Source organism: Klebsiella sp. CTHL.F3a (genome assembly GCF_019890895.1).
Taxonomy (GTDB): Bacteria; Pseudomonadota; Gammaproteobacteria; order Enterobacterales; family Enterobacteriaceae; genus Klebsiella; species Klebsiella grimontii.
In genome coordinates, this window is sequence record NZ_CP082360.1 from 112,829 (window position 1) to 168,677 (window position 55,849).

58 protein-coding genes (2 of these 58 cut by a window edge) are annotated in these 55,849 nt (G+C 56.9%); 24 read left to right on the plus strand and 34 right to left on the minus strand.

What is annotated here, in order from left to right:
• On the minus strand, positions 1-55 hold the 5' portion of the coding sequence (locus K7H21_RS00530) for a DUF1454 family protein (RefSeq protein ID WP_004126697.1). It extends 545 nt beyond the left edge of the window; the window shows 55 of its 600 coding nt (coding positions 1-55); the start codon lies at positions 53-55; its stop codon lies beyond the left edge, outside the window.
• 112 nt (positions 56-167) lie between these two features.
• Here K7H21_RS00530 and K7H21_RS00535 point away from each other — a divergent pair, with 112 nt between their 5' ends.
• Complete coding sequence (locus tag K7H21_RS00535) at positions 168-596, plus strand: DUF805 domain-containing protein (RefSeq protein ID WP_004126694.1); 429 nt, start codon at positions 168-170, stop codon at positions 594-596.
• Here the strand turns inward: K7H21_RS00535 and fpr are convergent, their stop codons facing one another.
• From fpr to gmk, 7 genes are all read right to left on the minus strand, one after another.
• Positions 597-1,343, minus strand: a complete 747-nt coding sequence (gene fpr / locus K7H21_RS00540) for a ferredoxin--NADP(+) reductase (protein ID WP_004126692.1) — start codon at positions 1,341-1,343, stop codon at positions 597-599.
• 95 nt (positions 1,344-1,438) lie between these two features.
• Positions 1,439-2,449, minus strand: coding sequence for a class II fructose-bisphosphatase (glpX, locus tag K7H21_RS00545; RefSeq protein WP_004126688.1), 1,011 nt, complete (start codon positions 2,447-2,449; stop codon positions 1,439-1,441).
• Between the two features lie 53 nt (positions 2,450-2,502).
• Complete coding sequence (recG, locus tag K7H21_RS00550; protein WP_112166051.1) at positions 2,503-4,584, minus strand: ATP-dependent DNA helicase RecG; 2,082 nt, start codon at positions 4,582-4,584, stop codon at positions 2,503-2,505.
• A 2-nt stretch (positions 4,585-4,586) separates the two neighbouring features.
• On the minus strand, positions 4,587-5,276 hold the full coding sequence (trmH, locus tag K7H21_RS00555) for a tRNA (guanosine(18)-2'-O)-methyltransferase TrmH (protein ID WP_004126682.1): 690 nt from the start codon (positions 5,274-5,276) through the stop codon (positions 4,587-4,589).
• 163 nt (positions 5,277-5,439) lie between these two features.
• Positions 5,440-7,560: a bifunctional GTP diphosphokinase/guanosine-3',5'-bis pyrophosphate 3'-pyrophosphohydrolase gene (gene spoT, locus K7H21_RS00560; RefSeq protein ID WP_004126679.1), complete on the minus strand. Its 2,121-nt coding sequence runs from the start codon at positions 7,558-7,560 to the stop codon at positions 5,440-5,442.
• Positions 7,561-7,578: 18 nt separating this feature from the next.
• A complete protein-coding gene (rpoZ, locus tag K7H21_RS00565; RefSeq protein WP_004106927.1) occupies positions 7,579-7,854 on the minus strand; it encodes a DNA-directed RNA polymerase subunit omega in 276 nt (91 codons plus the stop codon).
• Between the two features lie 54 nt (positions 7,855-7,908).
• Positions 7,909-8,532: a guanylate kinase gene (gene gmk / locus K7H21_RS00570; RefSeq protein WP_004126677.1), complete on the minus strand. Its 624-nt coding sequence runs from the start codon at positions 8,530-8,532 to the stop codon at positions 7,909-7,911.
• Positions 8,533-8,789: 257 nt separating this feature from the next.
• Here gmk and ligB point away from each other — a divergent pair, with 257 nt between their 5' ends.
• Positions 8,790-10,466: an NAD-dependent DNA ligase LigB gene (ligB, locus tag K7H21_RS00575; protein ID WP_112166049.1), complete on the plus strand. Its 1,677-nt coding sequence runs from the start codon at positions 8,790-8,792 to the stop codon at positions 10,464-10,466.
• 5 nt (positions 10,467-10,471) lie between these two features.
• Here the strand turns inward: ligB and K7H21_RS00580 are convergent, their stop codons facing one another.
• Positions 10,472-11,089, minus strand: coding sequence for a trimeric intracellular cation channel family protein (locus K7H21_RS00580; RefSeq protein WP_004126674.1), 618 nt, complete (start codon positions 11,087-11,089; stop codon positions 10,472-10,474).
• Between the two features lie 274 nt (positions 11,090-11,363).
• On the opposite strand from K7H21_RS00580, the gene K7H21_RS00585 reads away from it, so the two are divergent.
• The gene (locus tag K7H21_RS00585) at positions 11,364-12,623 is read left to right on the plus strand and encodes a chloride channel protein (RefSeq protein ID WP_142471519.1); all 1,260 of its coding nucleotides are present in this window, start codon (positions 11,364-11,366) and stop codon (positions 12,621-12,623) included.
• Positions 12,624-12,696: 73 nt separating this feature from the next.
• On the opposite strand, the gene K7H21_RS00590 is transcribed toward K7H21_RS00585, so the two are convergent.
• Positions 12,697-13,560 carry a YicC/YloC family endoribonuclease gene (locus K7H21_RS00590; protein WP_223035509.1) on the minus strand — a complete coding sequence of 288 codons (864 nt, stop codon included), beginning with the start codon at positions 13,558-13,560 and terminating at the stop codon, positions 12,697-12,699.
• A gap of 123 nt (positions 13,561-13,683) precedes the next feature.
• On the opposite strand from K7H21_RS00590, the gene rph reads away from it, so the two are divergent.
• Both rph and pyrE read left to right on the plus strand, forming a co-directional pair.
• Positions 13,684-14,400 carry a ribonuclease PH gene (rph, locus tag K7H21_RS00595; protein ID WP_004106921.1) on the plus strand — a complete coding sequence of 239 codons (717 nt, stop codon included), beginning with the start codon at positions 13,684-13,686 and terminating at the stop codon, positions 14,398-14,400.
• Positions 14,401-14,465: 65 nt separating this feature from the next.
• On the plus strand, positions 14,466-15,107 hold the full coding sequence (gene pyrE, locus K7H21_RS00600; RefSeq protein WP_004126666.1) for an orotate phosphoribosyltransferase: 642 nt from the start codon (positions 14,466-14,468) through the stop codon (positions 15,105-15,107).
• A 124-nt stretch (positions 15,108-15,231) separates the two neighbouring features.
• Here the strand turns inward: pyrE and slmA are convergent, their stop codons facing one another.
• From slmA to coaBC, 3 genes are all read right to left on the minus strand, one after another.
• Entirely contained in the window at positions 15,232-15,828 is a 597-nt protein-coding gene (slmA, locus tag K7H21_RS00605; RefSeq protein WP_223035510.1) for a nucleoid occlusion factor SlmA, read from the minus strand.
• Positions 15,829-16,005: 177 nt separating this feature from the next.
• Entirely contained in the window at positions 16,006-16,464 is a 459-nt protein-coding gene (dut, locus tag K7H21_RS00610; protein ID WP_004126662.1) for a dUTP diphosphatase, read from the minus strand.
• Complete coding sequence (gene coaBC / locus K7H21_RS00615) at positions 16,442-17,653, minus strand: bifunctional phosphopantothenoylcysteine decarboxylase/phosphopantothenate--cysteine ligase CoaBC (protein ID WP_071988288.1); 1,212 nt, start codon at positions 17,651-17,653, stop codon at positions 16,442-16,444. The genes dut and coaBC overlap by 23 nt, the downstream gene beginning before the upstream one ends.
• Before the next feature lie 175 nt (positions 17,654-17,828).
• Here coaBC and radC point away from each other — a divergent pair, with 175 nt between their 5' ends.
• The 8 genes from radC (at position 17,829) to mutM (ending at position 25,311) form a co-directional block, all read left to right on the plus strand.
• The gene (gene radC, locus K7H21_RS00620; protein ID WP_004126657.1) at positions 17,829-18,494 is read left to right on the plus strand and encodes a RadC family protein; all 666 of its coding nucleotides are present in this window, start codon (positions 17,829-17,831) and stop codon (positions 18,492-18,494) included.
• 217 nt (positions 18,495-18,711) lie between these two features.
• On the plus strand, positions 18,712-18,948 hold the full coding sequence (rpmB, locus tag K7H21_RS00625; protein ID WP_002436699.1) for a 50S ribosomal protein L28: 237 nt from the start codon (positions 18,712-18,714) through the stop codon (positions 18,946-18,948).
• A gap of 20 nt (positions 18,949-18,968) precedes the next feature.
• A complete protein-coding gene (gene rpmG, locus K7H21_RS00630; RefSeq protein ID WP_003024094.1) occupies positions 18,969-19,136 on the plus strand; it encodes a 50S ribosomal protein L33 in 168 nt (55 codons plus the stop codon).
• Between the two features lie 194 nt (positions 19,137-19,330).
• Positions 19,331-20,008: a vWA domain-containing protein gene (locus tag K7H21_RS00635; RefSeq protein WP_004126649.1), complete on the plus strand. Its 678-nt coding sequence runs from the start codon at positions 19,331-19,333 to the stop codon at positions 20,006-20,008.
• 4 nt (positions 20,009-20,012) lie between these two features.
• The gene (locus K7H21_RS00640) at positions 20,013-20,738 is read left to right on the plus strand and encodes a PP2C family serine/threonine-protein phosphatase (RefSeq protein WP_195322339.1); all 726 of its coding nucleotides are present in this window, start codon (positions 20,013-20,015) and stop codon (positions 20,736-20,738) included.
• Positions 20,728-22,101: a DNA-binding protein gene (locus K7H21_RS00645; protein ID WP_123828658.1), complete on the plus strand. Its 1,374-nt coding sequence runs from the start codon at positions 20,728-20,730 to the stop codon at positions 22,099-22,101. The genes K7H21_RS00640 and K7H21_RS00645 overlap by 11 nt, the downstream gene beginning before the upstream one ends.
• The gene (locus K7H21_RS00650; RefSeq protein WP_154902626.1) at positions 22,102-24,438 is read left to right on the plus strand and encodes a TonB family protein; all 2,337 of its coding nucleotides are present in this window, start codon (positions 22,102-22,104) and stop codon (positions 24,436-24,438) included.
• A gap of 63 nt (positions 24,439-24,501) precedes the next feature.
• Complete coding sequence (gene mutM / locus K7H21_RS00655; protein WP_049112648.1) at positions 24,502-25,311, plus strand: bifunctional DNA-formamidopyrimidine glycosylase/DNA-(apurinic or apyrimidinic site) lyase; 810 nt, start codon at positions 24,502-24,504, stop codon at positions 25,309-25,311.
• 117 nt (positions 25,312-25,428) lie between these two features.
• On the opposite strand, the gene coaD is transcribed toward mutM, so the two are convergent.
• The 7 genes from coaD to rfaQ all read right to left on the minus strand — a co-directional run bounded on the left by coaD (position 25,429) and on the right by rfaQ (position 32,362).
• Positions 25,429-25,905 carry a pantetheine-phosphate adenylyltransferase gene (gene coaD, locus K7H21_RS00660; protein WP_004106901.1) on the minus strand — a complete coding sequence of 159 codons (477 nt, stop codon included), beginning with the start codon at positions 25,903-25,905 and terminating at the stop codon, positions 25,429-25,431.
• The gene (locus K7H21_RS00665; protein ID WP_004126637.1) at positions 25,902-26,678 is read right to left on the minus strand and encodes a glycosyltransferase family 2 protein; all 777 of its coding nucleotides are present in this window, start codon (positions 26,676-26,678) and stop codon (positions 25,902-25,904) included. The genes coaD and K7H21_RS00665 overlap by 4 nt, the downstream gene beginning before the upstream one ends.
• Positions 26,678-27,952 carry a lipid IV(A) 3-deoxy-D-manno-octulosonic acid transferase gene (gene waaA / locus K7H21_RS00670; protein WP_142480922.1) on the minus strand — a complete coding sequence of 425 codons (1,275 nt, stop codon included), beginning with the start codon at positions 27,950-27,952 and terminating at the stop codon, positions 26,678-26,680. The genes K7H21_RS00665 and waaA overlap by 1 nt, the downstream gene beginning before the upstream one ends.
• A gap of 92 nt (positions 27,953-28,044) precedes the next feature.
• Entirely contained in the window at positions 28,045-29,034 is a 990-nt protein-coding gene (locus K7H21_RS00675; protein ID WP_004126630.1) for a glycosyltransferase, read from the minus strand.
• A gap of 30 nt (positions 29,035-29,064) precedes the next feature.
• Positions 29,065-30,159, minus strand: coding sequence for a glycosyltransferase (locus K7H21_RS00680; protein WP_087828414.1), 1,095 nt, complete (start codon positions 30,157-30,159; stop codon positions 29,065-29,067).
• A gap of 2 nt (positions 30,160-30,161) precedes the next feature.
• On the minus strand, positions 30,162-31,289 hold the full coding sequence (locus tag K7H21_RS00685; RefSeq protein WP_004126625.1) for a glycosyltransferase family 4 protein: 1,128 nt from the start codon (positions 31,287-31,289) through the stop codon (positions 30,162-30,164).
• On the minus strand, positions 31,286-32,362 hold the full coding sequence (gene rfaQ / locus K7H21_RS00690) for a putative lipopolysaccharide heptosyltransferase III (RefSeq protein WP_004126622.1): 1,077 nt from the start codon (positions 32,360-32,362) through the stop codon (positions 31,286-31,288). The genes K7H21_RS00685 and rfaQ overlap by 4 nt, the downstream gene beginning before the upstream one ends.
• A gap of 111 nt (positions 32,363-32,473) precedes the next feature.
• Between rfaQ and K7H21_RS00695 the strand changes: the two genes are divergently transcribed.
• Both K7H21_RS00695 and K7H21_RS00700 read left to right on the plus strand, forming a co-directional pair.
• Positions 32,474-33,436 carry a polysaccharide deacetylase family protein gene (locus K7H21_RS00695; protein ID WP_004126620.1) on the plus strand — a complete coding sequence of 321 codons (963 nt, stop codon included), beginning with the start codon at positions 32,474-32,476 and terminating at the stop codon, positions 33,434-33,436.
• A gap of 21 nt (positions 33,437-33,457) precedes the next feature.
• Positions 33,458-34,540 carry a glycosyltransferase family 9 protein gene (locus K7H21_RS00700; RefSeq protein WP_004126617.1) on the plus strand — a complete coding sequence of 361 codons (1,083 nt, stop codon included), beginning with the start codon at positions 33,458-33,460 and terminating at the stop codon, positions 34,538-34,540.
• A gap of 26 nt (positions 34,541-34,566) precedes the next feature.
• Here the strand turns inward: K7H21_RS00700 and K7H21_RS00705 are convergent, their stop codons facing one another.
• The 5 genes from K7H21_RS00705 to rfaD are packed head-to-tail and all read right to left on the minus strand — an operon-like array spanning position 34,567 to position 39,594.
• Positions 34,567-35,733 carry an O-antigen ligase family protein gene (locus K7H21_RS00705; protein ID WP_176690152.1) on the minus strand — a complete coding sequence of 389 codons (1,167 nt, stop codon included), beginning with the start codon at positions 35,731-35,733 and terminating at the stop codon, positions 34,567-34,569.
• On the minus strand, positions 35,711-36,619 hold the full coding sequence (locus K7H21_RS00710) for a hypothetical protein (RefSeq protein WP_004126611.1): 909 nt from the start codon (positions 36,617-36,619) through the stop codon (positions 35,711-35,713). The genes K7H21_RS00705 and K7H21_RS00710 overlap by 23 nt, the downstream gene beginning before the upstream one ends.
• Positions 36,619-37,590 carry a lipopolysaccharide heptosyltransferase RfaC gene (rfaC, locus tag K7H21_RS00715; RefSeq protein WP_004126608.1) on the minus strand — a complete coding sequence of 324 codons (972 nt, stop codon included), beginning with the start codon at positions 37,588-37,590 and terminating at the stop codon, positions 36,619-36,621. The genes K7H21_RS00710 and rfaC overlap by 1 nt, the downstream gene beginning before the upstream one ends.
• Positions 37,591-37,593: 3 nt before the next feature.
• Complete coding sequence (gene rfaF / locus K7H21_RS00720; protein WP_004126606.1) at positions 37,594-38,652, minus strand: ADP-heptose--LPS heptosyltransferase RfaF; 1,059 nt, start codon at positions 38,650-38,652, stop codon at positions 37,594-37,596.
• Between the two features lie 9 nt (positions 38,653-38,661).
• Entirely contained in the window at positions 38,662-39,594 is a 933-nt protein-coding gene (rfaD, locus tag K7H21_RS00725; RefSeq protein WP_004126603.1) for an ADP-glyceromanno-heptose 6-epimerase, read from the minus strand.
• Between the two features lie 214 nt (positions 39,595-39,808).
• Between rfaD and kbl the strand changes: the two genes are divergently transcribed.
• The 3 genes from kbl (at position 39,809) to K7H21_RS00740 (ending at position 42,995) form a co-directional block, all read left to right on the plus strand.
• Entirely contained in the window at positions 39,809-41,002 is a 1,194-nt protein-coding gene (gene kbl, locus K7H21_RS00730) for a glycine C-acetyltransferase (protein WP_142445862.1), read from the plus strand.
• A gap of 9 nt (positions 41,003-41,011) precedes the next feature.
• Positions 41,012-42,037, plus strand: coding sequence for an L-threonine 3-dehydrogenase (gene tdh, locus K7H21_RS00735; RefSeq protein ID WP_004126597.1), 1,026 nt, complete (start codon positions 41,012-41,014; stop codon positions 42,035-42,037).
• Positions 42,038-42,197: 160 nt separating this feature from the next.
• Positions 42,198-42,995 (plus strand): glycosyltransferase family 2 protein, encoded by a 798-nt coding sequence (locus K7H21_RS00740; protein ID WP_112166030.1) that lies wholly within the window; start codon positions 42,198-42,200, stop codon positions 42,993-42,995.
• Here K7H21_RS00740 and K7H21_RS00745 read toward each other — a convergent pair.
• From K7H21_RS00745 to gpmM, 3 genes are read right to left on the minus strand one after another with little or no spacing between them, the layout of a single operon-like run.
• The gene (locus tag K7H21_RS00745; RefSeq protein WP_004126591.1) at positions 42,992-43,924 is read right to left on the minus strand and encodes a divergent polysaccharide deacetylase family protein; all 933 of its coding nucleotides are present in this window, start codon (positions 43,922-43,924) and stop codon (positions 42,992-42,994) included. The genes K7H21_RS00740 and K7H21_RS00745 overlap by 4 nt on opposite strands.
• Positions 43,925-43,927: 3 nt before the next feature.
• Entirely contained in the window at positions 43,928-45,199 is a 1,272-nt protein-coding gene (gene envC / locus K7H21_RS00750; RefSeq protein WP_004126588.1) for a murein hydrolase activator EnvC, read from the minus strand.
• Positions 45,200-45,208: 9 nt separating this feature from the next.
• Entirely contained in the window at positions 45,209-46,753 is a 1,545-nt protein-coding gene (gpmM, locus tag K7H21_RS00755; protein ID WP_004126585.1) for a 2,3-bisphosphoglycerate-independent phosphoglycerate mutase, read from the minus strand.
• Positions 46,754-46,998: 245 nt separating this feature from the next.
• On the opposite strand from gpmM, the gene K7H21_RS00760 reads away from it, so the two are divergent.
• The 5 genes from K7H21_RS00760 (at position 46,999) to cysE (ending at position 50,239) form a co-directional block, all read left to right on the plus strand.
• A complete protein-coding gene (locus tag K7H21_RS00760; protein ID WP_004126582.1) occupies positions 46,999-47,430 on the plus strand; it encodes a rhodanese-like domain-containing protein in 432 nt (143 codons plus the stop codon).
• Positions 47,431-47,542: 112 nt separating this feature from the next.
• Positions 47,543-47,794, plus strand: coding sequence for a glutaredoxin 3 (grxC, locus tag K7H21_RS00765; RefSeq protein WP_004106850.1), 252 nt, complete (start codon positions 47,543-47,545; stop codon positions 47,792-47,794).
• Positions 47,795-47,853: 59 nt separating this feature from the next.
• Positions 47,854-48,321 carry a protein-export chaperone SecB gene (gene secB, locus K7H21_RS00770; RefSeq protein ID WP_004106849.1) on the plus strand — a complete coding sequence of 156 codons (468 nt, stop codon included), beginning with the start codon at positions 47,854-47,856 and terminating at the stop codon, positions 48,319-48,321.
• Positions 48,321-49,337, plus strand: a complete 1,017-nt coding sequence (gene gpsA, locus K7H21_RS00775) for an NAD(P)H-dependent glycerol-3-phosphate dehydrogenase (protein WP_049114115.1) — start codon at positions 48,321-48,323, stop codon at positions 49,335-49,337. Before secB ends, gpsA begins: the two co-directional genes overlap by 1 nt.
• An 80-nt stretch (positions 49,338-49,417) precedes the next feature.
• Positions 49,418-50,239 carry a serine O-acetyltransferase gene (cysE, locus tag K7H21_RS00780; RefSeq protein ID WP_004106845.1) on the plus strand — a complete coding sequence of 274 codons (822 nt, stop codon included), beginning with the start codon at positions 49,418-49,420 and terminating at the stop codon, positions 50,237-50,239.
• Positions 50,240-50,344: 105 nt separating this feature from the next.
• Here cysE and trmL read toward each other — a convergent pair whose 3' ends face one another.
• From trmL to K7H21_RS00805, 5 genes are all read right to left on the minus strand, one after another.
• The gene (gene trmL / locus K7H21_RS00785) at positions 50,345-50,818 is read right to left on the minus strand and encodes a tRNA (uridine(34)/cytosine(34)/5-carboxymethylaminomethyluridine(34)-2'-O)-methyltransferase TrmL (RefSeq protein WP_004126574.1); all 474 of its coding nucleotides are present in this window, start codon (positions 50,816-50,818) and stop codon (positions 50,345-50,347) included.
• A gap of 115 nt (positions 50,819-50,933) precedes the next feature.
• Entirely contained in the window at positions 50,934-52,163 is a 1,230-nt protein-coding gene (gene lldD / locus K7H21_RS00790; protein WP_049114117.1) for an FMN-dependent L-lactate dehydrogenase LldD, read from the minus strand.
• Complete coding sequence (gene lldR, locus K7H21_RS00795; protein WP_004126569.1) at positions 52,163-52,936, minus strand: transcriptional regulator LldR; 774 nt, start codon at positions 52,934-52,936, stop codon at positions 52,163-52,165. The genes lldD and lldR overlap by 1 nt, the downstream gene beginning before the upstream one ends.
• The gene (gene lldP / locus K7H21_RS00800) at positions 52,933-54,588 is read right to left on the minus strand and encodes an L-lactate permease (protein WP_112166025.1); all 1,656 of its coding nucleotides are present in this window, start codon (positions 54,586-54,588) and stop codon (positions 52,933-52,935) included. Before lldP ends, lldR begins: the two co-directional genes overlap by 4 nt.
• 346 nt (positions 54,589-54,934) lie before the next feature.
• Entirely contained in the window at positions 54,935-55,297 is a 363-nt protein-coding gene (locus tag K7H21_RS00805; protein WP_004126558.1) for a YibL family ribosome-associated protein, read from the minus strand.
• Positions 55,298-55,571: 274 nt separating this feature from the next.
• Here K7H21_RS00805 and K7H21_RS00810 point away from each other — a divergent pair, with 274 nt between their 5' ends.
• Complete coding sequence (locus tag K7H21_RS00810) at positions 55,572-55,796, plus strand: hypothetical protein (RefSeq protein ID WP_004126554.1); 225 nt, start codon at positions 55,572-55,574, stop codon at positions 55,794-55,796.
• Here K7H21_RS00810 and mtlR read toward each other — a convergent pair.
• A protein-coding gene (mtlR, locus tag K7H21_RS00815) for a mannitol operon repressor MtlR (RefSeq protein ID WP_004137764.1) crosses the window boundary here: on the minus strand, positions 55,785-55,849 show its 3' portion. The gene runs 532 nt beyond the window's last position; only the last 65 of its 597 coding nucleotides appear in the window; its start codon lies off the right edge, out of view — the gene reads right to left on this strand; the stop codon is at positions 55,785-55,787. The two genes, K7H21_RS00810 and mtlR, sit on opposite strands and share 12 nt — an antisense overlap.

A 55,849-nucleotide genomic window follows, 5' to 3' on the forward strand; every position in this document is an offset into this window, starting at 1 on the left:
GGCCAACGGATAACGCCGCCAGCCCAATCAAACATAAGGTTGCCCACTTCTTCATGCCCATCTTCCCTTTTTTTATCTGCTGACGATTAAAACGAGAACCGTCACGCTTGTCAAAAAGTCACGCCTTCAGGGTAAACTACGTCGGTGATGATGATAAGGAATAAAATATGACCCTACAGCAGTGGCTATTCTCAATTAAAGGGCGGATTGGACGTCGCGACTTCTGGATCTGGATCGCTATCTGGATAATGACCATGAGCGCGCTGTTCACGCTGGCTGGCAGTAATCTTCTTAATTTACAGACGGCGGCTTTTATTCTGGTGTGCTTGCTGTGGCCGACGGCGGCGGTGACCATTAAACGCCTGCACGATCGGGGTAAATCCGGTCTCTGGGCGCTGCTAATGATTCTGGCGTGGATGCTGCTGGCGGGCAACTGGTCAATGCTGCCTGGGGTCTGGCAGTGGGGCGTCGGGCGGTTTATACCGACGCTGATTATCGTCATGATGCTGATCGACCTGGGCGCGTTTGTCGGCACCCAGGGCGCGAATAAGTTTGGTAAAGAGACGCTGGACGTACGCTGGAAAGCGGAATCCTGATTACCAATAGTGTTCGGCTGTCATATGACCCGGTCGGCGACGCAGGTGCTTGCTCATCTGCCGGGTCTCTTTCAGTAGCTGCTGGGTGTCGCGCACCATCTGCGGGTTACCGCACAGCATAACGTGGCTGCTCTCGGCGTTCATCGGCAGGCCGACGGCCTCTTCCAGCGCGCCGGTCTCAATCAGGAACGGGATGCGCCCCGTGAGCATGCCCGGCGCGGTTTCCCGACTGACGACTGACTGGATGCGCAGCTTGCCCGCATAGCGCGCTTCCAGCGCCTGCATCTGCGGCAGATAGCTGAGATCGGCGGCATAACGCGCGGCGTGCACCAGTACCAGGTTTTTAAAACGATCCAGGTCTTTCCCTTCTTCGAGAATCGACAGGTACGGGCCAATGGCTGTGCCGGTGGCGAGCATCCATAGCGTGTCGCAATCCGGTACCTCTTCCAGGACAAAGAAACCAGCGGCTTCGCTGACAATCTGCACTTCGTCGCCCGGCTTCAGTGCCGCCAGCCGCGGGCTGAGCTTGCCCTCCGGAACCGTCACCAGGTAGAACTCAAGATCGGGATTACCGGGGGCGTTGACGTAGGAATAGGCGCGCTGCACGCGTTCACCGTCAATGTCCAGGCCTAGCTTGGCAAACTGACCTGCGGTAAACGGCGCAACCGGTGCGTGAACGGTGAGGCTAAACAGTGCATCAGTCCAGTTTTGTACTTTTACCACTTTACCTGTAACCCAGTTGGCCATAGCGTCTCTCCTCTCAATCCTGTTAGCGTATCTTCACCGCGACGAGAGCAGATTTCCAGCCCGAAAAGGCTGGAAAGCTCTATTGATCAAATGTTTTACAGGATGTGCAGCTGGATATCCGGATCTTTGCGATCGAGATAATGAATCGACTGAATACGGCGAATTGTGCGGGATTTGCCGCGGATCAGCAGAGTTTCGGTGGTGGCCATATTGCCTTTACGGGTGATACCGTCCAGCAGATCGCCTTTGGTGATGCCGGTCGCTGAGAAAACGACGTTGTCGCTGCGCGCCATATCGTCCAGGCGCAGCACTTTGCCTGCTTCAATGCCCATTGCTTTGCAGCGTTCCAGCTCGTTTTCGCCGATGCGGCGGTTCTCTTCGCTGTCGCCCTTCACGTGGTGACGCGCCAGCAGACGGCCGTTCATATCGCCGTCCAGCGCGCGGATCACCGCTGCGGAAACGACGCCCTCCGGCGCGCCGCCGATACCGTACATAACGTCAACTTCGCTGTCCGGCATACAGGTCAGAATAGAGGCGGCAACGTCGCCGTCGGGGATAGCAAACACGCGCACGCCCAGCTTTTGCAGCTCAACAATGACCTTATCATGGCGCGGCTTGGCTAAGATGGTGACCGTTAATTCGCTCAGCGGCTTATTCAGCGCGCGGGCGATATTATGCAGGTTCTCCGCCAGCGGCAGGTTCATATCGATGGTGCCTTTCGCCCCTGGGCCGACGATCAGCTTTTCCATGTACATATCCGGCGCGTTCAGGAAGCAGCCCTTATCGCCTACCGCCATGACCGCCAGCGCGTTCGCCTGGCCCATCGCCGTCATGCGGGTGCCTTCGATGGGATCGACAGCGATATCTACCGCATCGCCGTGGCCGGTACCGACGCGCTCGCCGATGTACAGCATCGGCGCTTCGTCGATTTCGCCTTCGCCAATCACGATGGTGCCGTCGATGTTGATCAGGTTGAGCATAATACGCATGGCGTTGACGGCGGCGCCGTCGGCGGTGTTTTTATCACCACGGCCTAACCACTTGTAGCCTGCCAGTGCGGCGGCTTCGGTGACGCGCGAAAATTCGATGGCCAGTTCTCGTTTCATAATCCACTCATCTGAATAAAAATTATGCGCAGCGTGGCGAGATGACGTTCGCGCTACGCGTTGGAATAGCGTTCGGTTTCCGGCATCCAGCGCTCAATCAGGGCCTGGGCCTGCTGGGGATAGCGTTCGTGAATATGGCGGGCGATGCGCTGAACTTCCGGGATCATGGCCTGATCGCGCAATAAGTCCGCAACTTTAAATTCAGCATTGCCGGTCTGACGGGTGCCAAGCAGCTCGCCGGGACCGCGAATTTCCAGGTCTTTTTGGGCGATGACGAAACCGTCGTTGCTATCGCGCAGAACCTGCAGGCGCTTCTGGGCGGTTTTTGAAAGCGGCGATTTGTAGAGTAGCACGCAGTGGGAAGCTACCGCGCCGCGCCCGACGCGGCCTCTGAGCTGGTGCAGTTGAGCCAGGCCCAGACGCTCCGGGTTTTCGATGATCATCAGACTGGAGTTGGGCACGTCCACACCGACTTCAATCACCGTGGTGGCGACCAGCAGATGCAGCTCGCCCTGCTTGAATGCGCTCATCACCGCCTGCTTCTCGGCGGACTTCATGCGCCCGTGCACCAGGCCGATATTCAGCTCCGGCAGCGCGAGCTTCAGCTCTTCCCAGGTGGCTTCCGCCGCCTGGGCTTCCAGCAGATCCGACTCTTCAATCAGCGTACAGACCCAGTAGGCCTGACGACCTTCGTGGGTGCAGGCGTTGCGCACGCGGTCAATAATATCGCTGCGGCGGGTATCCGGAATAGCCACCGTAGTGACCGGCGTACGGCCCGGCGGCAGTTCATCGATGACCGAGGTGTCGAGATCGGCATAAGCGGTCATCGCCAGGGTTCGTGGAATCGGCGTGGCGGTCATAATCAGCTGGTGCGGGTGAAAACCCTGCTGTTGGCCTTTTTCCCACAGCGCCAGCCGCTGATGGACGCCAAAACGGTGCTGTTCGTCGATAATCACCAACGCGAGGCCGTTAAACTGGACCTGCTCCTGAAAGATGGCGTGGGTCCCGACAATCATCTGCACCTGTCCGCTGGCGATAGCCTCCTGCTGCGCCAGGCGCGCTTTGCCTTTTTGTTTGCCCGCCAGCCAGCCAACCTCAACGCCCAGCGGTTCGAACCAGTTGCGGAAATTATTGGCGTGCTGTTCAGCCAGCAGCTCGGTCGGTGCCATCAGCGCCACCTGTTTGCCGTGGGCGATGGCGCGCAGGGCGGCAAGCGCGGCAACCAGGGTTTTACCGGAACCCACGTCACCCTGCACCAGACGCATCATCGGCACGTCCAGCGCCATATCGCGCTCGATTTCAGCCGTCACGCGCGCTTGCGCGCCGGTCGGCGTAAAGGGGAGGGAGGCCAGCAGCTTGTCTTTTAACGTGTCGTTAGCGCTAAGCGCGAGGGCGTGATAGCGCTGGGCGCCTGCCCGCAGCGCCAGCATGCTGAGGTTATGCGCCAGCAGCTCTTCCAGAATTAAGCGCCGCTGGGCTGGATGTTTACCGCTTTCCAGCTCGCCAAGCTGTAACGTGGGCGGCGGGCGATGCAGGGTGCGTAAGGCGTCCGGCAGGCTCATCATCCCCTGGGCCAACTCCGGCGGCAGCAGCTCGGCGATAGCGCAGGTTTCAAGCAGCTCAAGCGCCTGGTCAGTGAGCTTGCGCAGCGTAGCCTGCTTGATGCCTTCGGTGGTGGGATAAACCGGGGTCAGCGTTTCCTGTAAATCAGGCGTACTCATGTCGCCCTGAACCCGATATTCCGGGTGGATCATCTCCGCTCCGTGCTTACCGCGCTTCGCTTCGCCGTAGGCCAGTACGCGGCGCCCGGTTGCCAGGCTGTTTTTCATCGCCGCGCTGAAGTTAAAAAAGCGCATGGTGAGGATGCCGGAACCGTCGCTTATCTGGCAGGTCATCATCCGGCGGCCGCCGAAAGTGATATTGCAGTTGAGAACTTCGCCTTCAACGGTGGCGTAAACGCCGGGCAGCAGTTCGCCGATTTGATACAGATGGGTGCGGTCTTCGTAGCGTAGCGGCAGGTGCAGGAGCAGATCCTGTACCGTATGCAGGCCAATCTTTGCCAGTTTACTACTCTGGGCCGCGCCAACGCCCGTCAGGGAGTTGAGCGGCACCGCATCCAGCAGACGGCCCTGCATGATTACTTCGCCGCCTGCATGGTGGCCCACCACGCGGCATCGGCTTCGACTTCACCCTGCTCGTTGATGTGGGGGTAGGGGAGACCTTTGCGTTTTGCGACCCTCGCCAGCACCGGATAGCCGCCCTCAAACAGCAGGCGCTGCTGGTCTTCTTCCGGCAGCATGCTGTTCTCGCGCTGGTACATGCCGGCGTTCTGCCGCTGGCGCTGGGCTTCATAGAGGATAAGCGCTGAGGCGACGGAAACGTTCAGCGACTGCACCATGCCAATCATTGGAATGATGATGTCCTGGTCCGCCAGGTCTAACGCTTCCTGCGTAATGCCGGTTTTCTCCTGCCCCATCAGGATACAGGTAGGGCGGGTATAGTCGATTTCACGGAAATCAACGGCTTTATCAGAGAGATGGGTCGCCAGGATCTGCATTCCCTGGCCTTTTAAATGCGTGACGGCCTCGCCAATAGTACGGTGGGTTTTAACCTGCACCCAGCTATTGCTGCCGGCCGCCGCAGAGGCCATGGTACGCATACGGCTGCCCGGCCAGATGGCGTGCACTTCATGCACGCCAACGGCGTCAGCCGTACGAATGACCGCAGAGACGTTATGAGGTTTGTGGACCTGCTCCATGCAGACCGTCAGGTCAGGCTGACGCCTGGCGAGCATCTCGCAGATACGCGCATAACGCTGTAAATTCATTACACTTCATCCTTCGAATGACTCTTTAATCGCCGCGGATTACTCGGCCCATCCCTGGGCCTCGCCCCTTGCGGGGCTGCTGTAAGCAGCGTTCAAATCCGCTCCCGGCAGATTTGTCATTCGCTTGCCGCCTTGATGCAATTCGAATGATTTTGTGTCAGAGCTAGTTTCGGTTACGGGTGACTTTTATCACATCCGGCATGACGCGAATTTTGCGCATAATATTCGCCAGATGCACGCGGTCGCGCGCGGTGAGGCGAATAAAGGCGCTGTAAACGCGGCCATCTTTCTCTTCCGTATTCAGGCTTTGGATATTGGAAGAGGCGGTGTTGATCGCGGCGGTAAGATTCGCCAGGGCACCCTGATGGTTGAACATGTCCACCTTGATTTCGGTGATAAATTCCTGCGCCGTCTCTTTGTCCCACTCGACCGCCATAAATTTCTCCGGCTCTTTCTGATAGCCGCGAATGTTACGACAGGACTCATGGTGGATGACCAGGCCTTTGCCCGGACTAACGTGCGCAATAATCGGGTCGCCGGGGATCGGACGGCAGCATTTGGCAAAGGTGATCAGCACGCCATCCGCGCCTTTAATCGGCAGATGGTTATGGCCGACAGGCGCCGGCTGTACAGGCACGGCGGTAGTTTCACCCTGCTGTAGGTTTTTGGCCACCACGACGCTCATGGCGTTGCCGAGGCCGATTTCGGCCAGCAGATCGTCAAGCGTGGTCAGCTTCATGCGCTCAATTTCACGCTGAATATTCTCTGGCGGAATCTCCGCCAGCTTACGGCTACCGCCGAGGGCGTGGTTGAGCAGGCGGCGTCCGAGGCTAACGGAATCGTCGCGCTTGAGGTTTTTCAGCAGCTGGCGAATTTTGGCGCGCGCTTTCGAGCTGACGACAAAGTTCAGCCACGCGGCGTTCGGGCGTGCGCCCGGCGCGGTGATGATTTCCACCGTTTGGCCGCTGGAGAGCGACTGCGATAGCGGATAGGGCTGGCGGTCGACGCGCGCGCCGACGCAGGCATGGCCGATATCGGTATGCACCGCGTAGGCGAAGTCCACCGGCGTCGCGCCAGCGGGCAGTTCGACAATGCGCCCTTCCGGGGTGAAAACGTAAATCTCATCCGGGAACAGATCGGATTTCACGCTCTCAATGAATTCAAATGAACTACCGGCGCTCTGCTGAAGCTCCAGCAGGCTCTGCATCCAGCGCTGGGCGCGGATTTGCGCCGTGGTGCTGCTCTCGCCGCCGTGCTCTTTATAAGCCCAGTGCGCCGCAACCCCCATTTCCGCCATCTGGTCCATGTCTTCGGTACGAATTTGTACCTCAACCGGGACGCCGTGCGGGCCGATCATCGAGGTGTGCAAAGATTGATAGCCGTTCGCCTTTGGAATGGCAATGTAGTCTTTGACGCGACCCGGACGCGGCTTGTAAAGGCTGTGCATCTGGCCTAGCACGCGATAGCAGGTGTCAGAATCATGGACAATCACGCGGAAGGCGTAGATATCCATAATCGAGTGAAAACGCTGCTCTTTGAGCACCATCTTGCAGTAGATGGAGTACAAATGCTTTTCACGGCCGCTTACGCGACAGGGAATTCCCGCTTCCTGCAGGCGCCCTTCGATTTCGGAGAGGATCTTTTGAATCATCTCTTTACGGTTACCGCGCGCCGCTTTGACCACCTCTTTAATGACGCGGTAGCGGTTAGGATACAGCGCCTCAAAGCCCAGCTCTTCGAGCTCGGTTTTGATGTGATGAATACCTAAACGGTGCGCCAGAGGGCTGTAGATTTCCAGCGTTTCGCGGGCGATGCGGCGACGCTTATCCGGGCGCAATGAGCCCAGCGTACGCATGTTATGGGTGCGGTCAGCAAGCTTGATAAGGATGACGCGGATATCCTGCACCATCGCCATAATCATTTTGCGAAAGTTTTCGGCCTGGGCCTCTTTTTTGTCGCGAAACTTAAGCTTATCAAGTTTTGATACCCCCTCTACCAGTTCAGCAACGCTTTTACCAAAAAGCTGTTCCATGTCCTGGTAGGTGGCGGGGGTATCTTCTATCACGTCGTGCAGCAGAGCGGCCATCAGCGTTTCGTGGTCGAGTTTCATCTCGGCCAGGATACAGGCTACCGCTACCGGGTGCGTGATATAGGGTTCACCGCTTGAACGTGTCTGGCCCTCGTGAGCGTCACGTGCAACGAGATAAGCCTGCCGAAGACGTTTAATTTGCTCTTCGGGCAGGTAGTTTTGAATCAGCTGATTCAGGCTTTCAAACAGATACAAGGGCGACCCGCAGTGTGATTAACGACGACCTTCAGCAATAGCGGTAACGGCTTGTAATTCAGCGGCTTCCTGCTCTTGCTGTTCCTGGCGCTCACGAACGTCGAGGATCTTATTGTTGATCAAACCCTCTTCGATTTCGCGCAGTGCGATAACGGTAGTTTTATCGTTTTCTTCCGGTACCAGCGGATCCTTTCCGCCTACCTGCATCTGACGAGCGCGACGCGCGGCGACCAGCACCAGGTCAAAACGGTTACCAATTTTCTCTACAGCGTCCTGAACAGTTACGCGTGCCATACTTAAAATGCTCCACAGGTGAAGAAATGACTGGGCATAATACTGAATGTGGGTTCAGTCTGCCAACAGTTTGGTGATTAAAGCGCCATGTCGCTGCTTTTGGCGGCTCATGCGCAGACGTTCGGCGCGAATAATAATTTTCAGATCGCTCAGCGCGGTATCAAAATCATCATTCACAATCAGGTAATCATATTCCGCGTAATGGCTCATTTCTGCAACTGCCTGCGCCATACGTTTCGCGATAACCTCTTCGCTATCCTGACCGCGGCCGCGCAGGCGACGATCAAGCTCATCTTTTGACGGCGGCAGAATAAAAATACTGCGCGCGCCGGGCATTCTGTTGCGGATTTGCTGCGCGCCCTGCCAGTCGATATCAAGGAAGACGTCGACGCCGGTCGCCAGTACCTGCTCGATAGCTTCGCGCGAGGTGCCGTAATAGTTGCCAAAGACTTCTGCATGTTCAAGAAAAGCGTCTCTGCCAATCATCGTTCTGAATTCGTCGTGATTCACAAAGAAATAGTGTTCACCGTGCACTTCACCCGGGCGCGGAGCGCGTGTGGTATGCGAAACAGAAACCTGAGAGTCGTACAACGGTTGGGTTTTTAATAAAGCCTGAATCAGGCTGGATTTACCCGCGCCGCTAGGGGCGGAAACAATATAAAGCGTGCCTTGAGCCATGAGTGTCTTTTGTATGTGATGGTCGAAATAGAGCTTACATACGAGCCTATTATACACGGCGGCGCAGCGTGACGCAGTCCCTGTCACACTTTTTGCGTTCTTTCTTTCATTTTGCTTGCTGTTTTCCTGATTTCTCCGTGCGTTGCAGAAACAACGCAGAAAAGCCGGAAGCATGCTCGCAGCGTTAAAAATCCCCTCTCGCCGATGAAAATAAGCCTGCGGCACAATCCCCGGTGAGAAAACAGGAGGGCATCGCGATGCAAAAAGGAGTCTGGGCGCTGGTGCTGTGGATGCTGGTGGGATACGGGCAGGCAGCCTGCCCCGCGTGGCCGCAGGCCAGGGCTGAACAGGAAATCGAACGTCTTGGTCAGCGGATAACTGAATGGAATAACGCCTACTGGCAGCAGGGGAGCAGTACGGTAAGCGATGAAGTCTATGACCAGCTTGCGGCGCGGCTGGCATACTGGCAGCGCTGCTTCGCCAGCGAGACCCCCGCTCGCTTTGCGCTTCCGTCGCTAAGGGGAGATATCAGACATCCGGTAGCGCACACCGGCGTGCGTAAACTGGCGAATCAAGCCGACGTGGCGCGCTGGATGCGCGGCCAGTCCAGCCTGTGGGTACAGCCGAAAGTCGATGGCGTCGCGGTCACGCTCGTATATCGGCAAGGGCGTTTGACGCAGGCGATAAGCCGGGGTAACGGCTTGACCGGAGAAGACTGGACGGCCAGGGTCTTGCAGATCCCCTCCGTTCCTAAAACTTCTGATGGCTTACTCGCGAATAGCGTGCTGCAAGGCGAGCTGTTCCTGCTCCGCGAGGGGCATGTGCAAAAGCGAATGGGCGGCATGAACGCGCGGGCAAAAGTAGCTGGCATGATGATGCGACAGGAGGCGCAAGCGGAGCTTGATAGGCTGGGCATCTTTATCTGGGCGTGGCCAGATGGTCCAGAGGATATGGAACAGCGGCTGGCGCTGCTGCGGCAGGGCGGCTTTCTTTACAGCGCGCTTTTTTCGCATCCTGTCGCGGATGCGCAGCAGGTTGAACGGTGGCGCCAGCGTTGGTTAACTTCACCGCTGCCTTTTGCCACCGATGGCGTTGTGGTGCGGCGGGCGAAAGAGTCCTCCGGGCGTTTCTGGGCGCCGGGTCAGGGCGATTGGGTTATCGCCTGGAAATATCCGCCTGCCTCGCGGGTTATGGAGGTTCGCGGTATCAGCTTCAGCACCGGTCGTAGCGGTAAAATAGCCGTGGTGGCGCTCCTGGAGCCGCAGCTGCTGGACGATAAGCGCGTGCAGCGGGTGAACATCGGCTCGGTATCCCGCTGGCACAATCTGGACATCGGTATTGGCGATCAGCTGCAAATCAGCCTTGCCGGGCAGGGGATACCGCGCATCGATTCGGTCGTCTGGCGCACGGCTCAGCGTAATAAACCCCAGCCACCGGCGGCGCGTTTCAATGCCTTAACCTGCTATTTCGCCACCCCAGAGTGCGCGGAGCAGTTTCTCTCGCGGCTGGTCTGGCTCTCATCCCGATCGGTTCTCGATATTGACGGCGCGGGGGAAACGCTGTGGCGGTCCCTGCATGATGCGCGCGGCATGGAGCATCTCTTCTCATGGCTGGCGTTTACGCCGGAGCGGCTGCAATCCATCCCGGGCATCTCTGCGCAGCGTGGGCAGCGGCTGTGGCATCAGTTCAATCTTGCGCGCGAACGGCCTTTCCTGCGCTGGATACAGGCAATCGGCGTGCCCATACCGAAGACGGCATTTGCCGGGCTGAAGGAGGATGACTGGCGACAGATGCAGGATCGCAACGAAGAGCAGTGGCGACGCCTGCCGGGCATCGGGGAAGAACGGGCGCGGCAGCTGGTGACGTTCTTGCATCATCCGGATGTCGCCGCGCTAGCGAAGTGGCTAAGCGGGCAACACGTTCCGGGATTCTGAAAGCACTAATGTGCGCTATGGTTGTAATTAAACACCGGCAGGCCCAGCTTCCAGCGCAGCGCCAGCATGCGGGCGGTAAAGCCGAACAGCAGGGTGGAGATAACCACCACATCGTGATTGCTGACGTAATGCTGGAGCGCGATATAAAGCACCGCGGCGGCGAATGATACCCCAGCGTACAGCTCTTTCTGGAACACCAGCGGGATGCGCTTGCAGAACATATCGCGCAGCACGCCGCCAAAGACGCCGGTGATCACGGCGGCAATGGAGGCGATGACCGGGCCCTGGCCCATATCCAGCGCGATCTGGGCGCCAATGATAGAAAACACGATCAGGCCGAGCGCATCAAGCACCAGAAACAGACGGCGCAGATGCGGCATCACCGGCGCGGCAATCGTGGTCAGGACCGCGGCGACGGCGACAATAATCACGTATTCAGGGTGCTGCACCCAGCCCAGCGGGTAGTGGCCAAGCAAAATATCGCGCACTGAACCGCCTCCGAGAGCCGTCGCGGTGGCAATAATAATGACGCCAAACGTATCCATACGGCGGCGTCCGGCAGCCAGCGCGCCGGTCATGGCTTCCGCCGTAATCCCAATCAGATAAAGAATATGAAGCAGCATAAATCCCCCACGGTGATGGCGGAAGGTTAACGATTTGTGCTCAGGATCACGATTGAGATTTTCTAAAGTGAATGCGTTTAACCTGATTAAACTAATGCACGATAGGTTTAAATTGGCTGAATTTAACGGTTTATTTGTCATTTATTCATTTTTATTGATTATAAAAAGTAATGTGAAAGCCGTCGATGCGTATCGGTATTGAAAACGCGATGAATACCTGTTGTTTAACTCTCAACCTTTATCCTTTTATTTTCCTCCTTCAAGGCCTGAGAAAATGACTGTAGCAGCTGGCAATAAAAACTATCTCACCCGCCTGATTGCCGTTGTGCTGACGGGGCTGCTTGCCGGTCTATCAGGCATGGTTCTGGCGCTGATTTTACACGCGATTCAGCACCTGGCCTTTGGCTACAGCCCCGGGCAGATCGTGAGCGCGGAGTCATTTTTACAGGGCGTCACGGATTCATCCTGGCCTCGTCGCATCTCGGCCATTGTGGCGGGGGGAGCCATCGCAGGATTTGGCTGGTGGCTCCTTGGGCGCTATGGGCAGAAGCGAGTCTCAATAGCGTCAGCGGTGGCGAATCCTTCCGTGCCAATGCCTGCGGGTACCACAACGATTCATGCCCTGTTGCAGATTGTCACCGTGGCGCTGGGTTCTCCGCTTGGTCGCGAAGTGGCTCCCCGGGAAATGGGCGCGCTGGGAGCGGGGATGGTGGCGCGTAAGCTGGGGCTGACGGCGGATGAAACCCGAACGCTGGTTGCCTGCGGCGCCGGTGCGGGCCTGGCGGCGGTGTATAACGTCCCGCTGGCCGGTGCGTTATTCAGCCTTGAGGTCATGCTGCTGTCGTTTAGCTGGGAAAAAACGCTGGCGGCGATGATTACCTCGGCGATTGCCGCGTGGACGGCAACGCTCGGGTTAGGCGAGGAATCGCAATACCATTTTGCTTCCGACATCCTGCCGCATTCATTTCTCTGGTGGGCAATTATCGCCGGCCCCATTCTTGGCGCCGGGGCCTGGCTCTTCCGCAAAGCGACCAGCACGGCGCGCTCGCGGGTCCGAAGCAACTGGCAGATGCCGGTTTTCTGTCTACTGGCGTTTTCTCTGCTCGCCGTCCTCAGCCTCTATTTCCCCCAGCTTCCGGGAAACGGTAAAGGACCTATGCAGCTGGCTCTCAACGATGAACTGGGTTTCCCCGGGGCGGCGATGCTGCTGGCGCTAAAAATGGTGGTGATTCTGGCGGTGCTGCGCGGCGGTGCGGAAGGCGGCCTGCTGACGCCGGGGCTGGCGGTCGGCGGCCTGACCAGCCTGCTGCTGTGTATGCTCTGGCAACAGCTGCTTCCCGGCGGAGATTACGGCAGTTTTGCTCTCGTCGGCGCGGCGGCGTTTCTCGCCGCATCCATGCAGATGCCGCTCACAGCGGTCGCGCTGGTGATGGAGTTCACCCACATGGATCACAGCTATCTGGCACCTACGCTGCTGTGCGCCGCAGGGGCATTTTTAACCTGCCGGATATTGGACAAAAACTACGTCTTCTGAAACGCAGCGAAAATAAAAGGCCATGATTTACCATGGCCTTTTGTCTGAGCGTGATGTGGCGGGCGGGGAACCGTTACTCGATGTTCTGGATCTGCTCGCGCATTTGTTCGATCAGCACTTTCAGCTCAATGGCGGAGTTCGTCACTTCGGCATTGATTGATTTAGACGCCAGGGTGTTCGACTCGCGGTTGAACTCTTGCATCATAAAGTCGAGACGGCGACCGACCGCTTCTTTCTTCTTCAGGATATTCCACGTTTCTTTCACGTGTGCTTCCAGACGATCCAGCTCTTCGGCGACGTCTATACGCTGCGCCATCAGCACCAGCTCCTGCTCGAGGCGGTTGTTTTCCAGCGGCACTTCCGCATCTTCCAGCTTGGCAACCAGACGCTCGCGTTGCCACTGTAAAATTTCCGGCATATGGGCGCGCACTTTAGCCACTTCGGCCGTCACGCCGTCGAGACGCTGTTCGATCAGCGCTTTCAGCGCCTGGCCTTCGGTTTCGCGGGCGACGATAAAGTCATCCAGCGCGCCGTTTAACGCGCCCAGGATTTCGGCGGCAATGGCGTCCAGATCCTGCTCATGAGCTGACATTACGCCCGGCCAGCGCAGAATATCGACTGGATTGATTTCGCCTTCGTCGCTCTGCATTTTGACCCAGTTGGCGGCGTTAACCAGCTGCTTTGCCAGTTTCTCGTTGAGGATCAGCTCGCCCTGCGCGCTCGGGTCCTGCTCAAAACGCAGGGTACATTCGACTTTACCGCGGGTCAGACGGGAACGAATACGTTCACGCACCACGGGCTCCAGGCTACGGAACTGCTCCGGCAGGCGGAAGTAGGTTTCCAGATATCGTTGGTTTACCGAGCGCAGTTCCCACGCGGCGCTACCCCATTCACCCTTGATTTCACGCCGGGCGTAGGCGGTCATACTGCGGATCATAGACGTTCCTGTTTTTAAAGGAGAGTGGGGTGGATTATAGCTTTCGAGGCCTTATCAGGATAGGAATAAGCGCGCATTATCCGTATAATGCGCAGCCACATTCGTTTCAAGCCGGAGAACACCATGCGTCCAGCAGGCCGTAGCGCTAATCAAGTGCGCCCAGTAACCCTGACCCGTAACTACACAAAACACGCAGAAGGCTCCGTGCTGGTCGAATTTGGTGACACGAAAGTATTGTGCACCGCTTCTATTGACGAAGGCGTGCCGCGCTTTCTGAAAGGCCAGGGCCAGGGGTGGATCACCGCTGAATACGGCATGCTGCCGCGTTCTACCCACACGCGTAACGCGCGTGAAGCCGCAAAAGGTAAGCAGGGCGGACGCACCATGGAAATCCAGCGCCTGATCGCGCGTGCGCTACGCGCTGCAGTTGACCTGAAAGCGCTGGGTGAGTTCACCATCACGCTGGACTGCGACGTGCTGCAGGCAGACGGCGGCACCCGTACCGCGTCTATCACCGGAGCCTGCGTGGCGCTGGCCGATGCGCTGAATAAGCTGGTCGCGGCCGGTAAGCTGAAAACCAACCCGATGAAGGGAATGGTGGCGGCGGTCTCCGTGGGTATCGTGAATGGCGAAGCGATTTGCGATCTGGAATACGTTGAAGATTCCGCGGCGGAAACCGATATGAACGTGGTGATGACCGAAGATGGCCGCATCATTGAGGTGCAGGGAACGGCGGAAGGCGAGCCGTTCACCCATGAAGAACTCCTCACCCTGCTGGCATTGGCCCGGGGGGGTATCGAATCCATTGTCACGACGCAGAAAGCGGCGTTGCAAAACTAGTTTTTAAGGCGACTGAGAAGTCGCCTTTTTTTTGTCCGTAGAAAAGTAAGATGAGGAGCGAATCCATGAAACCGTATCAGCGCCAGTTTATTGAGTTTGCGCTTAACAAGCAGGTACTTAAGTTTGGCGAATTTACGCTGAAATCCGGGCGCAAGAGCCCCTATTTCTTCAACGCCGGCCTGTTTAATACCGGGCGCGATCTGGCTCTGTTAGGCCGTTTTTATGCCGAAGCGCTGGTGGATTCCGGGATTGATTTTGACCTGCTGTTTGGCCCGGCCTATAAAGGCATTCCGATTGCCACGACCACGGCGGTCGCGCTGGCGGAACACCATGACCGCGATCTGCCTTACTGCTTTAACCGCAAAGAGGCGAAGACTCACGGCGAGGGTGGAAACCTGGTGGGGAGCGCGCTGCAGGGCCGCGTGATGCTGGTGGATGATGTGATTACCGCAGGCACCGCGATTCGGGAATCGATGGAAATTATTCAGGCCAACGGTGCTGAGCTGGCCGGCGTACTGATCTCTCTGGATCGTCAGGAACGCGGACGCGGCGAAATCTCCGCGATTCAGGAAGTTGAGCGCGACTACGGCTGTAAAGTGATTTCCATCGTGACGCTGAAAGACCTGATTAGCTATCTGGAAGAGAAACCGGAAATGGCTGAACACCTGGCGTCCGTTCGCGCCTATCGCGAAGCGTACGGCGTATAAACCGCAGCCCGGCAGGCGCCGGGCTGATTCAAGCCGCTACGCTGAGAGCTGCAGGATATCAACGCGGATCACGTTCCTGTGGGAAGAGATGCAGCCTTTCTGGCTGCATAGAGACAGGCGATAATTACTTCAGCTGGGCGGCGACCAGCGGCCAGCGGGTGTCAAAATCGTCCGTCGGGCGATATTTAAATTCGCTGCGCACAAAGCGCGACAGCATCCCTTCGCAGAAGGCCAATAGCTGGCTGGCCAGCAGGGCCTCATCGACGGTAAAGCCTTCGCCTTCGCGCATTTTCTTTTCCCGCATCACCTGACGCAACTGAACTTCAATACGCTCGAACAGCTGATTGATACGGCCCTGAAGCCGGTCCTGTTCAAACATCAGCGCATGGCCGGTCAGAATTCGTGTCAGCCCAGGATTACGCTCGCCAAACCCAAGAATCAACAGAACAATCAGCCGCAGGCGCGCTGAAGTGTCTTTTTCATCTTTTAAAATCAAATTGATGCGCGTAATCAGGCTGTCTTCAATAAATTCAATCAGGCTATCAAACATGCGGGTCTTGCTCGGGAAATGCCGATACAGAGCCGCTTCGGATACGCCAACGGACGCCGCCAGTTTCGCTGTGGTAATGCGCTGACTTCCATCGCTGGATTCAAGCATTAGCGCCAGAGATTGAAGTATTTCTTCGCGACGATTCCTTTTCGCAGTTTGTTTTTCTGCCATGTTTTAAAATACCCCTGAAAAAAAGCACTTGTCAGGCAGGCACCCACAAAGCGACCGCAAGCTGTGGCCTGCGGTGATGTTATTGCATTAGTGCGCTTTGCGATGCTGGTTCCACTTCATCCTTCAGGCTGCCTTTTTGCCGGCGACGCCCCGAAAGGTTTTTGTCTAACGCCGGGCTTATTGACGCCCTGAGTGGCCGAAGCCGCCTTCGCCGCGATCGGTGGCGTCAAAATCTTCCACCAGGTTAAATTCCGCCTGCACAACAGGCACAAACACCATTTGCGCGATGCGCTCGCCGGGTTCGATGATGAAGCTCTGCTGGCTGCGGTTCCAGACGGAAACCATCAGCTGGCCCTGATAGTCAGAATCAATCAGACCGACCAGGTTACCCAGTACGACACCGTGCTTATGGCCCAGCCCGGAGCGTGGGAGAATGACCGCGGCCAGAGAAGGATCGGCAATATGAATCGCCAGTCCGGTTGGCACGAGGGTGGTTGCGCCGGGAGCCAGCTCTACGGCGTCATCGAGACAGGCTCGCAGGTCAAGTCCGGCGGAGCCGGAGGTGGCATAGGTCGGCAGCGGAAATTGCTGACCAACGCGCGGGTCCAGAATCTTAACGTCGATTTTTTTCATCATAACGGGTAACGATCTCGTCGAGTAATAATTGGCCCAGGAGTTCCTTGCGCTCAAGTGGTAAGCGCTTATCTCCTTCCTGCCAGAAAAGGTGTAATGCATTGCTGTCGCTGTTAAATCCTTGATTTGGCTGTGAAACATCATTTGCGCAAATCAGATCAAGATTTTTGCGGGCTCGCTTTTGCCGTGCGTATTCTTCCACATTATTTGTTTCGGCGGCAAACCCAACGACGTAAGGGCGGTTGGCCTTAAGCGCAGCGACCCCTGCGACGATATCCGGATTTTTAACCATTTTCAGGGTTAATTCATCACCTTGTTTTTTAATTTTTTCTTCGGCGATGGCAACCGCGCGGTAGTCGGCGACTGCCGCACAGCCAATAAAAATCTGCTGTTGAGACGCGCTGTTTTGCACCGCGGCTTCCATTTCCAGCGCGGTTGTGACATCAATTCTGTGTACAAACGGCGGCGTAGGCAGCGAAACCGGGCCGCTCACCAGCGTGACGTTCGCTCCGCGGCGCGCGGCGGCGGCGGCAATCGCGAAGCCCATCTTACCAGAACTGTGGTTGGTGATATAACGCACCGGATCCAGCGGCTCCCGGGTGGGGCCCGCGGTAATCATGATGTTCAGATGTTGCAAATCTTTGACAGGAGAGAAATGCTGCGCGGCCATATCCACAATGGTCAGCGGGTCGAGCATCCGCCCTGGGCCAATATCGCCGCAGGCCTGGCTGCCGCTGTCCGGGCCCCAGACCAGCAGGCCGCGTGCGGCGATGACGCCAAGATTATGCTGGGTGGCGGCGGCGCGATACATCTGCTGGTTCATGGCGGGCAAGACGGCGACCGGCGACGGCGTAGCGAGACAGATCGTCGAGACGAGATCGTTGGCCATGCCTGCCGCGATGCGGGCGATTAAGTCGGCGGTGGCGGGGGCAAGAATGACCAGGTCAGCCCATTTCCCCAGCTCAATATGGCCCATTGCCGCTTCGGCGGCCGGGTCGAGCAGGCTGTCGGATACCGGATAACCGGATACCGCCTGTAAACTTAACGGCGTAATAAAGGCTTTTGCGGCTTCCGTCATGGCGACGCGGACATCCGCGCCGCGGTCACGCAGGCGGCGCACCAGTTCCGGCGTTTTATAGGCGGCAATGCCGCCGCTCACGCCAAGAACGATCTTTTTACCAGCCAGACTCATCATGATTTTTTCCTGTTGCGGTACACCAGAATTCGCGCATCTTATCACAATCCTCACGGCATCGTGTGCCTGGTAGAGATTCACTTTGCGAGGCGCCACGCAGGGACAAAACTTGCGTATCGGCGGCGCAAAAAGGCTGTGCCAGGATAGCGCGGAGTGGGAAGGAGAGGCCGCGATGGAAATACAAGAATCCCTGATGCCGAGGGAAAAGATGCAGCGCTACGGTATCGAAGTTTTGTCGGATATTGAGCTGTTGGCGCTATTTTTACGTACCGGTACCCGCACGCAGGATGTGATGACGTTTTCGCGCGAGTTGCTGCAGCGTTTTGGCTCGCTGTACGGCCTGTTATCGGCGGAGGAGTCGCAGTTTGCCGAGGTCGAAGGCATTGGCCTGGCGAAATATGCGCAGCTAAAAGGGATTGCTGAACTGGCGCGACGCTATTTTAGTCTGCGAATGACCGAAGAACCCTCGCTGGTTACCCCATCGATGACGCGGGAATTTCTGCAAAGTCAGTTAGCCGACGAAGAGCGCGAGATCTTCATGGTGATCTTTTTAGACAATCAGAACCGGGTATTGAAACATAGCCGACTTTTTTCTGGTACTCTTAGCCACGTTGAGGTGCATCCGCGAGAAATCGTACGCGAAGCCATCAAAGTGAACGCCGCCGCGGTGATCCTGGCACATAATCATCCATCCGGTAGTCCTGAGCCGAGCAAGGCCGACAGGTTGATTACCGAAAGAGTGATAAAATGTTGTCGATTCATGGATATACGTGTGCTTGATCACCTTGTAATCGGCCGCGGAGCGTACGTATCTTTTGCTGAACGCGGCTGGATTTAGCCCCGATCGCGCGATCCATCGGGATCTTTGTCTGTTCGGGACTTGAGCACATCGCCGAGTCAGCGTATACTACGCCACCTTTGAGAATCTCGGGTTTGGCATTTGGGCCTGGCAATCGAGAGTTCAATAGAACTATGCGATGACCGGGCTGTAAAGCCTGACGAGGCGCCAATACCCCATACGAAGCTCGAGCTAATTTGATTTTTGGAGAATAGACATGTCCCGAGTCTGCCAAGTTACTGGCAAGCGTCCGGTGACCGGTAACAACCGTTCCCACGCACTGAACGCGACTAAACGCCGTTTCCTGCCGAACCTGCACTCTCACCGTTTCTGGGTTGAGAGCGAGAAGCGTTTTGTCACCCTGCGCGTATCTGCTAAAGGTATGCGTGTTATTGATAAGAAAGGCATCGATACAGTTCTGTCCGAACTGCGTGCCCGTGGCGAAAAGTACTAAGTACTTAGAGGAAATAAGTCATGGCTAAAGGTATTCGTGAGAAAATCAAGCTGGTTTCTTCTGCTGGTACTGGTCACTTCTATACCACCACGAAGAACAAACGTACTAAGCCGGAAAAACTGGAACTGAAAAAGTTCGATCCAGTTGTCCGTCAGCACGTTTTATACAAAGAAGCTAAAATCAAATAATTTTAGATTCCTTGTAAAGAAAAACCCCGCCTCGGCGGGGTTTTTTGTTTCCATTTTATAGCCCTCCCTCAGTATTAATCAGTCGTCCATGTTTTCCTTTCAATCATTAACTATATGAATGAGATGGTTTTTCTTGTCTTGAGTGCATGAGGTGTTTATCCTGCCGGTACAGAAAACCACCGACAGGGATTGTTATGGCATCTTTAATTCCGGATGTTTCATTTATTGATAATAGTGAACAGCGCACGCCTTTAATTTTGGTTCTCGATTGTTCCGGTAGTATGGACGGCCAACCTATGGCTCAGCTCAATCAGGGGCTTAAGCTCCTGGAAGAAGAGCTGAAGCAGGATGTCATCGCGGCTAAACGCGTCCGCCTGCTGGTGATTAAATACGGCGGTTATGATGAATGTGAACTGTATGGCGACTGGTGTGATGCGATGGACTTCACGGCTCCCGTACTTGAAGCCAATGGACTGACGCCAACCGGGCAGGCCGTTAGCCTGGCGCTGAGCGAAATCGAGGCAGAAAAACAGCGTCTGAAAGCAGCTGGTGTACCCTATACCCGGCCATGGCTGTTTTTGATGTCGGACGGCGAGCCTACGGACAACTGGCAAGCCGCGGCGCAGGAGTGTCGCGAAGCGCAGGCGGCAAACAAAGTCGCCGTATTCCCGATTAGCGTAGGAAAAGAAGCCACTGAATCAATGGGCCACTTCAGCCGTAGCGGCATTAACGGCGTGAAGCAGCTAAAAGGATTGCAGTTCCGCGAGCTGTTCCTCTGGCTGAGCGCCAGTATGCAGGTCGTTTCGCAGTCGACGCCGGGCGGTAAAGCACAGCTGCCGCCGACGGATAGCTGGTCAGAAATTTCGGTCTGATGCCATGAGCTGGCGCGTTTACGCTTCGTCGGTCATTGGCAGCAGCCACCGACAAAATAACCTACCCTGTCAGGATGCTTTTTGCTATCGCAATTTGGGCGATCGCCTGGTGGCCGTCGTTTGTGACGGCGCAGGCTCCGCCGCGTATGGCGAACAGGGGGCGGCTTTGGTCAGCCGGGAGCTGGTTGAGGGGCTGGTAAAATTTACCGCCGTACCCGATGAAAATCAGCTGTCTACTCTGGTGGAGAGCGTGCGCAAGACCATTCTGAGCCAGGCGCAAGAGCGGGAACGCTCCGCAGGCGATTTTGCCTGTACTGTTGTGGCCGCGTGGCTCGGGGAGAGTGCCTCAGTGATGCTACATATCGGCGACGGTGTTGCAGCGTTGCATATTGATGCTGATGAGCACTTCTCTTTACCTGAGAACGGAGAATACGCTAACCAGACCTGGTTTCTTACCAGTCACGACTGGCGAGACCATTTACGTATCAGCCAGTTTGCTGGTCGCGCCACGCAGCTGGTGATGATGTCTGACGGCGTGCAGCCGTTCGCGCTAAACCGGCGCGGCGATGCGCTGTTCTCTCCTTTTATGGATCCTGTTTTGCGCTATTTACAGCAGGTCTCCGAGGTTAAAGGGAGCGAAGCGATATGCGCCACGCTTGACGATCCGCGCTCCTGGGCGATAACCGGTGATGACAAGACGCTTCTGGTAGCTCTGCGTCATGAAGCATAAAAAGGTTGCGACCTGCTATACCGAGCAGCGCCGCGCGGTACGTCTGGGGAAACTCATCAAGAGCGGCGGTGCGGGTAGCGTCTATTTCCTGGCGGATGACCCGGACCGCGTTGCCAAAATTTACCATCCCCATACCGATACCGGTTATTACCAGCGTAAGCTCGGCGCTATGCTGGCGCAGCGCCCGGAAATCCCTGCGCCGACAGAAGATGAGGCGATTGTTCAGCTGGCATGGCCTGATTATTTGCTTTTCGATGAGCGCAGGCGCGTCGTTGGTTTTGTTATGCCTGTTCTGGATACCCAGCGCACCATTGAGCTGGAGTACATTTTACAGGCGCGGCAGGCGAAGGCGCAGAATCTGCCGGAAGGCATCGGCGCAAAAGTGAGCCTGGCCTGTAACCTCGCAACCCTGGTATCCGCGCTGCACGCTCGGCAGCACCGGGTGATCGACATGAAGCCGATCAACCTGCGGTTTTATCGTGACAGCCTCTATATCGCGCTGCTGGACTGCGATGGCTTTAGCATCCAGGGCGTCGGTGAACGTTTCCCGGCCGGGCAGTTTACGGCGGATTACCTGGCGCCGGAGTTTCAGCGCATCGGGCAAGTACCCGGAGAACAGGAAGAGGCTCAGGATCGCTTTTCTCTGGCAGTCATTATTTTCCAACTGCTTAACCACGGTATCCATCCCTATAGCGGCCGTTCACAAACGGCGAAGGTGCCTGATGATTTATCAGGGCGTATTGCCGTGGGCTGCTACGCCTATGGCATTGATGCCGCAAACAGTATCGCCCCGGTACCGGCCAGCACTCACCATCTCTTGCCGCTCGAGCTTCGTAAGCTGTTCGATCGCGCTTTTAGCGATTCAGCCTCCCGACGTCCTTCCGCCGATGAATGGGCGCAGGTGCTGCGTCCTTATGCGCTACGCAGCACGCAAAAAATTATTCTCTGTAGTCAGAAGCATCAGCATTTCGCCGGAATGCCGTGCCTGGTGTGTGCGCGTGAAAAACAGCTTACCGAGGGGGTAAAACAGGCGAAGCTGCATAAAAGGACGCAAACCATTCGCCCGCGTCCTGCGCCTGTAAAACGGCAGCCTCATGCGGCGTCAGCCGCCGCGGTTCCTCGGCAGCCAGCCGTGCCGGGGCCGTTAACGCTGCTGTGGCGCAATATTCGCGGCAAAGTCCCTTCGTTTGTATGGCATGGCGCCCTGGCTCTTATTAGTACGCTGGTGATGGCCATATTAGCGCGCAATTTTACCCAACTGAGCGGTCCCTGGCATGCCTGGTACGATAACGCGGCGTTAATCCTGATTTTTGTCTGGATAACCGTGATGGGGTTGCTGGCGATTTTTCGGAGTAAGCCATAGATGATTACGCCGAAGTTAAAATACCTGCTGGTTATCTTGTCTTTGATTGCGCTTTTTGTCGCGCCGAATATGGTGCTCTTTCTCTGGTCTGCACCCTTTATGTTGGTGGATAAGCTTTCGCTTTTACCTGCGGTGCTCAACGACCCCCAGCGTTTATATCTCTATGGCCTGTGGCTGGGGGGAATGCTCTATTTTTCCGCCCTGATGTGGGTGGCGGTTACCCGGCGTAATAAAGGTTATCTGGCAGCCGCCGTGGCGCAGGTTGTTTTTGTCGTGGGGATCACGTTATTCAATGTCCCCATCGGCGAGCAGAACCAGCGGCGCTGGCACAGTATGAATCAGCTGGAATCACCCGCCTGGCAGGGATTTCTCTATGATCGCCATGCCCGTTTTATTCAGATAACCCTGGGCGGAGAGCCGTTTAATCAGCATCAGATTATTGAGCAATTTCTCGCGCAGAAAAGACCGCTGGCGGAGCTGCCGCTTGGCTGGAGTGAAGAAGATGCCGCCGCTGCCGATGCGTTCTGGCAACAGGCATTGGGCTATCCTGAGCAAGAGGCAAAAGCCCTTCCGAAGATGGATGATTATTTGTCCTGGATGCCGGACCGTGGCGATCTGACGCTGGCTGCGGCCGTCCTGACGCTGGCCACGGATGCCAATAAATCGCTGGCTGAAAGCGCGTTTCGTCGGGCAATCGCTATTGTGCCGGAAAACCCTGACGCCTGGCTGGGTTGGGCATTAGCGCTGATTCAGTCCCGGGATGATGAGCGGGTGCGAAATTCGCAGTTTCAGCCGCTTACGCAAAGCATCACCAGCGGATTATTGATGGCGGAGGGCCTGAAGGATAGCCCGCGCCAGCCTGCGCTACAGCAGCGGTTAGAGGAGTATATCGCGCAAATGCCGGCAGAAGATCGGCAAATCCTGCAAATTCTGCGGGCCAGAATGCAGAGCCATTCCTGCGATTTGCCACTGGACAGCTATGCCTCGGAAAAGGGTGAGGCTGGTAAGGTACTGCCTTTATCGAAACCGATCCTGTTTAAACAAGGCCCTGTGCATAGCGTCAGCCCGGTTAACGAGCGCTTTCCCGGACACGTGAGTATTGAGGCCGAAAGATATGGAATCGCCAAAGAGACGTTGTCTCCGATGCTCTATCCGGCGATATATAAATTTATCAAGTCGGCGACGACGGTGCTCTCGGTGGATACTCACGTTAGCGGCGATCTGTTAAACGTGGTGGTTGAATGCAGTAGCGGCGTTCCAGAGTTTGATAAGGCTGCGCTGCACTACGCGCAGCAGTGGCGTTTTCACGCTAACCCGCAGGGAAGGCGTTTGCTGATACCAGTGACGTTTATCAGCGATCGTCTGCCTCCTGAGGAACACTATCGGGAGATGGAAACACGGGCGATGCGTATCGCCCGGCTGGCGGCCCGGCATAATAAAGCCGGGATGGAAACTGCCGCGCAAGAGATGACCGCGCAATTCACCCGGATGAAAGCGCTCTTTCCGCAGAAGAAGCTCAGCGCGGAAGAGGCGCGAAATTTGCAGCTCGTCTACTTCAAAAAGCGGGATAAAAGTACCAAAAGCCGAATGGAAGCCTTCACTGAAATGACCGAGGCGATGGAGGCCCTGGTTGATACGCATCCGTACTACGCGCCGCTATTGAAGGATCTGGCGCTGCGAAAGAGCTTTGCTTCTTTTGAAGAGAATCGGGCAACGTGGGCACAGCTGCTGGCGCTGGCTCCGGAAGACCCGCAGGTATGGATGGCCTGGGGTAGTCTGTGGGCCGAGCATGACCCCGAGCTGTACATTGGTGCGATGATCTATTCCCTGTTGCTACAGCCCCTCGTCGCGGATACCGAGCAGAAATTAGCCGATATCAAAACTAAGCTGCTGATGCGGGTTGGCATGGGTGAACGTAATGCGATTCTTTCAGCAAAAGTGTACGCGGATTATGTCGATATCCTCGGGGAAAGAGCGAAAGGTGAAGATACCGCAAAGGCCGGAGACATCTTACCGGCGAGCAAAATGCTGGACCGTCATGAAACCATTGTTGCCGGTGACTTTCCGGTGAGTATGGCGGTTGATATCGATCGGAATGAGGTGTTAAACGCGCCTTTCTTCAACGTTGAATGGAAGACGCCGCAGGCGCAAGGAGACAAACGCGCTGAGCTGAGCGTTGATATTGATAAAAATGGCGCTCCGACGCTGGTGCTGGTGAGCAAAAGCAGCGAAGTGGAAGAGTATGATGCACGGGCGATCGATATGTTTTGGCGCTGGAAATTCAAGCCGCAGCCTGACGGCAGGAGAATAACTATCCGAGTGAATTTTCAGCACTAAACGCTTCGTTACCTCCTGAAAGAGGTAAAATAGGGGCGCCTGCTGTTTTAACATGAGAAAAATATGCCTGAATTACCTGAAGTAGAAACCAGTCGCCGCGGCATTGAGCCGCACCTGGTGGGAGCCACCATCCTGCACGCCGTTGTGCGCAACGGGCGCCTGCGCTGGCCCGTTTCTGAAGAGATCTATCGTCTGAGCGACGTTCCGGTGCTCAGCGTACGCCGCCGTGCTAAATATCTGCTGCTGGAGCTGCCCGACGGCTGGATTATCGTCCACCTCGGCATGTCCGGCAGCCTGCGTATCCTCAGCGAAGAGCTGCCCGCGGAAAAACACGATCACGTAGACCTGGTGATGAGTAACGGCAAGGTCCTGCGCTATACCGATCCGCGCCGCTTTGGCGCCTGGCTGTGGACTAAAGAGCTGCAAGGCCATCCGGTGCTGGCGCATCTGGGGCCGGAGCCGCTGAGCGATGAGTTCAACGCCGATTATCTGCAGGCGAAGTGCGCGAAGAAGAAAACCGCGATTAAGCCCTGGCTAATGGATAATAAGCTGGTGGTCGGGGTGGGCAATATCTACGCCAGCGAATCGCTCTTTTCGGCGGGCATTCATCCCGACAGGCTGGCTTCTTCTCTATCGCGGGAGGAGTGCGAGCAGCTGGTGAAAGTGATTAAGCTGGTCCTGCTGCGCTCCATCGAACAGGGCGGGACGACGCTGAAAGATTTCCTGCAAAGCGACGGTAAACCGGGCTACTTTGCCCAAGAGCTGCAGGTGTATGGCCGCAAGGGCGAGCCGTGCCGCATTTGCGGGACGCCGGTTATCGGCAGTAAGCACGCCCAGCGGGCGACGTTTTATTGCCGCCAGTGTCAGAAGTAAAGTGCGGGGGTTACCGTGAACCCGGCTCGCGCTGCGCTTAGCCGGGCTACAGGGCGGCAACGGAGATAGCCCGCTAAGCGCAGCGCGAGCGGGGGAGTGCATGGGTAAAAAACTTTACTACAGCTTCTTCAGTAGCGCCTGGTGAACGTTTGCCGGCAGAAAGTGAGAGACATCGCCCTGGTGGCGCGCCACTTCTTTTACCAGCGAAGAGGAGATAAACGACCACTCTTTGCACGGCATCAGAAACACGCTCTCCAGCGTCGGCATCAAATGACGGTTCATATGCGCTAGCTGCATCTCATATTCAAAATCCGCCACCGCCCGCAGGCCGCGAATTAAAATATTCGCCTGCTGCGCGCGGGCGAAGTTGGCCATTAAATCGCTGAAGCCAATAACCTCAACGTTGACCAGATGCGCCGTTGCCTGGGTGGCCAGCGCGATGCGCTCGTCGAGAGTGAACATCGGCTTTTTGCTCGGGCTGGCGGCGATAGCCAGCAGCACTTTATCGAACATGCTGGCCGCGCGGGTGACGATATCGATATGGCCGTTGGTGATAGGGTCGAAGGTTCCCGGATAGATCGCTTTTGTGCTCATAATGACACTTTCTCCGAGTAGCCGCGGCTCAGGGCCCACAGCTCGGTGTATTTATTAAACGTATATTGCGCGTTGACCACCGCCAGCAGCCAACCTTGTTTCCCATCCAGAAAGCCCCCGCGCAGCAGCAGCGTTTTAACAAAAGCGCCCAGCGTATGGCCGAAGATAGCGGCCAGCGAGGTCTTCTTCCCTCTTTGATGGCGCTCCTGCGCCCAGGCGGCGGCGTAGGCCAACTGCTTTTGCTGAAAGCCGGAAAAATCGCGGCAGGTCAGATGCAGCAGGTCGCCCGCGAGTTCGATAACCTGCGCGCCCTGGGCGTCGAGAGATTCGTGGACCAGATTATCGTTATAGCGGTAACGGTCGCGTTCGTACAGGCGCATCACGCGGTCGGGGTACCATCCGCTGTGGCGCATAAAGCGGCCAAGGAAATAGTTGCGCCGGGCGATGCTGTATATCGCGCCGGTTTGCGGCGCGGCCAGCACGCTGCGGATGGACTGCTCAAGCTCCGGGGTCACGCGCTCGTCGGTATCGATCATCAGCACGTAGTCGCCGGTGGCGTAGGCCTGGGCGCGCTGGCGCTGAATGCCGTAGCCCTGCCAGTCGCGGTTGATATGTACCTGAACGCCCTGGCTGCGGGCGAGTTCGACGGTATTGTCGTTGCTGCCGGAATCCAGCAGCACTATCTCATCGGCCCAGCTTACCGAGGCCAGACAATCAGGCAGCAGATCCGCCGCGTTTTTGGCGATCATCACGACCGAGAGGCGAGGCGACATTAGTGGCTCCGCTGCGGCAGGTAGGGTTGTAGTAACTGTAGCAGACGGGAGAGCGCGCCCTGGTTTTGGTGCAGAACTTCCACCGCGTGACGGCCGTACCACAGACGGTAATCTTCATCGGTTAGCAGGTTAGACACCTGCGTTACCAGCGAGTCGGCGTCGGTGACGGTAATCAGTCCATCGTCCTGCTGCAGCTTGGCGCAGATATCTTTGAAGTTGAACGTGTACGGACCCATCAGTACCGGTATCGCATGGGCGGCGGGCTCCAGCGGGTTATGGCCGCCGCGTTCTACCAGGCTGCCGCCGACAAACGCGAGGTCGGCAATACCGTACAGCAGCATCAGCTCGCCCATGGTATCGCCAATCACCACTTGGGTACTGTTCGATGGGATTTCGCCGGTGCTGCGCAGGGTGTAGCTCATTCCCGCTTTCTGCACCATCTCGCGGGCGTCGCTGAAGCGCTCCGGATGGCGAGGGACAAGGATCAGCAGCAGGTTGGGGAAACGCTCGAGCAGCTTTTTATGCGCCTGAATAATAATTTGTTCTTCGCCGTCGTGGGTGCTGGTGGCAATCCACACCTGGCGGTGGGGCGCCCACTGGCGGCGTAGGGTGATGGCGCGAGCCGCCAGCTCCGGCGTGACCGAAATATCAAACTTCAGGCTGCCGGTGACCGCCAACTGATTGCGTTTCAGGCCAAGGGCGATAAAGCGGCTAGCGTCTTCTTCGTTCTGCGCGGCGATAAGGGTAATGCGGCTTAGCAGCCGACGCATAAATTTCCCCAGTTTGGCATAGCCTTTCGCCGACCGTTCGGAGAGGCGAGCGTTGGCGATCACCAGCGGGATTTTACGCTTGTGCAGCGTGGCGACCATGTTCGGCCAGAGTTCGGTTTCCATGACGATAACCAGCTTCGGCTGAACGGTGTTGAAGAAGCGGTTCATCGCGCCGGGCAGATCGTAAGGCAGATAGACGTGATGCACGTCTTTGCCGAAAGCGGACATGGCGCGTTCAGAGCCAGTTGGCGTCATGGTGGTGACGGTGATTGGCAGATAGGGGTAACGGTGGCGTAGCGCGCGCACCAGCGGAATCGCCGCCAGGGTTTCGCCAACGGAAACGGAATGCAGCAGGATGCCACCCGGTTCTACCTTGTTCTGGCAGAAGCCATAACGTTCCTTCCAGCGTTTACGATAGGCAGGGGCCTTACGGCTGCGTAACAGCAGTCGCAGCCACACCAGCGGCTGAATGAGGTAAAGTAGGGCGGTATAAAGCAATTCCAAGCGATTTATCCGTATTTATGTTTTTGCGGGCAAATTCTAAGCATTTAACCCGCGTAAAGCTATCTCTTTGGCGGAAACTAAGGGATTCAGTATTAAGCCGCGTCGCGATAGCGCTTGATGCGCAGATAGCGGCGTCCAAGACGCCAGCGTAGACGGAACGTACGGGCGTTTTTCCAGATCAGGCGCCAGATGCCGCGGTCGAAAAACTCTTTAATGATAATATGCTTTTTTGACTCATCTTTCATGCTATCGAAGGTATGAATAATTCCCAGCCCCTCTTTGGCGATCTGCCAGCGGCAGGCGGAAATATCGCGAACCTTGTCCGGATAGCGCTGGTTGATGGCGTCCAGCATCTCCAGAATCTTCATGTAGTGGCGCGCTGAACGCATCAGCGTGTCGTCGTTGTCCGGCTTATGCGATACCGATTCCGAGTGAATATAGTAGTCGTAGAACTGTTCGCTGGTGTACTGCACGCGTTCTGCCGCCAGCAGCACTTCGGTGGTCCAGGGAATATCCTGATGGCGCAGGCCAGGCTCAAAATGGAAGTGGTGGCTGGCGATAAACTCGCGGCGGTAGATATTGAGCCAGGTGACATGCAGGAACTTACGAGAATCCAGCGCCTGCTTTAACCAGACGTGGCCGGGCAAAACGCCCGTCGACTGCAGCCGGTCCAGCGGAAAAATAGGATGGATATCTTTTTTCGTCTCGTAGACGTAGCGGCCGTTGCAGGTGGCGACGTCAAGATTGCCCTTTTCCGCCATCTCCAGAAGCGTACGGTACATGCCCGGGTAAAGCTTATCGTCGATATCCGGGAAGGTCAGGTACTTACCGGTCGCCGCGGCGAGGCCGGTATTGCGCGCCACCGACACGCCCTGGTTTTCCTGCTCCAGCACGAGCACGTTTTGCAGGCGCTCTTTCCACTGGTCGATAACCGCAAGGCTGCCGTCCGTCGACCCGTCGTTCACCAGGATCAGTTCATAGCTTTCCAGCTGCTGTTGCTCAAGGCACTCAAAGAATTGCGCAAGGAATTTTTCGCCGTTATAGACGGCGGCTACGATGCTTAGTAAAGGCGTTTGACTCATAACTCATTCGATCCTGGTTGAATAACGGCGTCAGGCGCTGCGCAGCTGACGATACTGCTGACAAATCGATGCCACGCTGAACTTCTCCAGCGCCGCTGCGTCGATGGCCGGCGGGCTATGGTAAATGCTTTGCATCGTCTGAGCCAGCGCCGGGCTGTTGAGATCCGCCAGGCCGCGCGACAGCTCGCCGGTGAGGATCTCGGTCACGCCGCCCGGGCAGCGGGTGCTGGCGACCGGCGTATCCAGCAGCAGCGCCTCAACCACCACGTTGCCAAAGCCTTCGCTATCGGAGCTGAGGACCAGCATCCGCGCGCCTTTGATCCACGGCAGCGGGTTTTTCTGGAAGCCTTTAAACAGGACGCGATCGGCAACCTGTAGCGCCTGCGCCAGCTGGCGCAGGCGCTGCTCTTGTTCCGGTTTGCCCTGCCCCAGCAGCACCAGCGGCGCGTCGATACCGCTTTGCGCATAGGCCTCAATCAAGCGGTCGTGCCGTTTGCCGGGGTGGAAGCGGCCGACGTGAATAATATAGTCGCCGTCGGGTCGCTGGCTGGGCTCTTCGGCCGCGGCGCGCAGGGCGGCGATATCAAACGGGTTATAAATCGTTTTAAGCTGGGCGGGGCGAATGGCGAACTGCTCGACCAGGTCTTGACCGACCGCATCGGAGACGGTAACGACATTGCGTCCCTGATAAACGCGCCCGATCTTCTGCTTTTTCATCCAGCGGTTAAAACCGCTGCGGTGTCCGAGATAGGACGTGGAGAACACGCCGTGCAGGCAGAACCAGACGTTGCGCCCGTTCAGCAGGCGGCTGCGGGAGACGATGCGGTCGGTTTTATGTAGATTGGAGAGCACCAGATCGAAACGGCCCTGCTGTTCTGCTTTCTCGATTGCCGCATCAAGCTGGCGCGCGCGCCGGGATAGCTCGGTGAGTTTGCGCCAGGGTTTGCGGCAGCGGTCGGCGATGACCTGATAATCCAGCCCCGCCGGTAGCGGATACTCGCAGACATCGCGTAGGGAAAAAAGCGATACCTGTTCACCCTGGCTGCTAAAATGCGCTGCCAGCGTCAGCACGACTTTTTCCGCGCCGCCGCCGGGCAGGCCGTCGATAACAAACAGTATGCGCATCGTTATTTCACCAAATCCTGATAGAGGGAGAGCAGCTGTGCCGAGAGCCGTTCGCTGGTGCAGGTCATGATCCGCTCGCGGGCGCGCTGGCCTTCTGCAGAACCCAAAGCCCGAGCAGGCAGGGCGTTAACCGACTCCTGCAGGGCCGGGATATCCAGCGCATCGCAAACGTAGCCGTTGCTGCCCTGAACGATAAACTCCGCGCCGCCGCAGCCGGTAGTCGTAATCACCGGCAGGCCGCAGGCCATCGCTTCGAGAATGACGTTGGGGAACGGATCGTAAAGCGTCGGCAGCAGCAGGGCGTCGGCCATCTGATAGAATGGCAGGGTTTCCGACTGCATGCCGAAAAAGCGCACCCGTTCCTCGCAGTTGAGCGTTTTCGCCAGCTGCTGATAGCGACTCTGCTCTTTATCTTTGCCCACCACCAGAAGATAGCGGTTGGTCGGCGCGATGGCGCGGATCGCCGCATCCAGCCCCTTGCGCTCAAAGCCGGAGCCGACGTAAATCAGGCAGGTTGCCTGGATCGGCAGATTCCATTTGGCGCGCAGCGCGGTAAAGGCTTCTTCCGTCGGCGGCAGAAAACGCTGGTTATCAATAGCGTTATAGATGACGTGAATTTTTTCCGCCGGCAGGCCGAAGTCTTCAATAATCTCGCGTTTAATCATCTCCGCGTTGCAGATAACGCCGCGCAGGTGCGAGTCCTGGTACATGTCGCGCTCGGCCTGCATCACATAGCGATGGTAGCGGTCGGCAAACAGCAGGCGGCTTTTCCAGCCGGGCAAAATGCGCGAGCGCTGCTGCAGCCAGCGGCGGTGTACGCCGTCTCCGGCGCGGTACAGGTCGCAGCCGGGTATACGCTCATGGCTTTGCACCAGATCGAAGGCTTCGCGCTGCCAGAGCTGGCGGGCGGCGTCGGCAAACCCACGCTCGCGGCTGATCCGCCCCCACTTGCGCGGATTGCAGATGTGGATGTTCCACTCGGGCTTCACCGGCCCCTGCCACTCGCGGGTGATGACGTTCAGTTCAAGATCGCTGTCGTCGAGGGCTTCCAGCGCGCGGGAGACAAAGCGCTCCGCACCGCCGTCCGGGCGATACTTCTGGCGTACCAGAGCCAGCCTGAATTTACTCATGCCAGTACCTTTTTCGCCGCCGCGATGACCGCGTCGGTGGGGATTAAATCGAGAAAGCGTTCGTTGGTGTTGGTATCAATGTCGTCAGGATCGGGAATCGATCCGAAATCACCCGCCCAAATCACCTCGCCCTGCGCCTGCCATGGACGCCAGAAGGTGAGCTTGGAGGGGCCAAATAGCGCCACCAGCGGCGTACCGAGCGCGGCGGCCATATGCATCGGCACCGAGTCGACGCCGATGAACAGGCGGGCATGGTCGATGACGGACGCCAGCTGGCGCAGGGTGAGCAGCCCGGCGAGGGAGTGCAGGCGAGCATTGGGGCAGCCCGCCATAATGGTGTCGATCATCTGCTTCTCTCTGGCGTCAGGGCCGGAGGTCAGCACGACCGGGTAGCCTGCTTCAGAAAGCGCGTTTATCAGGGCGCTCATTCGCGCTTCGCGCCAGCACTTAAAGAACCAGCGGGAGGTCGGCTGAATGACGATATAGTTATCCTGAAATCCTTCCGGCAGCAGCGCGCGGCTGGCGCGCCAGTCCTGCTCGCTGTAGCCCATCTTCGCCGGCGCGTCAGCAATATCCAGTCCAAGCGGCGCCAGAATCGACAGATTCTGCTGCACGGTATGCAGCTGGTTATGCCGCTCGGTTGAGGCGAGGGCGGTATGGCAAAAACGCCAGGCCGGGTGGCGACGCTTCGGAAAGTCAAAGCCGATACGGATGGCCGCCCCGGTCAGTTTGGTGATGATCGCGCTGGGCCACTGATCGGCAAGATTGAGCACCATATCGTAGCGCTGCTGGCGGAGCGTGCGAATCAGCCGCCACTCCATCTTCAGCTGATGGCCAGCGCCCTGTTTTTTCCAGCGCCGGTCAATGCCGTAAATGTGGCGGATATCCGTATTCGCTGCGAGCATATCCCGCGTTTCTTCATAAAGCAGCACATCCACGCAGGCGGCGGGATATTGCTGCTTAAGCGCATGAATAAGCGGCGTTATCAATAACATATCGCCATGATGGCGAAGCTTAATAACCAGGATTCGCGCCGGGTTCACGCGGCCGGAAGTGCGGGTTTCAGGCGTCATTCTCTGTTCTTCATTCAGGGTCAGGGCTCCGATTCTAGGGGATCAGATAGATTGAGAGAAGCCTTGTCTTGCTCTACCATGACCCGATACGTATGGCCTGAGGACGTTTTCGTGCACAAACCCGCATTTCTCATCACGATTGATACAGAGGGTGATAACCTCTGGCAAAAACATGACAGCATCACCACCGAGAATGCGCGCTATCTACCGCGTTTTCAGCAGCTTTGCGAAAAGTATGGTTTTAAACCGGTCTGGTTGACCAACTATGAAATGGCTATCGACCCGGTTTATATCGAATTTGCCAAAGATACGATCGCCCGGGGTACCGCGGAAATTGGTATGCATCTCCACGCGTGGAACAGCCCGCCGACCGATCCGCTCACCGATGACGACTGGCGACATAAACCGTATTTGATCGAGTACAGCGATGCGGCGATGCGGGCAAAAGTCGACTATATGACCCGTCTGCTGGAGGACACCTTCCAAACCAAAATGGTCAGCCATCGCGCCGGGCGGTGGGCGTTTGATGAGCGCTACGCGCGTCTGCTGGTGGAGTATGGTTATCTGGTGGATTGCTCGGTTACCCCGAGAGTGAACTGGAAGACGGCGAAAGGCGCGCCGCAGGGCGACGGCGGCACCGATTATCGTCATTTCCCGCAGCACGCCTATTTTCTTGACGAGAATGATATCCGTCGTGAAGGGCAATCATCGCTGCTGGAAGTGCCTATGAGCATTCAGTACAAGCACTCCGCGTGGATGAATAGCCTGAAGCAGGGCTACGATCGCCTGCGCGGCAAAGTACGCTCGCCGTCGGTACACTGGCTGCGTCCGATGGGCGGTAACGTTGAGACGATGAAAAAAGTGGTCGAACAAACGTTGACTCAGGGTAATGACTACGTCGAATATATGCTCCACTCTTCAGAGTACATGCCCGGCGGCAGCCCAACGTTTAAAAACGAGCAGGATATCGAGCGCTTATATGCCGATCTGGACGCTTTTTTCAGCTGGCTGGCGCCGCAGGTGAAGGGAATGACGTTGGCGGAGTATTACCAACAGAAACTCACACAGCGATAAAAGATCACAACCAGGTACCGTATGCGTATCGTGAAGCAGTTTACGCGGAAGAAAAATGCCTTCTTCCGCGAAATTAAGTTTAATTTAATTAACTATCGTTACAGAAATAAAAGCGCACGCCAGCCCTTTAATTCCGCGAAGATTCAGCATGTTTTATTATTGCGCCTGGATGACAAAGTTGGGGATATGGTCGTAACGACCGGCTGCGCAAAGCTTTTAGCCGATCGGGGCTATAAGGTTTCTGTGCTGACCGGGCCGGTCTGTAAGCAGATGCTTGCCGGCGCGGATTTTCTTGAGCAGGTCTATTTATATCAGCCGCGGATGCCGTTAAACGCACTGCGTGCGGCAGGATTTGACGCGGTTGTTGATTTTGATGATGTGAAAACCTACGAGCGTTTTAAACTGCTGGCTGATTTGCAGCCTGGCTGTGTTATCGGTTTTAATAAACAAGAATATAAACTTTACGATCACTCCATCCCTTTTCTGGATAGCAGCAGCCATATTTCCGCCCGCTATAAAGCCGTCGCCAGGCTATTTGGCATAGAACACCCTCATTACCACTATCATCTGCCCGGCGATGCTTTTGAGCGGGAAAAAGTCAAAACACTGATGGCTCAGCACAAGGGGAGTCAGCTCTGTATTGCCATAAACCCGTTTACCGCCTCAACGGATAAAGACTTTTGCCGTCATCAGGTTTCTGCCCTGATTGAGCGCTTATATACGCTCCCTTATAAAATCAGCGTCGTGATGGTCGGGCATAGCGAGAAAATTCGTCAGCTTAATCTGGAAACGGCGCTGCATCTGCCTGATAGCAATATTAATTCAGCGGTTGAGATTGTTCGCCACTGCGATCTGGTGATTACGGCGGATACCGCCATCGTGCATATTGCTCGCGCGTTCGACAAGCCCATGGTGGCGGTTTACAACAAACGTAAACTCAAAGATACCGGTTTGCCAGGCTATACCATCTGGGCGCCGGGTTATGACAAGGCCAGACAAATTGTCTGCGAAGAGACTAACGTCGCCGACATGACCATTGACGCGGTCTGGCCGGTGATCAAAGCCCAGGCGGATGCCCTGATCGCCGCCCGCCAGCAGGCGTAAAAAAGGGCCCGCTGCGGGCCCTTGTCTTAGCGTTTCGCCTTCAGGCCGCCGCTGAGCGCAATGCCCAGCGGTAGCCAAAACAGCGGCCAGCTTTCGCGAGGGTTGCTGATGATAAACATGCCCTGCGAAGCCATAAAAATCAGCGCATAGATAAAAATCGCCAGCCCGTAGCGGCCATCCTGCTGTTTACGCCATGCCTGCCATAACCCTCCAGCAATCACCGCCAGCAGCAGCGCCAGGCCGATGATGCCGCCTTTCAGCAGTGCGCCAAGATAGACGCTGTGGGTGGTGGTGATATGCTCGCCGCTGTAGTTGGTAAAGTTGAGCTCGTAGTCAAAGCCACGACCCAGCCACGGCTGGCTGGCTACTTCCTGGACCGTATGGCGCCAGATACTCAAGCGCAATCCGCTTTGTGTGCCCAGCTCTTCAAAGCGCGCCAGCAGCAGGTCTCCCGTTGGCGTAAAGAGGAAAAGCGCGCCCAGAACCAATGCTAACGCGGCGACAATCAAAAGATTGCGGCGGGTAAAGACGTGCAGGTGCAGGGTGCAAACAAACGCCACCAGCAGGGCGATAATCGGGCCGCGGCTTTGGGTCAGAAACAGCATCACCAGCATGATGGCCATCGGCACATACAGCAGGTGGCTGCCTTTCTCCTTCAGCAGCATCGCGCAAATAAGGATACCGATACCGCAATAGCCTGCGAGGTCGATAACGTTGGTCGGCCCGGGATTGCCCGGTGACACCAGGCGCTCTTTGAGGACCAGGGTGAAATCGATCGCCATCGTCCAGATGGAGAGCACCGTGATCCCGGCAACGACGCTCAGCAGCGCCAGATGTCGGGTTCGGGTGTCGCCCAGCAGGGTAGTTAGCAGCAGGAGATAAAAAATTAAATAGGCGCCGTGCGTCAGCGGCGAGTCGATATGCTGAGGCGTCTGCCCCCAAATGTTGCTCAGGGCATAGTAAACGCAGAATACCACCAGCAGGCTATAAACCGGCCACCGCTGGCGGATGCTTTCCGCTATTGCCTGACGGTTAACCTGGTTAAGCAGTGAAAGCAAAAACAGCAAAATAGATAAATGAAGAAGGTTGTTTGTCCGGGTTGATACGCAAAAAACAGCGCTAAAAAACAGAAACAAAGTGAAGAAAACGGTGTAGCCCTGTCTGGCGTAACTACTTATTTTTAAAGTACTCATCAAAAGAAACCTTTGCGAAAATCGTTTCCGGAACCGCGCTTTCTAAAGAGAAGTTAACGACCCGAATATGGTTTTGTTGCAGCACGTTGGCAGCGTGCGAAAAGGACGGCATGACCAGGTCATCCACCTTATTTGCCAGCCAGGAGGGGAGTTTATCCTGTTCCGTTTCGTAGAATCGCGGCTGGTTGAAGTTACTCATATCCAGACCGCTTATCAGAATGGTTTTAAATCCCAGCCACATCAGAATTTGCAGGGCCCAGTAGACCACGGTTCCGGCATCGAAAATGCCCTGGCGGATATCGGTGCTAAAGCAAATATCCTGCCGCTGCGGGTGAAAGCGTAAAGCCGCAACGCCTTTCCAGACCTGCGGCATCGCGCTTTTGGCGACTTTGGGCTGATAAATTTTATAACAGGCGTCTTCAATTAATGCCAAACGACAGCGAAGCTCTGCGCCGTGGCGGTCGAGGATTTTGGCGATACCGTGCATGGTGGTGAAGAGCACGAGATCGGGTTGGCTAATCACTGAACGAATCACGTCCGGCTTTTTATCGTAAAAGACCATATCGACAATGGTATAGAACGAAAATTTAATTTTATCAGAGAGATGCCAGGCGCCATTCACCCCCATCACCGGAACGCTTTTCGGCAGCCGCGTGAAATCAATACGGCGCGTAGAGGGGCCGGTGGCGGTCAGCAGCACCTCGCCCTGGGCGCTATCCTTCAGTTCGCTGAGATTAACCAGCGGCACCGTTTTTCCTTTGTATTTCAGGGTGCGGATTTCACCGCTCGCCGCGCGCGTGATATGGGTAAACGGCCAGAGATTTTCGTTATGGCGATAGGCGCGTCGATGCGTGTAGCGATAGATCTGCTTAAATAATGAACCCATTAAGCCAGTTCCTGAGATTTCAACAGTTGCCGAATCCGGGAGGCGGGTATATCCCCCGTGCTGCTGCCGCTTTCCGGGCGCACCACGTACTGATTTTTACCGTAGCCGCCAATCAGCCCCGGATCGGTCGGGCCGTACAGCGTGAAGTTCGGTTTATCGAGCGCGGCGGTAAGATGGCTCAGCCCCGTGTCGACGGAAACCACCCCGCGCGCGCCTGCCAGAACCTCTGCTACCTGCTCCAGGCTCATGCGCGGCAGGACGTCGACAAAATCGTGCCCCTCCGCCAGGCGCCTGGCCCGCGCCTCTTCATGGGGGGCGCCCCACGGCAGTTTGATGCGTACGCCGCTGTCGGTCAGCAGGGCGATAAGCGCCCGCCAGTTCTCTTCCGGCCAGTGCTTATCATCGCGCGTCGTGGCGTGGAGGAACACCAGATACGGCGCAGCGGACGGGTCAGTCTGACGCAAAAAATGGCGGGCGATCGCGTAGTCGCCCTGGGTTTCCGGCTTCGCGTAGCCGAGGCTTTTTGCGAACAGCTCGCGGGTGCGCTCAACGGCGTGCTGCTGTTTAGCAATATGGTGGCGACGGTTGTAAAACAGGCTGGCCAGCGGCTCGCGGGCGGTTTGCCAGTCCATACCGTGCTTCACGCCGCGGGCCAGCCGGGTGACCAGCGCGGCGCTCTTCACCAGCCCCTGAGCATCGATGATCGCGTCATATTTTTCCGCCCGTACGGCGTCGCGGAAAGCCTTACGCTCGGCTTTGATCGGCGCGGAAAACCACGCCTTGCGCCAGCGGCGAATCGCTACCGGGATGACCCGGTCGACGGTCTCATGCCAGGAGGGGATCTGCGCGAAGCCTTCCTCAACCACCCAGTCGAAACGAATGCCGGGAAAGGCCAGCGCGGCGTCGCTCAGCGCGGGCAGCGTGTGCAGCACGTCGCCCATGGACGAGGTTTTTACGATCAGTACCCGCATCCGTTAGTCTTCCTCTTGTTCCGTTTTTTCCAGCAACAGGTCGTTTAATTCTTCCAGCACGCGCTGTGGCGTAATGTCGATCAAACTCTGATGATAGCCTTCGGCGGCGTCGCCTTTACGCACTTTGTGGTAGCCACTGATCAGGCGGATCACGCGCGCTTTGTGCGACAGAGGTGGAGTGAAGTCCGGGCTGCTGGGCCCGTAGAGCGCCACCAGCGGACGGTCGAGCGCGGCGGCGACGTGCATCAGGCCGGAATCGTTGCTGACCACCGCTTTACAGGCGGCGATCAGAATGACCGCCTGCTCAAGTTGAGTCTCCCCGGCCAGATTGCGGCACCATGCCTGCTGTTCGGTATTGAGGGCGGCGAGGATTTCATTGCCCGCTTCGTGGTCTTTCGCGGAGCCAAACAGCACGATCTGAAAGCCTTCGTCGATCAGCTGTTTCGCCAGTTCGGCGTAGTGATAGTGCGGCCAGCGTTTTGCCGGGCCGAACTCTGCGCCGGGGCAGAAGCCGATGAGCGGGCGCTCGGCTGAGAGGTTAAACGCGCTACAGGCCTGCGATTTTTCGCCTTCATGTACCTGCAGCTGCGGCCAGAGCAGCGGCTGCGGCAGATCTTTCGCGCAGCGCATCACGCCTTTGTCGTAGGCCAGACCGACGTAGCGTTCGACCATCAACGGCCAGGCGTCTTTATCCAGCTTGCGGGCATCGTTCAGCAGGCCGTAGCGCATCTCGCCGAGCCAGCCGGTGCGATGCGGTATTCCCGCAAAGAACGGCACGAGGGCCGATTTAAACGAGTTGGGCAGCACATAAGCGCGATCGTAGCGACGTTCGCGCAGGCTGTGCCCAAGCTTACGCCGTTCCCCGATTTCCAGCGCGCCGTGGCCGAGCGGCATCGGGATTGCTTCGTTGACTTCCGGCATGCGCGATAGCAGCGGACGGCACCATGCGGGCGCCATCACGTCGATGATCGCCTGGGGATAGCGCGCCCTGAGCGTACGATAAAGACTTTGCGACATCATCATGTCGCCCACCCAAGACGGGCCAATCACCAGTATTTTCATGCTTGCTTCTTACGCGTCGCGGTTCAGCCAGGCCATATATTCCGTTACGCCTTCGGCAACGGTCTTAAACGGTTTATCGTAGCCCGCTGCGCGCAGGTTTGTCAGATCCGCCTGGGTAAACGCCTGATAGCGGCCTTTCAGCTTATCCGGGAACGGAATGTACTCGATGCTGCCTTTCTGGTGGTAAGCCAGCGTTGCGTCTGCGACAGCCTGGAAAGACTCCGCGCGGCCGGTGCCAAGGTTGAAAATGCCGGATACGCCGTTTTCCCAGAACCACAGGTTCACCGCCGCGACGTCGCCGACGTAGACGAAGTCGCGCTTGAAGCCGTCGCTGCCTTCAAACAATTTCGGACTTTCGCCATTATTCAGCTGAGTATTCAGATGGAAAGCGACGCTGGCCATGCTGCCTTTATGGCCTTCGCGCGGCCCGTAGACGTTGAAATAGCGGAAGCCGACGATCTGCGAGTTCGCTTCCGGCAGGATCTGACGGACATATTCATCAAACAGAAACTTGGAGTAGCCGTAAACGTTGAGCGGCTGCTCGTATTCGCGGGATTCGATAAAGTCGCTGGTGCGGCCGCCGTAGGTCGCCGCGGAAGAGGCGTACAGGAACGGGATTTCACGCTCCAGACAGTAGTGAAGCACCTCTTTTGAGTACTGATAGTTGTTATCCATCATGTACTTGCCATCCCACTCCGTGGTGGAAGAGCAGGCGCCTTCATGGAAAATAGCGTCGATATCGCCGAACTCTTCGCCCGCCATAATCTGGATCAGAAAGTCTTCTTTATCCATGTAGTCGGCAATGTTCAAATCCACCAGATTGATGAATTTGGTGCCGTCTTTCAGATTATCTACGACCAGAATGTCGGTAATGCCCTGGTCATTCAGTGCTTTAACGATATTGCTGCCGATAAAGCCTGCGCCGCCGGTAACGATGATCATAACTGTAACCTTTGAAGTGGGTAGTCCAGAGACAATCCGGACATGAATGCTCTTATCATATCACTACATCGAAAAGGCTTCAGCCATTCGCCGATAAGGTAGAGAGGGACTCGTGATTTATGCTGCAAATAATTCATGCAGTAATGCATCATCTCGTATCAGCGTATAGCTTTAGGTAATATGTGCCAAATTTTGCCGAATCTGGAGAGTTGCAATGCGTGGTGATTTCTACAAACAGTTAACCAATGACCTGGATACCGCGCGCGCGGAAGGGTTGTTTAAAGAAGAACGGGTTATTACTTCGGCGCAGCAGGCGGATATCACCGTCGGCGGCAGCCAGGTGATTAACTTCTGCGCCAATAACTATCTCGGCCTCGCGAACCACCCGGAACTGATTGCCGCCGCGAAAAGCGGCATGGATAGCCACGGCTTCGGTATGGCCTCCGTGCGTTTTATCTGCGGGACCCAGGACAGCCATAAAGCGCTTGAGAAGAAGCTGGCCGATTTTCTCGGTATGGAAGATGCGATTCTCTACTCCTCCTGTTTTGATGCTAACGGCGGCCTGTTTGAAACCCTGCTCGGCGCAGAAGATGCGATTATCTCCGATGCCCTGAACCATGCGTCGATCATCGACGGCGTGCGCCTGTGTAAAGCGAAGCGCTTCCGCTACGCCAACAACGATATGGTGGAGCTGGAAGCCCGTCTGAAAGAGGCGCGTGACGCCGGCGCGCGCCATGTGCTGATTGCCACCGACGGCGTGTTCTCAATGGACGGGGTGATCGCCAACCTGAAGGGCGTTTGCGATCTGGCGGACAAATACGACGCGCTGGTGATGGTGGATGATTCTCACGCCGTGGGTTTTGTGGGTGAAAACGGCCGCGGTTCCCATGAGTACTGCGACGTGATGGGCCGCGTCGATATTATCACCGGTACGCTGGGTAAGGCGCTGGGCGGCGCGTCCGGCGGCTATACCGCCGCGCGTAAAGAAGTTGTCGAGTGGCTGCGCCAGCGCTCGCGTCCGTATCTGTTCTCCAACTCGCTGGCACCGGCGATTGTCGCCGCTTCCATCAAAGTGCTGGAGATGGTGGAAGCGGGCAGCGAGCTGCGCGACCGCCTGTGGGCTAACGCGCGCCTGTTCCGTGAAAAAATGACCGCGGCAGGGTTTACCCTCGCGGGCGCCGATCACGCCATTATCCCGGTGATGCTCGGTGAAGCCACCGTGGCGCAGCAGTTCGCGCGCGAGCTGCAAAAAGAAGGGATTTACGTCACCGGATTCTTCTACCCGGTGGTACCAAAAGGCCAGGCGCGTATCCGTACCCAGATGTCTGCGGCGCATACCCCTGAACAAATTGAACGTGCGGTGGAAGCCTTTACCCGCATCGGTAAACAACTGGGCGTCATTGCCTGAGGGTGTGAGATGAAAGCGTTATCCAAACTGAAGGCGGAAGAAGGCATCTGGATGACCGACGTGCCGGAACCGGAAGTCGGCCATAACGATTTGCTGATTAAAATTCGCAAGACCGCGATTTGCGGTACCGACGTGCACATCTACAACTGGGACGAGTGGTCGCAAAAGACCATTCCGGTGCCGATGGTGGTGGGCCATGAATATGTCGGCGAAGTGGTGGGTATCGGTCAGGAAGTTCGCGGCTTTAAGCTTGGCGACCGCGTTTCCGGCGAAGGGCATATCACCTGCGGCCACTGCCGTAACTGCCGCGCCGGGCGTACGCATCTGTGCCGCAATACCACGGGCGTCGGCGTCAACCGTCCGGGCTGTTTTGCCGAATATCTGGTGATCCCGGCGTTTAACGCCTTTAAAATCCCCGACAATATCTCTGACGATCTGGCGTCGATTTTCGACCCATTTGGCAACGCCGTGCATACCGCGCTTTCATTCGACCTCGTCGGTGAAGATGTGCTGGTTTCCGGCGCCGGCCCGATCGGCGTGATGGCCGCCGCGGTGGCGAAACACGTTGGCGCGCGTAACGTGGTGATTACCGACGTTAACGAATATCGTCTGGAGCTGGCGCGCAAAATGGGCGTCACCCGGGCGGTGAACGTTTCTAAAGAGAACCTTAACGATGTGATGGCCGAACTGGGCATGACCGAAGGTTTCGACGTGGGTCTGGAGATGTCCGGCGCGCCGCCGGCGTTCCGCACCATGCTCGATACCATGAACCACGGCGGGCGCATCGCCATGCTGGGGATCCCGCCGTCGGATATGTCTATCGACTGGACCAAGGTGATTTTCAAGGGGCTGTTTATCAAAGGGATTTATGGTCGCGAAATGTTCGAAACCTGGTACAAGATGGCCGCGCTCATCCAGTCCGGTCTCGATCTGTCGCCGATCATCACTCACCGCTTTGGTATTGATGATTTCCAGCAGGGCTTTGACGCGATGCGTTCCGGCCAGTCTGGCAAAGTCATTCTCAGCTGGGATTAATTTCCCCCGGTCTGCATTTTAAAAAAGCGCCTGCGGGCGCTTTTTTGAGAGTTGTCCTACATTTTTGTGATACTTAATCCACTCCGCACTTTTTCTAAATCGCTTTCTCGCCTATTCGTTTATACAGTCAGTTTAACCATGGTTTAACCCTACAAAGATTATGCTTAAACTTTCTGTATGCTTATTGACCTGTAATTCATCCCGCTTATTACGGGAGGTTTTACCACCTTTGCTTAAGGTAGCTGATGAATTTATCGTCATCGATTCAGGCAGTACGGACGCCACGCTGCAGATTTGCCAACAGTTCGGTCTCACCGTTCACTATCATGCTTATACCACTCACGGCTCGCAGATGAACTACGCGACCTCCCTCGCCAGCCACGACTGGGTGCTGTGTATGGATAGCGATGAGATTCTTGATGACGAGGTGGTGGCAGCTATTCTGGCGCTGAAGGCGGGGGATGAGCCCGATCCAACCTGCGCCTGGCGTCTGCCGCGCTACTGGTTCGTGCTGGGTGAAGAGGTGCGAACTATTTACCCGGTATCCTCGCCGGATTTCCCGGTTCGCTTGTATAACCGTTCTGCCGCCCGGTTCAACGAGCGTCCGGTAGACGATCAGGTCGTCGGTTTTTCGTACTCGGCCAGGCTACCGGGATGCGTGCGCCACGACACTTTCTACTCCCTGCATGAAGTGTTTAATAAGCTCAATAGCTACACCACGCGGCTGGTTAAATATCAGAAGATCAGGCCGTCTCTTGGGCGCGGAGCGATCAGCGCGATTGGCGCTTTCTTTAAGTGGTATCTGTTTAGCGGAGCGTGGCGAAAGGGCAAGGTCGGCGTGGTCACCGGGCTTTACGCGACCTTTTACAGCTTTCTTAAATACTTTAAAGCCTGGTACGCCCATCAGGACAAGCCGGAATCCGCGGCGGATAAGCACACGGATTCCCGGACGATTTAGTTGGTGGGCTGATCCCAGCCCTGCCACTTCAGCTGGTAATACTGCAACAGCGTACTCTGGGCGATGCTTTCGCTCAGAATGGTAAAGAAGCGGCTGGCGTTGACCGGCTCCGGCGGACGTTTAGATTTGCACTGCTTCACGCCGCGGAACGGATTGCGCGGCGGCTGAACCCGCGGCGCGGTGTTCGGCGTAGAGGTATCCACCTGCGGTTCGTTGAGCAGGCTGCTCGGGCGAACCAGAGTGATATCCGGCGGCAGGTTATACACCATCTGCTGCAGCACGCGCACCGTCGTCGGGTGCGGGTGGCCGATAGCAATGGCGGAACCGTTGCGCCGCGCCAAAGCGATAGCGCGGTTGAACTGATAGCGGATATCCGCTTCGTTTTGGGTATCGTCGAGGAAAACCTTACGCTTAATCACCTTTACGCCGGTGCCCTGCGCCGCGCGCATGGCTTGGGTATTGCCGATGGTGACGCTATCGAGAAAGTAGAGATTGTAGCGCTCGAGCGCCTGCATCACCTTCTGCATGCCGAAGAGGTTCGACGTCATCGCGCTGCCCATATGGTTATTCAGCCCCACGGCGTAAGGGACCTTGCCGTAGGCTTCGCGGATAATGCGCTCTATCTCGCTGCTGTTCATATCCGGACGGAGAGTATCTTTTTCCAGCGGCTGTTTGCTGAGCGGCGCCATCGGCAGGTGGATGAGCACCTCGTGGCCGAGATTATGCGCTTTGGTCGCCATTTCGCGGGCGTGGGGCGCATTAGGGAGTACGGCAACGGAGATCGTCGCTGGCAGCGCCAGCACCTGGTTTTCCGTTTGTGGACGATAGCCAAAGTCGTCGATAACAATGGAGAGTTTGCCGGCAAATACCGGCGACGCGATAACCAGCGTACCGGTTACCGCGAGTGCGATTCTGCGAAATTGAAGCAAAACTTATCTTCCCAACCACGGCTGTGGATTGACCGCCTGACCCTGGCGGCGAATTTCGAAATAGAGCGACGGACGGCCCTGACCGCCGCTGCTGCCTACGAGAGCGATCGGCTGGCCCGCCCGGACCTGAGTGCCGACGCTGACCAGCGCGCTTTGGTTATAGCCGTAAAGACTCATGTCGCCTTTGCCGTGTTCAACGACCACCACCAGGCCATAGCCCTGCAGCCAGTCGGCGAGAATAACCCGACCATCGGCAACGGCTTTGACCTCGGTGCCTTCAGACGCAGCGATAACCATCCCCTTCCAACGTAGTTCACCTTGCAGCTGTTCGCCATAGCGATGGAGAATTGAGCCGCGAACCGGCCAGAATGCCTGGCCGCGCGGTGAGCCAAGCCCGCCGGTGCGGGACATCAGCGAGCGTTCGCTTTCGGTAGGTTTGTAGGTGGTGCCTTTACGCGAGGCTTCCTGCTGGCGATCGCGCACATCCTGCGCTTCGCGGGCTTCGCGATCCGCTCGCGCTTTGGCCGCCGCCGCCGCCTGGGCGATACGGCCGCGCAGGCGTGATTCGTTAGCCCGCATCTCGCTGAGCTGCTGCTGGCCTTGCTGAATGGAGGATTCCAGGCTGGCGAGGGTCTTTTTACGCTCGTTGCGCGCCTGCTCCAGCTTGCTCTGCTGGGCGCGCTGTTCGTACACCAAGGTTTGCTGCTGGCTCTGTTTCTCTTCCAGCATCGATTTTTGCACCGCCATGTCTTCGCGGGTTTTCTTCAACTGGGCGATGGTTTCCTGGCGCGCCTGGTTCAGATAGCCAAAGTAGGCCTGCAGGCGTTGATTACGCTGCCCCTCTTCGCCGCTGAGGATCATCTGGATACCGGTATGTGGCCCCTGACGAAACGCGGCGTCGAGTTGCGCGGAAAGATTACGCTCCTGCGAGGCGCGCTGACGCTCCAGCTTAGCCAGCGCGGCGTTCATTTCGTCGATCTGCTTATTTAGCTGGTTCAGCGTTTCCTGAGTTTCGCGCAGCTTGCGCGCGGCGGCGGAGATAGCCTCCTCCTGCGCTTTAAGCTGAGCGACCAGGGAAGCGCGCTGCTGCTGCTGCTGCTTAATCGCCCGCTGTTTAGCGGCGATATCGGCCTGAATGGATTTAAGCTGGTCGCTGTCGTCGGCGTGAGCAGATGCGGCGCACAGCAATACGCCAGCGCTAAGCGCGCTGGCGTAAAGGACGGATCGAACTGCCGTTGCGATCCATGTAGTTGAATAAGTCGCCTTTCCCCTCATGGGGAAGGATTATTCCACGATGAACAGCGGCTTGCCAGTCATCTCTTGCGGGATTTCCATTCCCATCAGCGTCAGCATGGTCGGCGCGATGTCGGAAAGTTTGCCGCCGTTAACCGCTTTGACGTTTTTATCGCCAACGTAAATCAGCGGAACCGGCAGGTTGGTGTGCGCGGTATGCGCCTGACCGGTGGCCGGGTCGCGCATCTGCTCGGCGTTGCCGTGGTCTGCGGTGATCAGCAGCTGTCCGCCAACGGATTCAACGGCTTTGCTAACCTGGTCGATGCAGTGATCCAGCGCTTCCACCGCTTTAACGGCGGCTTCCATCACTCCGGTATGGCCAACCATATCGCCGTTCGGGTAGTTACAGATGATGGTGTCGAACTGACCGCCCTTGATGGCGGCAACCAGTTTTTCGGTCAGCTCGGCGGAGCTCATTTCCGGCTGCAGATCGTAGGTCGCGACCTTCGGCGAGTTGATCAGAATGCGCTCTTCGCCTTTGAACGGCTCTTCAACGCCGCCGTTGAAGAAGAAAGTTACGTGAGCGTATTTTTCGGTTTCGGAGATGCGCAGCTGGGTTTTGTCGTTCTTCGCCATCCATTCGCCGAAGGTATTGGTCAGGGACGCCGGCGGATAAGCACAGGCGACTTTAATGTCCGCGGCGTATTCGGTCAGCATGACGAAATCGAGGTTCACCACTTTCTTACGGGCGAAGCCGTCGAAATCGGCGTTAACGAAGGCGCGAGTAATTTCGCGGGCGCGGTCGGCGCGGAAATTCATGAAAATCAGCGCATCGCCGTCTTCCATCGCCGCGTCGGCCTGGCCTGCGGCGCGGATAACGGTCGCTTTCACGAACTCATCGTTCTCATCGCGCGCATAAGCGGCCTGCAGGCCTGCAACGGCGGTATCGGCCTGGAACTCGCCTTTTGCCAGGGTCATCAGATCGTAAGCCTGCTCAACGCGATCCCAACGGTTGTCGCGGTCCATGGCGTAGTAGCGGCCAATGATCGAGGCGACGCGGCCTTTGCCCAGCGCGGCAAATTTGTCTTCGAATTTCGCCAGCGTCTTTTCAGCGCTGCGCGGCGGGGTATCGCGGCCGTCGAGGAAGGCGTGCAGATAGATTTTATCCGCGCCGCGCTCGGCTGCCAGTTCCACCATCGCCATGATGTGGTCTTCGTGGCTGTGGACGCCGCCCGGCGACATCAGGCCCATGATATGCACGGCTTTGCCCGCGGCGACGGCTTTATCGACCGCGCCGGTCAGTACCGGGTTGGCGAAGAAGGTGCGTTCTTTGATTTCAACGTCCAGGCGGGTCAGATCCTGGTACACGATGCGGCCCGCGCCGAGATTAACGTGGCCTACTTCAGAGTTGCCCATTTGACGATCCGGCAGACCGACTTCCAGGCCTGAAGCATCGATCAGAGTGTGCGGACGTTTTGCCCACAGTGCGTCCATAACAGGGGTTTTAGCGCTATAAATAGCGTTATCCTGCTGGTCTTCACGGTAGCCATAGCCATCCAGAATCACCAGTACCATAGGTTTTTTAGAAACCGACATTGCGACAACCTCATGCTCAAAGACAGAATATTTGCGTAATTTTACTACAGCTGAATCGATCAAATCACCGTAAAAGATCAAAGAAAGAGGGCGGCCAGAGCGCATCGTTGCGGCGAGAGCGGTTTTTTTTCGTGACGGGCCGCAGAAAATACATTACATCGCGCTCACTGGCTGTATTTGCCGCAATGCACAGGTATACTCCTTCCCTGGTTTTTTTATCACTTAGTCGGGAGTTGTAACCCCCCATGCAAGAAATTATGCAATTCATCAGCCGTCACCCCGTCCTGAGCATCGCGTGGGTCGCGCTGCTGGTGGCGGTGCTGTTCACCACCTTTAAAGGATTGATGTCGAAAGTTAAAGTCATCACCCGTGGTGAAGCGACGCGCCTGATCAACAAAGAAGATGCCGTGGTTGTCGACCTGCGTCAGCGTGACGATTTCCGTAAAGGCCACATTGCGGGTTCTATTAACCTGCTGCCGAGCGATATCAAAGCAAATAACGTCGGCGAGTTGGAAAAGCACAAAGCACAACCCATTATAGTAGTAGACGGCTCAGGTATGCAGGCGCAAGAACCCGCCAGCGCGCTGAACAAAGCCGGCTTTGAAAAGGTCTTCGTACTGAAAGAGGGCATCGCTGGCTGGAGCGGCGAGAACCTTCCTCTGGTACGCGGTAAATAATTTACCCGCGTCTTTAATGGCGCAGCGCGGTTTTCCCTGCGGCGGCTATTCGCCAGCGGGAAAATAGCGCCTGCGGCGTGAAACTCTCGGGGGTAAAAACAGGAGTGAAGTCATGGCCAATATTGATATCTATACCAAAGCGACCTGCCCGTTCTGCGTACGTGCAAAAGCGCTGCTGAACAGCAAGGGCGTGACGTTCAACGAGTTGCCTATCGATGGCGATGCTGCGAAGCGTGAAGAAATGATTCAGCGCAGCGGTCGGACGACGGTTCCGCAGATTTTTATTGATGCGCAGCACATTGGCGGCTGTGACGACTTGTATGCGCTTGATTCACGTGGTGGACTCGATCCCCTCCTGCGCTAATTTTTGCGCTCATCCCCATTGGACGGGCGTACTTAAGGACAACACGAAAGGGTTTTACTATGTCAGAACAAAACAGCACCGAAATGACTTTCCAGATTCAGCGCATCTACACCAAAGATATCTCTTTTGAAGCGCCGAACGCGCCGCAAGTTTTTCAGAAAGATTGGCAGCCGGAAGTTAAACTTGATCTGGATACGGCTTCCAGCCAGCTGGCTGAAGGCGTGTATGAAGTGGTGCTGCGCGTAACCGTAACCGCCTCTCTGGGCGAAGAAACCGCGTTCCTGTGTGAAGTACAGCAGGGCGGTATTTTCTCCATCGAAGGCATCGACGGTACCCAGATGGCGCACTGCCTCGGCGCATACTGCCCGAACATTCTGTTCCCGTACGCGCGCGAGTGCATCACCAGCCTGGTTTCTCGCGGTACCTTCCCGCAACTGAACCTTGCGCCAGTGAACTTCGATGCGCTGTTTATGAACTATCTGCAGCAGCAGGCTGGCGAAGGTGCTGAACAACATCAGGATGCCTGATGAACGCGCTTAACGCTGCAATGACTGTGATCGGTGCCGGCTCTTACGGCACCGCTCTTGCCATCACCCTGGCAAGAAATGGCCACGAGGTTGTCCTCTGGGGCCATGACCCGAAACATATCGCGACGCTGCAGAACGATCGCTGCAACGCTGCGTTCCTTCCCGATGTTCCATTCCCGGATACGCTGCACCTTGAGAGCGACCTGGCAACGGCGCTTGCCGCCAGCCGCGATATTCTCGTGGTGGTGCCCAGTCACGTCTTTGGGCAGGTTCTGCGCCAGATCAAGCCGCTGATGCGCCCTGACGCGCGTCTGGTATGGGCAACAAAAGGTCTGGAAGCCGAAACCGGACGCCTGCTGCAGGACGTGGCCCGTGAAGCGCTGGGCGACGCTATTCCGCTGGCGGTGATTTCCGGCCCGACCTTCGCCAAAGAGCTGGCGGCAGGCCTGCCGACCGCGATCTCGCTGGCGTCTACGGACCCGCAGTTCGCTGATGATTTGCAAAGCCTGCTGCACTGCGGCAAGAGCTTCCGCGTCTATATCAACCCGGACTTTATCGGCGTGCAGCTCGGCGGCGCGGTGAAAAACGTCATCGCTATCGGCGCCGGCATGTCTGACGGCATCGGCTTTGGCGCCAACGCGCGTACCGCGCTGATTACCCGCGGGCTGGTTGAGATGTCCCGCCTCGGGGAGGCGCTTGGCGCCGATCCGGAGACCTTTATGGGGATGGCGGGCTTAGGCGATCTGGTGCTCACCTGCACCGATAACCAGTCGCGTAACCGCCGCTTCGGCATGATGCTCGGTCAGGGCATGGACGTGCAAAGCGCGCAGGAGAAGATTGGCCAGGTGGTTGAAGGCTATCGCAATACCAAAGAGGTTCGCGTTCTGGCGCAGCGTTTAGGCGTCGAAATGCCAATAACCGAGGAAATTTATCAGGTATTGTATTGCGGAAAAATTGCGCGCGAGGCAGCATTGACCTTATTAGGTCGTGCACGCAAGGACGAGCGTAGCAACTAACTGCGATGGAACCTGGATCACCTGAGTGACCCGGCCAGCAAAGAACTGGCCGGTCATTATTATATCGTCTGGAGTCAGCAATGCCGTGTGAAGAACTGGATATCGTCTGGAATAATATTAAAGCCGAAGCTCGGGCTTTAGCTGACTGTGAGCCGATGCTCGCCAGTTTTTACCACGCCACGCTACTCAAGCACGAAAATCTCGGCAGCGCCCTGAGCTATATGCTGGCGAATAAACTGGCTTCTCCGATCATGCCCGCCATCGCGATTCGTGAAGTGGTGGAAGAGGCCTACGCCGCCGACCCGGAAATGATCGCCTCCGCCGCCTGCGATATTCAGGCGGTTCGTACCCGCGACCCGGCGGTGGACAAATACTCGACGCCGCTGCTCTATCTGAAAGGGTTCCACGCGCTGCAGGCCTATCGTATCGGCCACTGGTTGTGGAATCAGGGGCGTCGGGCGCTGGCGATCTTCCTGCAAAATCAGGTTTCCGTATCGTTCCAGGTGGACATCCACCCGGCGGCGAAGATTGGCCGTGGCATCATGCTTGACCACGCGACGGGTATCGTCGTCGGTGAAACGGCGGTGATTGAAGACGATGTGTCGATTCTACAATCCGTGACCCTTGGCGGTACCGGTAAAACCAGCGGCGATCGTCATCCGAAAATTCGCGAAGGCGTGATGATTGGCGCCGGGGCGAAGATCCTCGGCAATATCGAAGTCGGACGCGGGGCAAAAATCGGCGCGGGTTCGGTGGTGCTACAGCCGGTGCCGCCGCATACCACCGCCGCAGGCGTTCCCGCCCGCATCGTGGGCAAGCCGGAGAGCGATAAGCCAGCGATGGATATGGATCAGCACTTTAACGGCATACACCATACCTTCGAGTACGGCGACGGTATCTGATTGATTTCCCGGAGACGATGCTGCGCATCTATCCGGGCTACAAAACAGAGCGCTGTCCGGTAGCCCGGACAGGTCCTACGCGCCGCAATTCTGGAATCGCTCAGGCTAGCTGCGCAGCACCGCTCCGGGATAGCCCAGCTGGCGCCAGGCTTCATACACCACCACCGACACCGCGTTCGACAGGTTCATGCTGCGGCTGTCCGGCATCATCGGAATACGAATTTTTTGCTCTGGCGGCAGGGCATCGAGAATGCTGGCCGGCAGGCCGCGGGTTTCCGGGCCAAACAGCAGAAAATCGCCATCCTGATAGCTCACCGCGCTATGCGCCGGGGTCCCTTTGGTGGTCAGGGCGAACAGACGCTGCGGCTTTGCGCTTTCAATAAAAGCGGCGTAATCACGATGGCGCTGGACGGCGGCGAACTCATGGTAATCCAGCCCGGCGCGGCGAAGACGCTTATCATCCCAGGCAAAACCCATGGGTTCGATAATATGCAGATTGAAGCCGGTGTTAGCGCACAGGCGGATGATATTCCCGGTATTTGGCGGGATTTCTGGTTCGAATAAGACGATGTTCAGCATACTGCCCCCTTAATTGCGGGGGGCAGAATAGCAGATATTTGGTTAACCCTCACCCCGACCCTCTCGCGGAAAGGGTGCGGGAGAAAACCGGCGCCGGCCTGTGAGCCCGATGGCGTTAACCCGCCTGCCGGACGTTTCCCTCTCCCTGGGGGAGAGGGGTCACTGCCGGGTTTCCTGCTGCGATCGTATCAAAGGTCCGCAGCGCATCGGCGTTTTGCACTAAAGATTCACGGCTGATTTCGCCGATAGTTTTCGCGCCGGTCAGCGTCATCGCCACCTTCATCTCTTTCTCGATCAGGTTCAGCAGATTGGCGACACCCTGCTTGCCGTGGGTGGCGAGCGCATAGAGGTATGCGCGGCCCAGCAGCACGCTGTCGGCGCCAAGGGCGATCATGCGTACGACATCGAGACCGTTGCGGATGCCGCTATCGGCGAGGATGGTAATGTCGCCTTTAACCGCATCGGCAATCGCGGGCAGGGCGCGGGCGGAAGAGAGCACGCCGTCAAGTTGGCGGCCGCCGTGGTTGGAAACCACGATGCCGTCAGCGCCGAAGCGCACCGCGTCGCGGGCGTCTTCCGGATCGAGGATCCCCTTGATCACCATCGGACCGTCCCAAAAGTCGCGGATCCACTCAAGGTCTTTCCAGGAAATCGAAGGATCGAAGTTATTCGCCAGCCAGCCGATATAGTCCTCCAGACCGGTTGGTTTGCCGAGGTAGGCGGAGATATTGCCCAAATCGTGCGGCCGACCGTTTAATCCGACGTCCCATGCCCACTGAGGATGAGTCACCGCCTGCCAGTAGCGGCGCATTGCCGCGTTCGGGCCGCTCATCCCGGAGTGAGCGTCGCGATAGCGCGCGCCGGGGGTTGGCATATCGACGGTAAAGACCAGCGTTGAACAGCCCGCCGCCTTCGCCCGCTCCAGCGCATTGCGCATAAAACCGCGGTCGCGCAGGACGTATAGCTGGAACCACATTGGGCGCTTAATGGTCGGGGCGACCTCTTCAATCGGGCAGACGGAAACGGTAGAGAGGGTAAACGGAATACCTTTTTCATCCGCCGCGCCGGCGGCCTGCACTTCACCGCGGCGGGCGTACATCCCGCACAGTCCAACCGGCGCCAGGGCTGTCGGCATCGCCAGCTTCTCGTTGAATAAGGTGGTTTCCAGGCTCAGGTCCGACATATTGCGCAGAATACGCTGGCGGAGCGCGACGTCGGACAGGTCCTCAACGTTGCGGCGCAGGGTGTGCTCGGCGTAAGCGCCGCCGTCGATATAGTGGAACAGGAACGGTGGCAGGATACGCTGTGCGGCGGCGCGGTAGTCGCTGGCGGCGGAAATAATCATCACAAGTTCTCCCTGGAATTTTCGTTATGGTCACCGGGCAGGCGGGTAATTCGCGCCTGGCGGGCCTGGTCTTCATCAAAGCGTTTGATCGTGGCGTGAACAAAGCCCAAATGGGCCATCATCGCCTTTCTGGCACCTTCCGGGTCACCGGCGATAATCGCCTCCATGACCGCCTGGTGCTGTTCGGTCAAGCGAGCGAATACCGGCGGGACGAGATACATCCGCTGGCGGCTCTCCTTGACTGAGGACTGTAAGAGGTCGAAAAAACCGCGCATGGTTTGCAGCAGCACCACGTTGTGCGAGGCTTCGGCAATCGCCAGGTGGAAGCGGACGTCGGCCTGCGAGGCCAGGTCCGGATCTTCGCTTTGGGTGGCTTCAAAGCAGAGGCGGATTTTCTCTTTTTCGGCATCGGTTGCCCGCATTGCCGCATGCCAGGCGGTACTGGCTTCGATGGCGTGACGGGCTTCGAGAATATCAAAGCTGTAATCGGGGTCGTCGGAGAGCAGCGTCTTCAGCGGCTGGACGATGTTTTGCTCCGACCACGCTTCATGCTGCCAGCGCACGAAGGTGCCCCCGCCGCGACGACTGAGCAGCACCCCTTCGTTGACTAACATCGCCAGCGCTTCGCGCAGGGAATTGCGCGATACGCCCAGCTGCGCCGCCAGCTGACGTTCGGCGGGCAATCGCATGCCCGCCTCCAGCTTTTGTTCTTCAATCAGCGCCCGCACGCGACGGGCTACATCGTCGGCAAGGCGTTTTGGCATCACTATCACGGGATCATCCAGGTTAAGACGTAGGCCTGCAGGGTGGTGATCACGCCGACCATGCAGGTGAAAATCAGACTATGTTTCACGGTAAAACGGAACAGGTCCGACTCCTTCCCAACCAAACCGACCGCCGCACAGGCGATGGCGATGGACTGTGGGGAGATCATTTTCCCGGTCACGCCGCCGGTGGTGTTGGCGGCGACCAGCAGGATATCGGAGACGCCAATCTGCTGGGCCGCCGTCGCTTGTAGCGCGGCAAACAGCGCGTTCGACGAGGTATCCGAACCAGTCAGGAATACCCCCAGCCAGCCGAGGAACGGCGAGAAGAAGGTAAACGCATGGCCGGTATGCGCCAGCGCAAGGGCCAGCGTTGAGGATAGACCGGAATAGTTAGAAATAAAGGCGAACGCCAGTACCATGCCGATGGAGTAAATCGGCAGCGCTAGCTCTTTCAGTGTGCTGCCAAAGGTCGAGATCGCGTCCTTCGGCTTCATGCGCAGCCAGACGATGGAAAGCAGCGCGGCGAATAGGATGGCGGTGCCGGTGGCGGAGAGCCAGTCAAACTTATAGACCGCGGCGTAAGGCGTGGCTTCGTTGACCACCGGCGGCATGCGGGCCACCATTTTGTCGAGAAACGGCACGGAAATATTAATCACAAAATCGTACATCGCACCGCCCGGGGCGAACAGCGCTTTGAACGGCGGCACGCTCCACAGGGTCACGGTTGCGGTCAGAAACAGGAACGGCGACCACGCGCGAATCACCTGTCCCGGCGTGTAGCGGGTGCGCGCCAGGTTCATATCGACCTGCGATGCGCCCATATCGCCGAAGCGGAAGATGCGAACCGGCTGCCAGCGTTTGAGGAACAGCGTCAGGCAGACCAGCGATACCAGTGAAGAGATAATGTCCGGCAGCTCCGGGCCGAGGAAGTTAGAGCTGAGGTACTGAGCAATCGCGAAGGAGCCGCCGGCGACCATGACTGCGGGCCAGGTCTCTTTAATGCCGCGCCAGCCGTCCATAATCGCCATGATCCAGAACAGCACGATGATGGTCAGGAACGGCAGCTGGCGGCCAACCATCTGGCCGATTTCGAAACTGTCGAGGCCCGTCACCTGTCCGGCGACCAGAATCGGAATGCCCATCGCGCCAAACGCGACCGGCGCGGTGTTAACGATCAGACAGAGGCCTGCCGCATACAGCGGGTTAAAGCCGAGCCCCACCAGCAGCGCTGCGGTGATGGCGACCGGCGCGCCAAAACCGGCGGCCCCTTCGAGGAACGCGCCGAAGGAGAAACCGACAATCAGCATTTGCAGACGCTGATCCGGGGTGATTGACAAAATCGATGAGCGGATAATGTCGAACTGCCCGGTTTTCACCGAGATTTTATAGACGAAGACCGCAGCGATAATAATCCACGCGATTGGCCACAGGCCGTAGAAGAAGCCGTAGATGACGGAGGCCAGCGCGTGGTCAACCGGCATTTTGTAGAACAGCAGAGCGACGGAGAGCGCAATGAGCACGGTCCAGGTCGCGGCAACGTACCCTTTCAGCTTGAGCTTTATCAGGGCAAAAAAGAAAAACAGAATCGGTAGCGATGCGATAAGACTCGATAGCCAGATGTTGCCGGCCGGATCGTAATTTTGTTGCCAGAGGTTCATGCAGGTCTCCATCGGGCCGTTATGATGCCGTGCTGAGTCTTGCGCTCTTAGCAGGTCACATCATTTGTAAAATTGGCCCAGCCAAATTGCGATTGTAGGATTAACGACAACGAATGGTTAATCAAATGTTATTGATGAGCAATATGTCTGTGACGAAAAATGATGGATATGTGAACCATTGGGCGATTTAAGAAATAATTGGTAGGGCCAGTTGGGGCGATGAATAGCGTTAGAAACAGAATAGATCCCGGAGGCGATGCTGCGCATCTGTCCGGGCTACCATCTCGCAGACGGCGGTGAACCCATAGCCCCGGTAAGGCGTTAGCCGCCACCGGGGACGACAGGATTAGAACGCGGTTTTGGCGAAGCCGGTCATCTCTTTGAGGCCCATTTCGCGACCCAGCGCGGTCATCGGGTGAACAACAACCAGACCGCGCACGCTTTTCTTGAGTTTGCCCATATCGGCCTGCTCTTTTTTGGTGATGGCGCGGCGATGCGGCATGTCCATCAGCTTTTGCGCTTCTTTGCTCAGCTTCTGGCCTTGAATCTCACGCAGGCGGATGATTTCTGCCTCAATGGTGGTTTTTTCTTTTTCCAGCTCGGCGTATTTTTCTGCGGCTTCAACCAGGGACAGATCGGCCTGCTGGTGGCGGATGGCGTCAAGACGATCGCTCAGACGTTTAATTTCGTTTTTTTCGACTTCTTTCATGATGGCTTAATCTATTAAGAAAGGGGCATTATCAGACTATAGTATGTGCTGTCGCTTGGGTTGTGGGTAGTAATTTATCAAAACGTCGCCGTTTTTTGGTCATAACAGCCGTAACGGCATTCAATAACCTATTGAACATAAAAATCATTTTTAGCCAGAGTTGGCGAATATTCATTTCTGTGAAGCCTGTCGGTCATTCAGCACGTTTTCCTCATCTGAAAGCCTGTTTTTGGCTAATCCTTAATAAGATCATTCCCGAGCAGAGGAGAGCGTGATGGCGAAAATCGGCGACGGCGTACCGCGCATTATTGATAAGGCCGTAGATTTTATGGCTTCAAGCCAGGCTTTTATGGAATATCTGAAAAAATCTCCGCGTTTGCAGCATATACCGCCGGATATTCCGGCTGATAAAGAAGCGCTATTTCTGCGGCGTCTTGAGTATTATCGTCAGCTTTATCGGCCGACGTGCGACCAGCAAGAGCCAGAATCAGAGCGTTGATTTTTGAAAGGCTTTTTTTAAGCTGATTTTAGAAATCAGCTCGGTCAGAGATA

Coding starts and splice junctions, on each gene's coding strand:
- K7H21_RS00535 (WP_004126694.1), top strand. CDS start 168: ATGACCCTACAGCAGTGGCTATTCTCAATTAAAGGGCGGATTGGACGT.
- fpr (WP_004126692.1), bottom strand. CDS start 1,343: ATGGCCAACTGGGTTACAGGTAAAGTGGTAAAAGTACAAAACTGGACT.
- glpX (WP_004126688.1), bottom strand. CDS start 2,449: ATGAAACGAGAACTGGCCATCGAATTTTCGCGCGTCACCGAAGCCGCC.
- recG (WP_112166051.1), bottom strand. CDS start 4,584: ATGCAGGGCCGTCTGCTGGATGCGGTGCCGCTCAACTCCCTGACGGGC.
- trmH (WP_004126682.1), bottom strand. CDS start 5,276: ATGAATTTACAGCGTTATGCGCGTATCTGCGAGATGCTCGCCAGGCGT.
- rpoZ (WP_004106927.1), bottom strand. CDS start 7,854: ATGGCACGCGTAACTGTTCAGGACGCTGTAGAGAAAATTGGTAACCGT.
- gmk (WP_004126677.1), bottom strand. CDS start 8,532: ATGGCTCAAGGCACGCTTTATATTGTTTCCGCCCCTAGCGGCGCGGGT.
- ligB (WP_112166049.1), top strand. CDS start 8,790: ATGCAAAAAGGAGTCTGGGCGCTGGTGCTGTGGATGCTGGTGGGATAC.
- K7H21_RS00580 (WP_004126674.1), bottom strand. CDS start 11,089: ATGCTGCTTCATATTCTTTATCTGATTGGGATTACGGCGGAAGCCATG.
- K7H21_RS00585 (WP_142471519.1), top strand. CDS start 11,364: ATGACTGTAGCAGCTGGCAATAAAAACTATCTCACCCGCCTGATTGCC.
- K7H21_RS00590 (WP_223035509.1), bottom strand. CDS start 13,560: ATGATCCGCAGTATGACCGCCTACGCCCGGCGTGAAATCAAGGGTGAA.
- rph (WP_004106921.1), top strand. CDS start 13,684: ATGCGTCCAGCAGGCCGTAGCGCTAATCAAGTGCGCCCAGTAACCCTG.
- pyrE (WP_004126666.1), top strand. CDS start 14,466: ATGAAACCGTATCAGCGCCAGTTTATTGAGTTTGCGCTTAACAAGCAG.
- slmA (WP_223035510.1), bottom strand. CDS start 15,828: ATGGCAGAAAAACAAACTGCGAAAAGGAATCGTCGCGAAGAAATACTT.
- dut (WP_004126662.1), bottom strand. CDS start 16,464: ATGATGAAAAAAATCGACGTTAAGATTCTGGACCCGCGCGTTGGTCAG.
- coaBC (WP_071988288.1), bottom strand. CDS start 17,653: ATGAGTCTGGCTGGTAAAAAGATCGTTCTTGGCGTGAGCGGCGGCATT.
- radC (WP_004126657.1), top strand. CDS start 17,829: ATGGAAATACAAGAATCCCTGATGCCGAGGGAAAAGATGCAGCGCTAC.
- rpmB (WP_002436699.1), top strand. CDS start 18,712: ATGTCCCGAGTCTGCCAAGTTACTGGCAAGCGTCCGGTGACCGGTAAC.
- rpmG (WP_003024094.1), top strand. CDS start 18,969: ATGGCTAAAGGTATTCGTGAGAAAATCAAGCTGGTTTCTTCTGCTGGT.
- K7H21_RS00635 (WP_004126649.1), top strand. CDS start 19,331: ATGGCATCTTTAATTCCGGATGTTTCATTTATTGATAATAGTGAACAG.
- K7H21_RS00640 (WP_195322339.1), top strand. CDS start 20,013: ATGAGCTGGCGCGTTTACGCTTCGTCGGTCATTGGCAGCAGCCACCGA.
- K7H21_RS00645 (WP_123828658.1), top strand. CDS start 20,728: ATGAAGCATAAAAAGGTTGCGACCTGCTATACCGAGCAGCGCCGCGCG.
- K7H21_RS00650 (WP_154902626.1), top strand. CDS start 22,102: ATGATTACGCCGAAGTTAAAATACCTGCTGGTTATCTTGTCTTTGATT.
- mutM (WP_049112648.1), top strand. CDS start 24,502: ATGCCTGAATTACCTGAAGTAGAAACCAGTCGCCGCGGCATTGAGCCG.
- coaD (WP_004106901.1), bottom strand. CDS start 25,905: ATGAGCACAAAAGCGATCTATCCGGGAACCTTCGACCCTATCACCAAC.
- K7H21_RS00665 (WP_004126637.1), bottom strand. CDS start 26,678: ATGTCGCCTCGCCTCTCGGTCGTGATGATCGCCAAAAACGCGGCGGAT.
- K7H21_RS00675 (WP_004126630.1), bottom strand. CDS start 29,034: ATGAGTCAAACGCCTTTACTAAGCATCGTAGCCGCCGTCTATAACGGC.
- K7H21_RS00680 (WP_087828414.1), bottom strand. CDS start 30,159: ATGCGCATACTGTTTGTTATCGACGGCCTGCCCGGCGGCGGCGCGGAA.
- K7H21_RS00685 (WP_004126625.1), bottom strand. CDS start 31,289: ATGAGTAAATTCAGGCTGGCTCTGGTACGCCAGAAGTATCGCCCGGAC.
- rfaQ (WP_004126622.1), bottom strand. CDS start 32,362: ATGACGCCTGAAACCCGCACTTCCGGCCGCGTGAACCCGGCGCGAATC.
- K7H21_RS00700 (WP_004126617.1), top strand. CDS start 33,458: ATGCGTATCGTGAAGCAGTTTACGCGGAAGAAAAATGCCTTCTTCCGC.
- K7H21_RS00705 (WP_176690152.1), bottom strand. CDS start 35,733: ATGAGTACTTTAAAAATAAGTAGTTACGCCAGACAGGGCTACACCGTT.
- K7H21_RS00710 (WP_004126611.1), bottom strand. CDS start 36,619: ATGGGTTCATTATTTAAGCAGATCTATCGCTACACGCATCGACGCGCC.
- rfaC (WP_004126608.1), bottom strand. CDS start 37,590: ATGCGGGTACTGATCGTAAAAACCTCGTCCATGGGCGACGTGCTGCAC.
- rfaF (WP_004126606.1), bottom strand. CDS start 38,652: ATGAAAATACTGGTGATTGGCCCGTCTTGGGTGGGCGACATGATGATG.
- rfaD (WP_004126603.1), bottom strand. CDS start 39,594: ATGATCATCGTTACCGGCGGCGCAGGCTTTATCGGCAGCAATATCGTT.
- kbl (WP_142445862.1), top strand. CDS start 39,809: ATGCGTGGTGATTTCTACAAACAGTTAACCAATGACCTGGATACCGCG.
- tdh (WP_004126597.1), top strand. CDS start 41,012: ATGAAAGCGTTATCCAAACTGAAGGCGGAAGAAGGCATCTGGATGACC.
- K7H21_RS00740 (WP_112166030.1), top strand. CDS start 42,198: ATGCTTAAACTTTCTGTATGCTTATTGACCTGTAATTCATCCCGCTTA.
- envC (WP_004126588.1), bottom strand. CDS start 45,199: ATGAGGGGAAAGGCGACTTATTCAACTACATGGATCGCAACGGCAGTT.
- gpmM (WP_004126585.1), bottom strand. CDS start 46,753: ATGTCGGTTTCTAAAAAACCTATGGTACTGGTGATTCTGGATGGCTAT.
- K7H21_RS00760 (WP_004126582.1), top strand. CDS start 46,999: ATGCAAGAAATTATGCAATTCATCAGCCGTCACCCCGTCCTGAGCATC.
- grxC (WP_004106850.1), top strand. CDS start 47,543: ATGGCCAATATTGATATCTATACCAAAGCGACCTGCCCGTTCTGCGTA.
- secB (WP_004106849.1), top strand. CDS start 47,854: ATGTCAGAACAAAACAGCACCGAAATGACTTTCCAGATTCAGCGCATC.
- gpsA (WP_049114115.1), top strand. CDS start 48,321: ATGAACGCGCTTAACGCTGCAATGACTGTGATCGGTGCCGGCTCTTAC.
- cysE (WP_004106845.1), top strand. CDS start 49,418: ATGCCGTGTGAAGAACTGGATATCGTCTGGAATAATATTAAAGCCGAA.
- trmL (WP_004126574.1), bottom strand. CDS start 50,818: ATGCTGAACATCGTCTTATTCGAACCAGAAATCCCGCCAAATACCGGG.
- lldD (WP_049114117.1), bottom strand. CDS start 52,163: ATGATTATTTCCGCCGCCAGCGACTACCGCGCCGCCGCACAGCGTATC.
- lldP (WP_112166025.1), bottom strand. CDS start 54,588: ATGAACCTCTGGCAACAAAATTACGATCCGGCCGGCAACATCTGGCTA.
- K7H21_RS00805 (WP_004126558.1), bottom strand. CDS start 55,297: ATGAAAGAAGTCGAAAAAAACGAAATTAAACGTCTGAGCGATCGTCTT.
- K7H21_RS00810 (WP_004126554.1), top strand. CDS start 55,572: ATGGCGAAAATCGGCGACGGCGTACCGCGCATTATTGATAAGGCCGTA.